This is a genomic window from Flavobacterium shii (assembly GCF_025847235.1).
Lineage (GTDB): Bacteria > Bacteroidota > Bacteroidia > Flavobacteriales > Flavobacteriaceae > Flavobacterium > Flavobacterium shii.
Genome location: NZ_JAOZEW010000015.1, coordinates 57672 through 115342 on the forward strand (window position 1 = coordinate 57672; position 57671 = coordinate 115342).

Sequence of the window (57671 nt, forward strand, 5' to 3'; positions counted from 1 at the left end):
CAGCGCCAACGCCAATGATTTACTAAAAGAGCTTCCTACAAGCAATGATCCCATAAGACCTGGACCTTGTGTAAACGCGATTGCCGATAATTGTTCTTTTTTTATATTTGCTTTGTTAAGAGCTGCATCAATCACAGGGACAATGTTTTGTTGGTGTGCTCTCGACGCAAGTTCGGGTACAACACCGCCATATTGTGTGTGAATCATCTGGTTAGCAACAACATTTGATAATACTTTGTCGTTATGTAAAACTGCCGCTGCAGTATCATCGCAAGAACTTTCGATAGCAAGAATAAAAACCTCAGGATTTTGCATGTAAAGGCACGAATTTTGAATTATATTTGACGAATCAAATTTTTAAATTTTTTTATTTAAAAGCAGAAGCCAAAATTAAAGAATTTTTATCAAAGGAACCTTCCTTTGTTTGCTCTAAATTAAATTTAAAGAAAAACTAAAAAGCAATCAGTATCAGAAAAATAAAAAAAATAGTATCACGTTCCTTAATTGGACTAATTCTACTTTTGTTAGTACTGGCTATTGCATTGTCCTTACCCGTCGTACAGACGAAAATAGCAAACTATATTACCGACAGTTTAAATTCGGATTTTGGAACTCATATATCTGTCGAAAAAGTATCTGTAAGCATTTTTGGAGGTGTAAAACTCAGGAAAGTGTTGATTATGGATCATCATAAAGACACTTTGATCTACTCCGATTTAGTTAAAACTAATATTTTGGCAGTTAAAAGAGTTCTTGATGGCGATTTGATTTTTGGAGAAATCCGCCTTACAGGTTTACTCTTTAATCTGAAAACGTATAAAAAAGAAAAGAAAACCAATCTTGATGTGTTTATTGATGCATTCGAAACTGGAAAACCCAAAAAACCTTCTGCTAAACATTTTTTGCTTACCGCAAAAGATGCTTATATTACCAATGGACATTTTATTTTAACCGATGAAAATAGAGTAGTTCCCAAGGATGTTGATTTCTCTAAACTAAATGCACATATTAGCGATTTTAAACTATATGGCCCCGATGTGAGTACAAGGATTCATAAATTATCATTTTTGGATCACAGAGGTTTGTATGTTGCTAATTTAACTTCAAAATTTAGCTATACAAAAAAACAAATGAAGTTAGAGAAATTGGGCATTACAACCAAATATTCCAAAATATACGGTGCGGCTACTTTAAATTATCATATAGAGGATTTTGCAAAATTTACAGATAAAGTGCAATTTGATGTTGTTCTGGATTCGGCTAATATAGGTTCAAATGACATTCGTTATTTTTATAAAGAACTGGGAAAGGATCAATACTTTAAGGTAAAATCAAAAATTGACGGTACTTTAAATGATCTGAATTTAAAGCATCTTAAATTATCCGATTTAAATGGATCTATTATAAACGGTGCTATTAATTTTAAAAATCTTTTTGGCAAAAACGGACAAGAATTTCTTCTTAATGGGAAATTCGATAAGCTTTCATCCAGTTATAATAATCTAGTTGTTTTATTGCCAAATGTTTTAGGTAAAAAACTACCTAAAGAATTAATAAAACTAGGTAAATTCTCGCTCACAGGAAAAGCAAAAGTGTCTACAACTTCATTGGATACTGATTTTTCTATGACAACCGATTTAGGTAATGGTTCGATTGATCTTAATATGGAGCATATCGACTTTATTGATAAAGCTTCTTATTCGGGAAATATTGTTTTGGAGAATTTTGATGTAGGTGCTTTACTTGCACGAAAAGATTTAGGGAAAACATCCCTTAATATTGATATTGACGGGAAAGGATTTACTGAGAAATATCTGAATACGGTAATAAAAGGAGATATTCAAAAACTGTATTACAATAATTACACCTATAATAATATAGTTGTAAATGGTAATTTTAAGCTACCACATTATAAAGGACAAGTTTCTATTAATGATCCTAACTTGAGTATGACTTTTGATGGTTTAATCGATCTAAGCAGAAGAGATAGTGAATATGACTTTCATATTAATGTTGAAAATGCCGATTTACATAAACTTAAATTTATAAATGATTCTATATCTAAGTTTAAAGGGGATGTAGTTGTTCATGTTTCCGGTAATACGATCGAAAATCTTCAAGGAGATATTAGTGTGAAAGATGCGGTATATCAAAACCCAAAATCGACTTATAACTTTGATGAAGTAAAAGTAAGTTCTGTTTTTGATGCTGATAAAGTACGTACTATTACAGTAAATTCTACCGACGTTGTTGATGGAGAAATTGTAGGTAAGTTTAAATTTAACCAATTAGAGAATTTAGTAACAAACTCAGTTGGTAGTTTGTATGCCAATTATAAACCCTTGAAGGTTAGTAAGGGACAGTTTTTGCATTTTAATTTTACTATTTATAATAAAATCATCGAGATATTTTATCCGGAAATAGAACTAGCGACAAATACTGTTGTAAAAGGGAAAATTGATGCCGATAAACAGGATTTTAAATTAAAATTTAATTCGCCTCAAATTAAAGCTGCTCAAAACACATTTGATAATATAAGAATAGCTGTAGATAATAAGAATCCTTTGTATAATACTTATATAGAGCTTGATAGTATTAAAACTAAATATTATAAAGTACGCGATTTTAGTTTGATAAATGTAACCATGAAGGATACCTTATTTGTAAGGTCGGAATTTAAGGGGGGATCAAAAGGAGAAGATTATTTTAATTTTAACTTGTATCATACTATTGATAAAAATAAAAATAATGTCATAGGAATTAATAAATCCGAACTTAAATTTAAAGATTATTTATGGTATTTGAATGAAAATGATACTCCCGATAATCAAATAGTTTTTGATAAAAAATTCAAAAATTTTGACATCGATAATATTGTTCTTTCGCATGAGAATCAAAAAATAGAACTGGTAGGGGAAATTAAAGATACCGATTATAAAGATTTAAAATTAAGCTTTAAGGATGTCGATCTTAATAAAATTACGCCTACTAATGATAAGCTCGTCTTAAATGGTAATATTAATGGTGAGGTTAACTTTAAGCAGAAGAAAGCAGTTTTTCAGCCAACAGCTTCTATTGTTATCAATGATTTAAATGTAAATAAGACAGATCTAGGCGCGCTAAAGTTTAATATAGAAGGTGATGAAAACTTGAAAAAGTTTACTATAAATTCGTCTATTGAAAATAAAGAGCTAGAAATGTTTAAGTTGTTTGGAACTTTTGAAATTATAAACAAACAGACGATACTGGATTTACAACTAAAATTTGATTCATTTAATCTAGCAGCTTTAAATTCCTTAGGAGGAGATGTATTGTCGAATATAAGGGGGTATGTTTCGGGTAATTCGGCTATAATTGGTAATCTTTCAAGACCAGATATTAACGGGCGTTTATATCTGGATAAAGCAGGAATGACAGTTCCTTATTTAGGTATAGATTATGAATTAAGTGATAAAACAATTGTCGACGTAACCGATGAAAAGTTTTTGTTTAGGAATAATACGATTACAGATTCAAAATATGGTACCAAGGGAATCTTAAATGGTAGTATTGAGCATAATAATTTTACCGATTGGAAGCTTGATTTAGATATCAGTTCTAAAAGGTTATTAGCATTAGATACCAAAGATAGTGATGATGCTGCCTATTTTGGGACAGCATTTATTAATGGTAAAGCAACTATAAAAGGACCTACATCTTCTTTGTTTATTAAAGTTGATGCTAAATCGGAGAAAGGAACGTCTGTAAAGATTCCTATCAATGATGCACAATCGATGAGTGATAATAGCTTTATCCATTTTGTTACAGCCAAAGAAAAATACAACTTAGTTAATGGAATAATAGAAAAAACAAGAAACTATAATGGTCTTGAATTAGAGTTTGATTTTGATATTACGCCAGATGCAGAGGTCGAAGTAATTTTAGACAGGAACTCTGGGCATGGAATAAAAGGTAAAGGATTCGGATCGTTATTATTTAAAATTAATACACTCGGAAAGTTTAATATGTGGGGGGATTTCCAGGCATACGAAGGAACGTACAACTTTAAGTATGGTGGTTTAATAGACAAGAAGTTTACTGTGAAAAAAGGAGGTTCCATCTCTTGGGAAGGAAACCCTATGAAAGCACAGTTAAATCTAGAAGCAGTATATAAAACATCAGCAAATCCTGCTGTATTATTAGAGAATTCTTCTTTTAGTAAAAAAGTACCTGTAGAGGTCGTTATTGGTATTCGTGGAGATTTAACAAGTCCGGAGCCAGATTTTAATATCGAGTTCCCAACCGTTAGTAATGTGTTAAAGTCTGAGATTCAATACAAACTAGTCGATAAAGATGTTCGACAAACACAAGCATTGTATCTATTGTCTTCTGGTGGATTTTTAAGTCCTGAGGGAGTGAGTCAATCTGATTTTTCAAGTAGTTTGTTTGAAACGGCAACTAATTTATTGGGAGGAATTATTCATTCTGATAGTGATAAAATTAATATTGGTTTTACATATACCTCTGCAGACAGAAGACTTGGTCAGGAAGCCGATGGACAATTTGCGGCTACTATTTCTTCTCAAATCAATGAGAGAATTAGTATAAACGGTAAAGTTGGAGTACCGGTAGGGGGAATTAATGAATCGGCTATCGTTGGTGATGTCGAGGTACAATATAGAGTGAATGAGGATGGAACGATGAACCTGCGCTTGTTTAACAGAGAAAATGATATTAATTATATAGGGCAAGGAGTTGGTTACACTCAAGGTATTGGGGTTTCTTATGAAGTAGATTTTGATACTTTTAGAGAATTGGTAAACAAAATCTTTAAAGATCATAAATTAGAACGTGCCATTAAAACATCTACAACAGATGATATGCCGGATTCTTCAATAAATCCTGATTATATTGATTTTTCTAAGACCAAAAAGACGAATAAAAAAGACAAAGACAAAGATCAAAATCAAGAAAAGGTAAAAGTTAATGATCAGGGATTAATTCCAGAAGAAGATTAATGTCTTTTGTTTATTATTATGTTATAGTTTGGTCATGTTTTTTTTATACCTGTCGATTTCCTTATCTTTAAATTTGATATAGTTTCAAATTCAAATTTTATAACTCTTCAATAACATTTTGTTATTTTTAAATTATCAATTAAAATAAATGTCTTTTTTTATTTTATTGATTTTTTTTAGTATCGGAAAACTTATTAACGAAAACGTTTGAATTTAACATATTTTATTAACTTATTATAAATATAGCCCGAAGAGTGGTGAATGTTTGCTAATTTTACACTTTAATACTTAAATAATGCCAAAAACAATAAAAAAAGTTGGTGTTCTTACATCAGGAGGAGATTCACCAGGAATGAATGCGGCCATTCGATCAGTAGTTCGAACTTGTGCTTACCATAACATAGAATGTATAGGAATTTATAGAGGCTATCAAGGAATGATTGAAGGAGACTTCAAAGAGATGGGACCTCGAAGTGTAAATAATATTGTAAATAAAGGAGGGACGATTTTAAAATCGGCTCGCTCATTAGAATTTAAAACTCCCGAAGGTAGAAAAAAAGCACATGAAAACCTTTTAAAAGCTGGAATCGATGCTTTGGTTGTAATAGGTGGTGATGGAAGCTTTACCGGAGGTCTACTGTTTAATTCTGAATATAATTTCCCAGTAATAGGAATCCCTGGAACTATAGATAATGATATTTTTGGTACGAGCCATACTTTAGGATATGATACGGCTTTAAATACTGTTGTAGAGTCTATTGATAAAATACGTGATACTGCAAGTTCTCATAACCGTTTATTCTTTGTAGAGGTAATGGGAAGAGATGCAGGGCATATTGCTCTTAATGCAGGAATCGGAGCAGGTGCAGAAGAAATTCTTATCCCTGAAGAAGATTTAGGTTTAGACAGATTACTAGAGTCACTTCAAAAAAGTAAAGCTTCTGGAAAATCATCTAGCATTGTTGTTATTGCAGAAGGTGATAAAATTGGTAAAAACGTATTTGAATTAAAAGATTACGTAGAAGCAAATTTACCAGAATATGACGTAAGAGTTTCTGTTTTAGGACACATGCAACGTGGAGGCTCACCTTCTTGTTTTGATCGTGTTCTTGCGAGTAGATTAGGTGTAAAAGCTGTAGAATCTTTACTTGAAGGAAAATCAAATTATATGGTTGGTTTGCAAAATGACAAAGTGACTTTAACGCCTTTAGAACAAGCTATTAAAGGTAAATCTGAAATAGATAGAGAATTGCTACGCGTTTCTGAGATCATGTCAACATAAAAATATAGATTAAAAAAAATTGAAGTTTATTGTGAGGAAATTAGACTTTGAAAATAAGTAGAATAACAAAAAATAAATAAAAATTTAGTAAAATGTCAAAAGTAAAATTAGGAATAAACGGATTTGGAAGAATTGGAAGAATCGTTTTCAGAGAGTCTTTCAACAGAGATAATGTAGAAGTTGTAGCAATCAATGATTTATTAGATGTTGATCACTTAGCTTATTTATTAAAATATGATTCAGTTCACGGTCGTTTCAACGGAACTGTTGAGGTAAAAGAAGGACAACTTTATGTAAACGGAAACCATATCCGTGTAACTGCAGAAAGAGAACCAGCTAACCTTAAATGGAACGAAGTTAATGTTGATGTAGTTGCTGAGTGTACAGGTTTCTTTACAACTATCGAAACTGCAAATGCTCACATCACTGGTGGTGCTAAAAAAGTAATTATTTCTGCTCCATCTGCAGATGCTCCAATGTTTGTAATGGGTGTAAACCACGAAACAGCAAAAGCTTCAGATACTGTAGTTTCTAATGCTTCTTGTACTACAAACTGTTTAGCTCCATTAGCTAAAGTTATCCATGATAATTTTGAAATCGTTGAAGCTTTGATGACAACTGTTCACGCAACAACTTCAACTCAAATGACAACCGATGGTCCTTCTAGAAAAGACTGGAGAGGTGGTCGTGCAGCAAGTTTAAACATTATTCCTTCATCTACAGGTGCGGCAAAAGCTGTTGGAAAAGTTATCCCATCTTTGAACGGAAAATTAACAGGTATGTCTATGCGTGTTCCTACTGCTGATGTTTCTGTAGTAGATTTAACTGTAAAAGTAGCTAAAGAAACTTCTTATGAAGAAATTATGGCTGTTTTGAAAAAAGCATCTGAAACTACAATGAAAGGTATCTTAGGATATACTGAAGATTTAGTAGTATCTCAAGATTTTATCTCTGATCCTAGAACTTCTATCGTAGATGTTCATGCTGGAATCGGATTAAATTCTACATTCTTTAAAATAGTATCTTGGTATGATAATGAGTATGGATACTCAAGCAAATTAATTGATTTATCTGTGCATATCGCAGGTCTTAAATAATTTTATATACATTTACAAAATCCCGTTATTTTAAAGATAACGGGATTTTATTATTTTGTTTGATTCTTAATGGTGTAGTTGTTACACTTATAATGTAAGAGGAGAACTAAACCAAAAACTAAATAAAATAAAATGAAATTAATAGTTGATAGTGGATCTACTAAAGCAGATTGGATAGCAATTGATGATAATGGCAAGATATTATTCACAACACAAACATTGGGATTAAACCCTGAAATTCTTAATGGAGATGAAATCGTTACTCGGTTAAATGACCGTTTTGATATTTTGCAAAATAAAAATACAGCTACACATTTGTTCTTTTACGGAGCAGGTTGTGGTACAGATAGAATGAAGATCACACTATCGCAAATTTTTCAAGAATACTTCACCAATGCAATTGTAGACGTTCATGAAGATACTTATGCTGCAGTATATGCTACTACTCCAAAAGGAGAAGAAGCTATTGTTAGTATTTTAGGTACAGGATCTAATTGCAGCTATTTTGATGGTAAGGAATTACATCAAAAAGTGCAATCATTAGGTTATATTGCAATGGATGATTGTAGTGGCAATGTTTTTGGAAAAGAATTGATTAGAAAATATTACTTTAATAAAATGCCTCAGGATTTGGCTGTTGAATTTGCAAAAGAATACAACATGGATCCGGATTTTATTAAAAACAAATTATATAAAGAGCCAAATCCAAATGCATATTTGGCAACTTTTGCTAAGTTCTTAATCAAACATAAAGATTCAGAATTTTGCAGAAAAATCATCTTCAAAGGGATGAAATCGTTTGTTAAAAATTACATTAAACAATTTGATAATTGTAAAGAAGTTCCAGTTCATTTTGTAGGTTCTATAGCTTATTATTTAAAAGAGGAGTTACAAGAAACTTTTGATAAATATGAATTACAGTTAGGTAACGTTTTAAGACGTCCTATTGATGGACTTATTGCATATCATATATCTAATAAATAAATGAAATTTATGGAGATTGCTATTATAGCCCACGATGGTAAGAAAGCAGACATGGTTCAGTTTTTAAATAAAAACAAAACCCTCTTACTTCAGGATAATATTAAGCTCATTGCAACAGGAACTACAGGTAGTAAAGCAATTAATGCAGGTTTTAAAGTACGAAAAATGCTTTCTGGACCTATGGGAGGAGATGCTCAAATTGCTGCCAGAGTTGCTGAGGGTAAAACACAGATGGTTTTCTTTTTTAAAGACCCACTTGCGAGTCATGCCCATGAGGTCGATATTAATATGTTAATTCGGGTTTGTGATGTACATAATGTTCCATTGGCGACTAATGAAGCCTCTGCTCAATTATTATTAAATGCTATTGCATTGCAATTATAGAAAATCTCACATTATAAAATATATACTAAAAGCTGTTTCATTATTTGAAGCAGCTTTTTTTCTTTAAAACAAAATCATCGTTATACATCTTTGAGATTAAAAGGTTTTTGTTGTAAGTGTTTATATGTCAGTATTTTATATATGTTTGTCCTCTTTTTTGCGTAAATTTGAGGTTAAATTTATTGTTAATTCATGAAAAAATATATGGTTATTGCGATTATTGCTCATGATAATAAAAAAGCAGATATGGTTCAGTTTTTAATTAAAAACAGAATCGTTTTACAAAAGGAAAAAGTGAAACTTATTTCAACTGGAATATTAGGAAGGAATGCCGAGAATTCTGGATTTAAAGTAATCAAAATGCTACCTTGTTCTATGGGGGGAGATGCTCAAATAGCTTCGAGAGTGGCAGAAGGAAAGATTCAACTTGTTCTGTTTTTTAAAGACCCATTAGCGAGTCACGCACATGAAGTTGATATTAATATGCTTATTCGTGTTTGTGATGTGCATAATGTGCCGTTGGCATCTAATGAAGCTTCGGCACAATTATTACTAAATGCTATCGAACAGCAATTATAGAGATTTCTACATTTACATTTTTAGGTAAACAAGCAACTTGAACGGTTTCACGTGCCGGAGCAGTTTTTTCATCAAAATACGATCCGTATACTCCATTTATAGCAGCGAAATTTTCCATGTCCATAATGAAAATAGTAGCTTTAACTACACTCTCAAATGTCATTTCGGCGGCCTCTAGAATTGCAGCAATGTTTTGCATTACTTGTTTTGTTTCGTCAAGGATGTTATCTGTAATTAATTCTCCCGATTGAGGATTAATAGCGATTTGACCAGATGCGTAAAGCGTATCATTTTTTAAAACAGCTTGGCTGTATGGACCAATAGGAGCTGGTGCATTTTGAGTAAATATGATTTTTTTCATGATTATATCAATTTAAATTAAACTTAGTTTGTTTGTAATTTAATAAAGGAGAATATTTTACCTATTCAATGTACTTCTTTTGTTCCATTTGATATCGCTAAGAACTCCTGATTTAATTCCGATAAAGAAATTCCAGTTTGAATTTGTTCCCAGAGGCGTCCAGTTAAAATCCATTCTCCAGCTTAATAAATCTCTTTCAAAACGGATTTGTGTAAAAGTGACCCCTTTTTGAACAAAATCATACCCTGTAGATACTCCACCTTTCCATCTAGGAGTGATATCCATATTGGCAGAAACCATTATGGAGTTTCCGATAATTTTATTTTCTCTGGCTGCATTTCCATAAGTCAGGGAGTAGGCTAGGGTCATGTCCCAAGGTAATTTGGCATTAAAGAATTCGGTTATTGCATTGTCATCTTCCTCTGAACCATCAAACTGACTTTTTCTTTGATCATTTAAATCGGTATTTGTTCCAAATAAATCATCTTCACGTCCACCGTTTCTTTCGCTTTGCTTGTTTTCTGTTTTCTTTTTATTCTTTTCTTTATTCGAAATGGAATAATTCAACGTCATATTGGCGCTTGTCATTCGGAATAAACTTCCTCCATTGTCAATGTTAAAAGTATTTATTTGTCTACCCGAATTGTCAATTGCATATGGATTTAAAGTAGCTCCAAAATTCACATTCATTTTGTTGTTAAGCAATTGTGTTCCTCCACTTACCCTTACTGGTTGCCATGCAAACGATGTAATCCCGTCGGCATTGAAATTATAACTAGTAGAGAAGTTTAAATTGTTAAGCAACATTATTTTTTTAGGCTCAGTCTTTGTGCTGTCTTTATCGGTAACTTTTGCTTCGAATGTATTGCTTAAGTCAAAACCAACAATGTTTGAATTACTGCTACCTGGAGCACCAAATATTCCACCTTCAAAACGGCTGTATTGTTTTATTATAGTACCAGTTGCATCGGCAGCATAAGTGTCGTAATATTTGTCAAAACTTGGCGTATATCCATAAGTAACAGATGGGCGCATGACGTGACGTATCGATTTTATTTTCTTGTCTTCTCCAAAATTAAACGTACCATATATAGTAGTACCAAGGCTAGAACTAAAAGAGTAGGTTCTATAGGCATCAAATCCATTTACAACTTTGTCTACTACTTTGCTTTGTTCTGCACTATAAGATCTTTCAATAGTCTTTGTTTGCCACACTTCCTGATAATTTGCACTAGTAGTTGCACTGAAGTATTTGAATAGTTTGAAATTCGTACTAATTGGAATGCTGTGTCTGGCTCCAATTTTGGCATCATTAAACATTTGTGGTTTGAAAAATAAAGAGTCGGTAGTCACGATACTATTTTTACCACTTAGGTTATATTGAAAGTTGATGTTTTTAATGAATCCTTTTTTTACTCCATTTTTACCTAAGAATGGGTATATCCTATCTACACTGGCTTCCAGCGTAGGAAGAGTCATATTGATAACTTCAGTTTGTGTGTTCTGGGAGTGTGTAGCTGTTAACGATGTGCGTATTTGTGGTAATGTATTAAAGTTTTTACTGTAAGAAACAGATGAACTTAATGTGTTATTTAAGCTAGATCCAATATTTGCCTGATTTATGGATTGCTTAAAATATTTACTACTACCAAGGTTGACCGAAGCAGAGAAACTGGAATTAGGACTTGATTTAGTGTCTTTGGAGTGGGACCATTGGATATTGTATATGTTTTGCTTTGCATAATCAGGATATCCTCTTTCGCTCGTTATCAAATTTTCAAAACGAATATTTACGTTACCTCTATATTTATATCTTTCTGCGTAAGCAGATTCAAATCGCATGGCATAACTTCCATTTGTGTAGTAATCTCCAAGAACCGTCAGGTCATAATTATCGCTTAAAGCAAAATAATAACCCATGTTTTGTAGTGAAAATCCTCTTGTGTTTGAGTCATTATAACTTGGAAGAATAATTCCTGAGACACTTTTTTCGTTAGTCATTGGGAAATAAGCAAACGGTAACGCGATTGGTGTAGGTACATCGGCAATTACCATATTGGTTAAACCGGTAATTACTTTTTTACCAGGAATGAATTTAACCTTGCTTGTCTGGAAATAGTATTCGGGATTATCAACGTCTTTTGCAGTTGTAAATCGTGCTCCTTTTAAGAAATAAACAGAATCATTTTCTTTTTTGGTTACACTTGCTTTTATTCGAAACTCTCCTTGTTCGGATCTTGAATTCCAAATTAAAGCTTTTTTAGTTTTAAAATTAAAACGAATAGAATCGGGTTCAACGGCACTCGCACCTTGCTTAAAATTTGGATATTGTGTGTAAACCCCGGCAGAATCTTTAAGTCGACCAGCATAAACTTCATTTTTTTCGTAATCTAGAACAATGATACCGGATTTTAATTCGACATCTTGATAATATAATTCAGCTTCATTATATAAGGTAATGAGTTTACGCTTTTGATCAATTTTAGCATAATCCTTGGCTTTGTATTTTACTTTACCATCCAAAAAAGCTTTTTTCGGTTTAATACTATCTATCTTTATAGTGTCAATAGGTTTAGTTTGTAAGCTATCTGACTGTTTACTAGCAGGTGTAGCTTTCTTTTTTTTTGTTGTATCTTGTGAGTATACATTACCGCATCCTAATGTTAGGAAAAATGATAATAAAACGATATTAAATAAGTTTGTATGCAAAGGTTTAAATACTATTTTTGTAAAAATATGGCTTGTTTTTTGACATGTCAAACTTACATATAATTTTTTGTCAAAAATAATCAATTGAAAAAATTATAACAGTTGTGTTTTATTAAAATTAACTTTTAAATTTATGAATATATTTAGCAAAATTAGAGAATTATTTATTTTTTTTCTAACTCTAATGTCATTTTGTGCTTATAGTCAATCAAACGTTTTTAAAGTAACTCTTGATGCTGGTCATGGTGATCACGATTTTGGAGCAGTTTATAGCGGGCGCATTGAAAAAAACATTGCATTAGCAATAGTTTTAAAAGTTGGAAAAATATTAGAATCTTATCCTAATGTTGATGTTATTTATACTCGAAAAACAGATGTCTTTATAGATTTGGTCGAAAGAGCCAATATTGCCAATAGAGCCAACTCTAATATTTTTGTATCAATACATTGTAATGCAAATAAAAATACTGCAGCTTTCGGTACAGAAACCTATGTAATGGGTATGAATAAAATTGCTTCGAATCTTGAGGCGGCCAAAAAAGAGAACTCCGTTATTACATTGGAGAAGGATTACAAACGTAAATACGAAGGTTTTGATCCTAATTCGCCAGAGTCTATGATCGGAATGACTTTAATGCAAGAAGAATATTTAGATTATAGTATTGCATTAGCAAGTAAAATAGAGGAAGCTTTTGATGTTCTTGGGAAAAAATTGCGTCATGGTGGGGTTAAACAAGCTCCTTTCATGGTACTTCATAAAGCATATATGCCAAGGGTTTTGGTAGAAACAGGTTTTATTTCTAATCCAACAGAAGGAGATCTTTTAAATTCTGAAGCAGGACAGAATGAATGTGCAAAAGCCATTGCCGATGCGATCATTAGTTATAAAAAAGAATATTTTGGTACAGGTACTGCCGATCCATCAGATGAAAAGCCATCTGTAAAGATGATCGAAAAAGCAGTGAAAGATTCTACTCCTGTAAAAAATGTAAATACTGCACCTACTCAAAAAACAACTGTAAAACCTAATCTTGCCGGATCTATATATAAGGTACAACTTTTGGCAAGTATTAAGAAAACTGGTTTAGCGCCTTCTAACTTTAAAGGATTAAGCGGAGTTTCTATGGTTTATGAAAATAATGTGTATAAATATACATACCAGCAAACAGCTGATTATAATCAAGCAAAAAAATATTTGCAAGAAGCTAAAGATAAAGGATTTGAGTCGGCCTTTCTTGTCGCATTTAAAAATGGAGAAAAAATTAGTATCCAAGACTCGCTTAAATAATAATAACAAGTTCAATATTTTTATATTAAATTTGTACAAACACTTACAATTTTGAAACTAACAAGAGAAATTAAAACGGCTATTTTAGTCATTGCATCAATTTTATTATTTATCTGGGGATATAGCTTTTTAAAAGGCAAAGATATCTTTACAAATTACAAAACATTTTATGTTGAATATGATAATGTAGAAGGATTAGCTACATCTGCGCCTGTTACCTTAAACGGATTGGTGATAGGTAAAATTAACGGTATAAAAATTAACGAAGCTACAGGGAAACTACTAGTTGAGTTACAATTAAAAACTGATTTTCCTATTTCTAAATCTAGTGTAGCATCTATTTATGAGCCAGGATTAATAGGAGGAAAGCAAATAGCGATTTATCCTAACTTTAATGATAAAGAGCCTGCTGAAGATGGGCAAATACTAAAAGGTAATATCCGATTAGGATTAACTGCAAGCTTGGGAGATAAATTGGCTCCGGTACAAGATAAAATAGAGAAGATGTTGGTTAATGTTGATAAGTTGGTTACAGGATTAAATAATATTCTGGATCAAAAAGGACAAGCCGATTTAAAAAAGAGCTTAGCAGAATTGAGTCAGACTATGGAGCAATTTCATAAAGCATCGACTAGTGTTAACTCAATTTTAGATAATAATAAAACTCAACTTCATAGTATTGTAACAGATTTTAATAAAGTATCTGGGAACTTTTCTAAAATATCTGATTCTTTAAATAAAGCGGATTTAGGTAAAACAGTTAGAAATTTAAACCAAACATTAGCAAAAGTTGATGGTATAATGAGTGGATTAAGTTCAGGAAAAGGCACTATGGGTAAATTATTAAAAGACGAAGCACTTTATAGTAATCTGCAGGCTACTTCTAAAGAATTGGAGTTGTTGTTACAAGATGTACGTTTGTCGCCAACACGTTATGTAAATGTTTCTCTTTTTGGAAAGAAAAACAAACCATATGTGGCACCAGTTAATGATTCGGTTTCTAAAAAATAAACTTCAGTTATGAGTTATTTAGATAATATTTTATTTGCAATCCTTTTAATTATTGGTTTTGGATTTTTTGCGTCAAGTGTAAAAAAAATCATTCGAAACATTAATTTGGGAGCTGATGTAAATCGTAAAGATAATCCCAAGGCACGCTGGAAAAACATGGCGATGATTGCTCTGGGACAATCCAAAATGGTAAAACGACCTGTTGCAGGAGTTTTACATATTATCATTTATGTTGGTTTTATTATCATAAATATCGAATTGCTTGAAATTATTATTGATGGATTATTTGGTACACATAGAGTTTTTGCACCATATCTGGGTCCAGTATATGATGTGCTTATAGGTTCTTTCGAAATTTTAGCATTGTTGGTTCTGGTGGCAGTGTCTGTTTTTTGGATCAGAAGAAATATTGTTCGATTGAAGCGTTTTATAAATCCAGATTTAAATGGATTTCCAAAAAGTGATGCGAATTACATTTTATATTTTGAAGTAGTTTTAATGACTTTGTTCTTGTTGATGAATGCATCCGATTTGCATTTACAAAATGTTCCCGGAGGATTTTCGCATTTTCATAAAGCAGGAAGCTTTCCTGTAAGTCAGTTTATAGCCCCTATTTTTAATGGATTGTCAAATGAGTTGGTAATGTTGCTATCAGAGATATTCTGGTGGTTGCATATTACGGGTATTTTGATCTTTATGAACTACCTGTATTTCTCTAAACATCTGCATATCCTATTGGCTTTTCCAAATACGTATTTTGCCAATTTGAACCCGGAAGGTCAATTTGATAATCTGGAATCGGTTACAAAAGAAGTGAAATTAATGATGGATCCTAATGCTGATCCTTTTGCGACAGCACCACCAGCAGATGAAAACGCTGCACATGTTAAATTTGGAGCAAGTGATGTTCAGGATTTAAACTGGGTTCAGTTATTAAATGCCTATACTTGTACAGAATGTGGTCGTTGTACTTCATCCTGCCCGGCCAATCAAACAGGGAAAAAATTGTCTCCTCGTAAGATTATGATGGATACAAGAGACAGATTAGAAGAAGTTGGAAAAAATATAGATACCAATAAAGGGGTGTTTATTCCGGATAATAAGTCATTATTGAACGATTATATCACTCCCGAAGAGTTGTGGGCATGTACTTCGTGTAATGCATGTGTAGAGGAATGTCCGGTAAATATTAGTCCATTATCTATTATTATGGATATGCGTCGTTATTTGGTTATGGAACAAAGTGCAGCACCAATGCCTTTAAATGCAATGATGACGAATATTGAAAATAATGGTGCGCCTTGGCAATATAGCCAACAAGATAGATTGAACTGGAAGAATGAGAATTAAAGAAGTTGCTACTTAGGTATTTGATGATTGTCACCACGAATAAATTATAGATTTTAGATTTCAGGTTAAAACATGAAACTTTAAACTTTAAACAAAATAGAGAGAAATGTCAGAAAGTTTAGTTGTGCCAACAATGGCAGAGATGCTAGCTCAAGGAAAGCAACCAGAAGTTTTATTTTGGGTAGGTTGTGCAGGAAGTTTTGATGATAGAGCAAAGAAAATTACAAAAGCATTTGTACGAATATTAAATCGTGCCAATGTTCCTTTTGCAGTACTTGGTACAGAAGAGAGTTGTACTGGTGATCCTGCTAAACGTGCTGGAAATGAATTTTTGTTTCAGATGCAAGCAATGATGAATATTGAGGTTCTGAATGCTTATGAAGCAAAAAAAATAGTTACAGCTTGTCCGCATTGTTTTAATACTTTGAAGAATGAGTATCCTGAACTTGGCGGAAAATATGAAGTTGTGCATCATACGGAATTCCTAAAATCTCTGCTTGATGATGGTAGATTAACCATTGAAGGTGGGCAGTTTAAAGGAAAGCGAATTACATTTCATGATCCGTGTTATTTAGGAAGAGCCAATAAAATATATGAAGCCCCAAGAGAATTAATCGAGAAACTTGATATCGAGTTGGTCGAAATGAAACGCTCTAAGGCAAATGGTTTATGTTGTGGTGCTGGTGGTGCGCAAATGTTTAAAGATGCAGAGCCAGGTAACAAAGAAGTTAATATCGAAAGAACCGAGGACGCTCTTGAAACTAAACCAGATATAATTGCTGCTGCATGCCCGTTTTGCAACACAATGTTAACTGATGGTATTAAAAATAAAGAAAAAGAAACTGAGACTAAAGTAATGGATATTGCCGAGTTAATCGCCAATGCACAGGATTTGTGAGCTAAGAATCAGAGTTTTAAAAAAAAAAAGGTTCAAAGGAGCAAAGGTTTTTTGAGGTTGTGAGTTAATAAGGTTTTAAGTTTTTTAATCTGAAATCTTACGTTCAAAATTTTCAATAATCTGGAATCTAAAATCAACAGTCTAAAATAAAAAATTAAAATGTATATTCCTTTTGAAAATTTACCCGGCGAATCAAGAATCTGGATTTACCAATCCAACAGAAAGTTCTCGGATGAAGAATTTTCTGAAATCGAAACTGCTCTGCAAGGATTCTTAGAATCTTGGGCAGCACACGGAACTAGTTTAGAATCTGCTTATCAGCTTAAATACAACCGATTTATAATTATTGCTGTAAATCAGGATGTGCAGGCTGCAACAGGATGTTCTATTGATTCATCGGTAGAATTTATTCAAAGTCTAGAGAAAAAGTATAATGTTGACTTACTTGATAAGATGAATGTTACTTTTAAACTAGGGGAACATATTGCTCATAAACCATTAATTGATTTCAAGAAAATGGTAAAAGATAAAGCTGTTACAGAGAATACAATTGTATTTAATAATCTGGTAAATAATATCGAAGAATTTAATGAATCTTGGGAAGTTCCTGCTGGCGATAGCTGGCATAGTAGATTTTTTTAAATCATTATTATTGATGAAATACGGAAGGCACAAAATTATATTTTGTGCCTTTTTTTGTGCTTGTTGAGGATTGATAAATACGAATGAATGGTAAACCTAACAGGTTTTTAAAACCTGTTAGGTTTAGTGAGTAGTCATAGTTTTATTGTTTAGGGTATCTTTCTTACGGGTAATGTTGTTACGCCGAGGGATGAAAATGTATACTAGTAGCTCTGTAATCTTTGTCTCTGTGTCTGAGATGTGCTGTTGTATGCCTCTACGGAAAACCTTTGCACCTTTGTATCTTAGTTCCGAAGTTTCGGGATAGAAGCTTAGAACTTCAGAACCTTTTTTTCTGAAAAATCTAACATTCTAAAATTTTAATTCAACGCTAATTTTGAGTACTTTCGTAAGACTAAAATTAATACATGAAAATAGCAATAGTTTGTTATCCTACTTTTGGTGGGAGCGGGGTCGTAGCAACAGAACTAGGCCTTGAATTAGCAAGACGCGGTCACGAAATACACTTTATAACTTATAGTCAGCCAGTTCGGTTGGCGCTTTTGAATCCTAATGTACATTATCACGAAGTAAACGTTCCGGAATATCCTTTGTTTCATTACCAGCCGTATGAATTGGCTTTATCCAGCAAATTGGTCGATATGGTGAAATTATATAAGATAGAGTTACTCCATGTTCATTATGCGATTCCTCATGCGTATGCAGGCTATATGGCGAAGCAAATGCTTAAAAATGAAGGAATTCATCTCCCGATGATTACTACGCTGCACGGAACGGATATTACCTTGGTTGGGAATCACCCGTTTTATAAACCTGCAGTAACTTTTAGTATCAATAAATCGGATTATGTGACTTCGGTTTCACAGAGTTTAAAAGATGATACCTTGAAATTGTTCAATATTAAAAATAAAATTAAGGTAATACCTAATTTTATAGAATTGGATAAGGTTAAGAAAGATCCGGATGCTCCTTGCCATCGTTACGTTATGGCTAAGGAAAATGAGCGTATTGTTACTCATATCAGTAATTTTAGAAAAGTAAAACGCATTCCGGATATTATTAAGATTTTTTATAATATCCAAAAAGAAATACCTGCAAAATTAATGATGGTTGGTGATGGACCTGAAAAGGAAAAAGCCGAAATTTTGTGTCAGGAGTTAGGTATTTATGATAAAGTAATTTTCTTTGGGAATAGTAATGAGATAGATAAAATCTTGTGTTTTACAGATTTATTTTTGTTGCCATCCGAAACCGAAAGTTTTGGTCTCGCTGCACTTGAAGCGATGTCATGTGGAGTTCCTGTAATATCAAGTAATTCGGGCGGTTTGCCAGAAGTGAATTTCGATGGATATTCTGGATACCTAAGTGATGTTGGTAATGTTGAAGAAATGGCTGTAAATGCTCTTAAAATCCTTAAGGATGATGCGACTCTAAATGTATTTAAAGCTAATGCACTTGAGGTTGCTAAGAAATTTGACATTAAGAATATATTGCCTAAGTATGAGGCATTATACCAAAAAGCAATTAACGATTATAAAGATCACAAAGGAGTACATTAAGCTATTAATTTAATAAAAGTTACCAAATGAAAAAATTGATGTTCTTGTTCGTTTCATTATTTGCAATTTCTTGTGGAACAACCAAAACTGTAGATAAAAGTACCAATTTATACGAAGTCCTGACGCAACAAAGTGATGGAGGTGGGAATATTCGTTTTTTTGAAATCCTAAGCGAACCTAATGAAATCAAGATGTTGACGAGTGATGAGTCTTTAAAAGGTAAAATAAAAGAAGACGATATTCATAAGGCAAATTTTATTGTCTTGAATATGGGGGAGAAAAATACTGGTGGTTATTCTATAGGAGTTGAAAAAGTAGAAGAAACGGATAAAAATATAATTATTACAGTAAAAGAGACGGCTCCTAATCCTAGTGATATGGTAATGCAAGTGATAACTTATCCTTATGCTGTTGTAAAGATAAACTCGAAGAAAGAAATTATAATCAAATAAAAATATCCTGTCATTTTAAATGACAGGATATTTTTTTATAAATACATTTTATTAGAACTTGAATTTGATCCCTAATCCGATATCAATTCCAAAATCATCATAATTATAATATCCTGATCCTATTTCTGGTCTTGCGTCCAGTGACAGTAAAATAGGTACGTCTTTAAAGCCGTATTCTATACCAATATCTCCTGCTGCAAATACAAAGGTACCATTATCTCTATAGCCATTATAGTCATGACTCCAGCTACCGATACCGCCACCAACACCTGCATACCAATTAAAACCTTGGTCAATGTTCCATACCCATTGGTAAAGTCCTGTTAGTTTAAAGGCATCAACATTGTCGTTATTTCTCCAGCCCAAATCGGCTTCAATTCTATGGTTATCGTTTAATGCTCTTTGGTAGGATATCTCTCCTCCAAATCCGTGGTTGCCTCCTAAACGTAAACCTAATGCGTTTTTAGAAATGTCTTGTGCTTGTGTCGTAAATACTAATCCTAGTAACATAATGGCCGACAGAATTATTTTTTTCATAAGTAACTATTTATTTAGACAAAGTTATTGGATAAATAAAATGTTAAAATTATATGAGCACTCTTAAATGTTTCATAATTCACATTTTAACTTATGATTATATCTGTGACGATCGGGGAGGAATACCGTTATTTAGGAATGAATCGAGATGTAATTAATTGAGCGCTTAAGTTGTCTTCCATTTCAAAAAGATTTTCTTCTTCGGAGTAATCCATTTGAGAATAGTGAAATAATTTCCAACGTTTTTTATGGTATTCTAATGCAGTTAAGTTTTCAATCCAGTCTCCGGAATTTAGATAAAGTGTTGATCCGTTTTTGTTTTCTTTTTTTTCAATTTTTGGCTCATGAATGTGCCCGCAAATTACGTAGTCATATTTTTTTTCGATAGCTAAATCGGTCGCAGTTGTTTCAAAATCTGAAATATGCTTGACGGCTTTTTTTACACTGGCTTTTATTTTTTTGGAAAATGAATAAGGTTCTTTTCCTATTTTTGATAAGCACCAGTTTATAAAACGATTAGTCAAAATAAGATAATCATAACCTAATCCTCCTAATTTGGCTATCCATTTGGAATGTTGTACAGAGGCATCAAATACGTCTCCATGAAAAATCCAAGCTCTTTTATTGTCTAATTCTAAAATTAATTTGTCTACCAAAGCAAAACTTCCCATTGTCATCTCGCTAAACTTTCTTAGAATTTCATCGTGATTTCCTGTCACATAATACACTTTGGTTCCTTTGGATGCGAAGCCAATAATTTTTTGGATTACCTTTAAATGAGACTTTGGGAAATATGATCTTCGAAATTGCCATGCGTCAATTATGTCTCCATTTAATACTAGTATTTTTGGTTTAATGCTTGATAGGTAGTTGCTTAACTCTTTGGCGTGACTTCCATAAGTTCCTAGGTGAACATCTGATATTACAACAACTTCAACATTTCTTTTTTTCAATTGTTTTTGATTTGGGTTTTTACAAAATTAAAGAATATGTTATCTATTTACTTTTAATAAATAGTTATCAATTGTTCTTCAATTTTAAGAAATCATGATGATAATACATCTTAACCTTTAGATAATAATACCAATTTTAAATTTTTTAATTTAATTCATAAAACTTACATTTGCTCAAAACTAATTACAATGGCGGGAAATAGCTACGGAACACTATTTAAAATTACAACATTTGGAGAATCGCATGGGGAAGCTTTAGGCGGAATTATAGATGGTTGTCCATCGGGGATAACGCTTGATTTGGAAGCAATTCAGTTTGAGATGTCCAGAAGAAAACCGGGACAATCAGCAATAGTAACCCAACGGAAAGAACCAGATGATGTACAATTTTTATCGGGTGTTTTTGAAGGAAAAACTACCGGTACCCCAATTGGCTTTATTATTCCGAATACAAACCAAAAATCGGATGATTATTCTCATATAAAAGATAATTACAGACCTAGTCATGCCGATTATGTTTATGATAAGAAATATGGTTTTCGTGATTACCGTGGCGGAGGTCGTAGCTCTGCTCGTGAAACTGCAAGTAGAGTTGTTGCTGGAGCGATTGCCAAACAAATGTTGCCAAACATTAAGATTAATGCTTACGTTTCGTCTGTAGGACCTATACATTTGAATACACCATATCAAGAGTTGGATTTTTCTAAAACCGAAAATAATCCTGTTCGTTGTCCTGATGAAGCAGCTGCAGTGATTATGGAAGAATATATTAGAGACATAAGAAAACAAGGAGACACGGTAGGTGGTGTTGTATCTTGTGTAATCCAGAATGTTCCAGTAGGTTTAGGTGAGCCTGTTTTTGATAAATTACATGCCGAATTAGGAAAAGCAATGCTTTCTATCAATGCTGTAAAAGGTTTCGAATATGGTAGTGGTTTTTCTGGGTCGGAAATGAAAGGAAGTGAACATAACGATTTATATAATCCTGATGGAACTACAAAGACGAATCTTTCGGGAGGAATCCAAGGTGGAATTAGTAACGGAATGGATATTTATTTTAGAGTAGCCTTTAAACCTGTTGCTACAATTATGCAAACACAGGATTCACTGGATAATAAAGGAAATATTACACCAATGACAGGTAAAGGACGCCATGATCCATGTGTTGTGCCTCGTGCTGTGCCTATTGTAGAAGCTATGGCTGCAATAGTTCTTGCAGATTTCCATTTGATAAATAAAACATATTAGCGAGATACGTAAGGCAGGTGAGCGTCTTATATTTAATTAATAATACAAAAAACAGTTAATGAACAATAAAACAGAAATCAAAAAGACATCTTTTTTTAGAGGTCTAACCGGGCAAATTCTTATAGCAATGTTTCTTGGTGCTACATTAGGGATTATATTGCATAATTCTATTTCGCATGAAGCATCGATGGAGTTTAGTAATAAGATAAAGATGTTGGCCACTATTTTTATTCGTTTGGTACAAATGATAATTTCTCCTTTGGTATTTACCACTTTGGTAGTAGGAATTGCCAAATTAGGAGATATAAAAACCGTTGGAAGAATTGGAGGAAAGGCTTTGGCGTGGTTTTTTACAGCTTCGTTTATATCCTTATTAATTGGGTTGTTTTATATAAATGTTTTAGAACCTGGAGTAGGTTTAAAATTAGACCACGTTGATATGTCGGCTGCAACCGAAGTAACGGCTAAAACAAAATCATTGTCTTTTGAGAATTTTATTGAGCATATTGTTCCTAAAAGTATTTTTGATGCAATGGCTACCAATGAAATTTTGCAAATCGTAATATTTTCAATCTTTTTTGGATTAGCAGCAGCTTCTTTAGGAAGTAGTGTAAAACCGGTTATTAATGCACTGGATAAAATGTCGCATATTGTCCTGAAGATGGTTAATTATGTAATGAACTTCGCTCCAATTGGAGTTTTTGGAGCCATTGCAGGGGTATTTGCCGTAAGAGATGCAGAAGAATTATTGATTACGTATTTTAAATTTTTTGGTTCATTCTTAATTGGAATTAGCACACTGTGGGTTGTTTTAATTATAGTAGGTTATATTTTCCTTAAAGGAAGAATGACCGAGTTGTTAAGGCGTATTATGGGGCCTGTAGCCATAGCTTTTGGAACAACGAGTAGTGAGGCTGTTTTTCCTAAATTAACAGAAGAATTAGAAGAATTTGGTGTAAAAGATAAAATTGTTTCATTTATGTTACCGTTGGGTTATTCTTTTAATCTGGATGGTAGTATGATGTACATGACTTTTGCTAGTATTTTTATTGCTCAGTTTTATGGTGTACATCTGGATATAGGAACTCAAATGGTAATGCTTTTGGTTTTAATGTTAACCAGTAAAGGAATTGCAGGTGTACCAAGAGCCAGTTTGGTTGTTGTTGCTGCAACATGTGGGATGTTTAAAATTCCTATAGAGGGAATTGCTATAATCTTACCTATTGACCATTTCTGTGATATGTTCCGTAGTGCTACAAATGTATTAGGTAATGCATTGGCAACATCGGTAGTGGGTAAATGGGAAGGTGATAAAGAAATTAATTTTGACGGAGGAGATAATATAACTGGGGTAGATATTTAACAAAAAGACAATTTTAAATAATAGTATTGGTATTATTAAATTAGCATTCTTTTTATCCAAAAATATATTTTTAAGGAGTTGCATTTTAGAGATAAAATGCAACTCCTTTTTAATTTTAAATGTATATTTGATAAAACTATATCTATTTTATGCCTACAATTCGGATTGTTTTGCTGTTTTTTTTGCTGATTTGTTTTAGTAATTCTATAATTGCTGAAACAGAATTACCAACAGAGCAAGAAATTTCAAAAACTACAGATGAGGCTCTTAAATATTTAAAGGAATCTAATTTTGAAAAATCATTAATTACTTCCCGTGTAGCTTTGCAGCAAGCATTAATCGCAAAAAATAATAATCTCATAGCGATTTCGTATAATATAATTGCAGCAAATTATAACGAGTTTTCCGAATATGACAAAGCTATCTTCTATTATAAAAAGGCTTTGTTTTTTGCCAATAAAACGACTGATAATATTTTAAAAAACAGGATAAATAACAATCTTGGGAATATGTATTGTTTTGAAAAAAAACAATACGAAAAAGGGATTGAGTTTTATAAAAAATCACTTGAATACAGTAAAAAGGAAAAAGATACTGCACTTGTTTATTTGATTAATATAAATATTACCTGGGCATATTTTGATATTGGAGATTTTAAAAAGGGAATCCCGCATTTTAAATACATTAAAGAAAATTATAATAGAGATATAAGTAAATCGACGATTGTTGTATTTTATATGCTTAGTGGGATGTATTATTCATATATGAATGATCACAACAAAGCAAATGCGTGTTTTTTAACAGCGATTAAGGAAGGTAAGGCCGGAATAGAAAAATCGGATCTTTCCTATTCCTATCTTGAGTATTCTAAGTTCCTAACTAGGATTGGGAATTATAAAGAAGCTTATCAATATCTGAAGGAATATAATAATATAAACGAAAGTATTTATAATGAAGAGAAATTAAAAAAAGCGGAGAGGGCTGGTTTTAATTTAGAACTAGATGAGTATAAAAGACAAATTGGAAGGATTGAAATTGAAAAAGATACACAGTATCAAAGTTTAAGAAAATCATATATTATCGTTTTATTGTTTATACTGACTTCCTGTATTTTTTTAATTTTAATTGTTACGTTATATAAAAATATTATTTTTAAAAAACGTACCAATGCTCAGCTATTGTTCACAAATGAGGAACTTATTAAAGCAAAAGAGCAAGCAGAGGAAGCTTCGGTACTTAAAACACAATTTATATCTACAATTAGCCATGAATTACGAACACCGTTATATGGAGTTGTTGGTATAACAAATATGTTGCTTGAGGAGCATAAAGAACTGGCAAGAAGTCAGCATTTAAGCTCTCTGAAATTTTCGGCGAGGTATTTATTGTCATTAGTTAATGATATTCTCCAGATTAATAAAATAGAAGAGAATAAAGTAGTTCTTGAAAGTTTGACTTTTAATATCTCTGATGAGATTAATATGATCAAAAATTCATTATCTTTTTTATCTCAAAAAAATAAAAATCATATCTCTGTAATTATTGATTCGGATATTCCGGAATATTTAATCGGAGATAAATTACGATTCGCTCAGATATTAATGAATTTGGTAAGCAACGCTTTAAAATTCACAAAGAAAGGCGAGGTATTTATTATTGCGAATCTGGTAAAGGTTGTTGAGAAAGCGCACTATATAGAATTTCAAATTAAAGATACCGGAATGGGAATCGCGGCTGTTGATCAGGATAAGATTTTTGAGAAATTTGTTCAGGTTGGCAGGAAAGAAGAGGATTATCAAGGAACAGGGTTAGGATTAACAATCGTAAAACGGTTATTAGGGTTATTTGGTAGTTCTATATCCTTAGAAAGTAGTATTGGGGAGGGGACAATATTTACGTTTACAATTGCTTTTGATTATGACCCAGAGAAAACAAAAAGTATTATTAATGAAATCCAAGTGGATTTAACATCTAATCAAATGTTCAAAGTTTTAGTAGTTGAAGATAATCGTATTAATCAAATTGTTACGAGAAAAATTATTGAAAAAAACAATTATAGTTGTACTGTCGTTGATGATGGTTATGCAGCTTTGGAGATACTCGAGAAAGAGTGTTTTGATATCATTTTAATGGATATTAATATGCCTTTAATGAATGGATTCGAAACCACCAGGAAAATACGCTTAAAAGACATAAAAACGCCTATTGTTGCATTGACAGCTTTTGATAAAGACGAAATAACCGAAGAGGCTATTTCTGCAGGTATAAATGATATTATAATAAAACCTTTTGAATCTATGAAATTATTCAAAATTATGAATTGCCTTATTGTAGAAACAAAAAACGCTGGTTAGTACCAGCGTTTGTGTGCAAATATTAAAACACGATTTTTACAAATGAATTAGTGTCAATTCGTGTTTAATTTTCTATTTATGTCCAGATGTTAGCTTAGTACCAACGTTTTTTGTTTTGCTTAGAAGCATCTGATTTTCTTGATTTGTGAGCACCACCACTTCTGTTTGAGTTCTTAGGCTTTGCAGTTGCTGCAGCTTCCGGACTACCGGCATGCCATTGATAAGGATGGTCGGTAATGGTTTTTACATCAACTTTTATTAGTTTTTGTATATCTTTCCAATACCCATGCTCATCTTTACTACAAAATGAGATAGCAATTCCGCCATTACCAGCACGACCAGTTCTACCAATACGATGTACGTAGGTTTCTGGGATATTTGGTAAATCAAAATTAATAACAAATGGTAGTTGATCGATATCGATACCACGTGCAGCAATATCTGTAGCTACAAGTACGCCAACTTCTTTATTTTTGAAAGCATCAAGAACACGTTGTCTTGCGTTTTGAGATTTATCTCCGTGGATTGCTTCGGCTGCGATGTTGTTTTTGCGTAGTGCTTTTACAACATTATCTGCTCCATGTTTTGTTCTTGAGAAAACCAAAACATTCGATAAGTCTTCATTTTTTATTAAATGATATAGTAAATTTCTCTTTTCTGTTTTTTCAACAAAATAAACACGTTGTTCTACATTTTCGGCTGTAGATGATACAGGAGAAACTTCGACTTTAGCAGGATCTTTTAAGAACATTTCGGCTAATTCGCGAATTGCAATTGGCATTGTAGCCGAGAACAATAATGTTTGTCTGTTTTTTGGAGTAAGTTTTACAATCTTTTTCACATCATTTATAAAACCCATATCAAGCATTTGATCGGCTTCATCTAATACTAAAACATGTAAATGATCAAGATCTAAAAATCCTTGTTTTTGTAAATCAAGTAATCTTCCAGGTGTTGCAACCAAAATGTCAACACCATTTTTTAGTGTATCTACTTGTGGATTTTGAGATACACCCCCAAATATTGTAAGTTGAGTTAGGTTGGTGTATTTTGCATAAGTTTCAAAACTCTGCCCAATTTGTACTGCTAATTCTCTGGTTGGTGTAACTATAAGTGCACGAATTTGTTTGGCTTTTTTAGATGAACCTACAATTCGATGTAATTGATGTATGATTGGAATAGCAAATGCTGCTGTTTTTCCTGTCCCGGTTTGAGCGCATCCTATTAAATCTCTTCCAGCTAAAACTAATGGAATAGATTGCTCCTGAATAGGAGTAGGGTTTGTATAGCCTTGTTCAAATACGGCTTTTTGTATACTTTTTGAAAGCGATAAGTCTTCGAATAACATATTTTCGGTATTAAGAATTTAGTTTTAAGTACTAAAATTCTGTGCAAAGATAGCTTTATTCGGTTAATCGTTTATTTGAATATTGGTTTATTTGGTAAATAGGCTATTAATCAGGGTTGTGAAGGGATTTTTTCAAAGTTAGCTTTTATGAAATCTGTAACAAGATAGCCAATGAGTTTGCCTATTAAGTGATTGTTTTTTTCTTCGCCTAAGTCTGGAGCGCCTTCGCAAATATGCAAATAAGCTGCGTTTCTATGTTGTCCAAAATAGGATACAAACTGACGTAATTCTTCAATGGAATAACCGCTTAAAGTCATGGCGCTACTCGCAATATTAGGAATTGCATCCAAGTCTATTTCGATACCAAAGATATCTGTTTTAACAAAGTCTAATGCAAATTGCATTTCGGCATTGAAATCTTTTTCTTTTCGAATTTTTACGCTGTCATAAGTATTGTAGCGAACGCGGTCTTCTATTTTCTTAATAATATCCAAAACACTTTTTGAAGTGTAGTTTTCATGTAAACCAAATATGAAATACTTTTTTAGGAATCCTTCTTCATAAGCATAGGAAAAACCATTTCCGCTATGCCTTCCTTCTAGAATTCTAAAATCGGAATGCGCATCAAAATTAACGGCATTGATAGGTTTTCCTTTGGCAAGAGCCGAACCTTTTATGTTTCCATATGCATTATTATGGCCGCCACCGATAATAATTGGGGTTTTTCCTGCTTTGATAACGTTAAATATTATATGAGAAACTTCTTTGTCAATTTTCTCTACTAACTGGCTAAGTTTGGATCTGTCATCAATATCATTAAAATCCAGATGCTCAACTTCTTTCATTTCTTGTTGCACATCGAGCTGTCCTAAAACGATGATGTTGTTTCCTTTGCAAAAACGATTGTGTTGAATGTTTGCAATACTCTTTATGGCGCTAGACCAAGCCGATGCTGCTCCCGGTCTTCCGTAGTTGGCACGTATGCCAATATCTTCAGGAATTCCTAAAAGGACATATTTTGCTTCACTACTTTTGAGAAAATCAATTATGTCAGTATCTTTTGGAACTATAATCATTTTTTCGCCAAATTTTATTTCGCCACTTCTGTGATTTGTGACTTTAGCTAAATCATTAATAGTAAAAGGTATTAGATTTTCCATAAAAAAAAATATATTTTCCAAAAATAATATATTTGTGCTAACTTACGTTATTAGCTTATATTAATTATTAAATTTGTTTACAAAAAATTATTTAAATATGGAAAATCAAAAGAACAACAACTCAAGTCTAAAGGCAGTAATAGCAGTTTTAGCAATTTTATTAGTAGGTAGTTTAGTTTATATTTTTAAAATGACTTCTGATACTGAAGTTGTAAAAACTGAACTTACTACTACATTAACAGAGAAGGAATCTGTTATGAAAGACTTACAAGAATTAAAAGCAACATACGATGCTGCAATTGCTGAGAATACTTCTATGTCTGATGAATTAATTCAAGAAAGAGACAAGGTAGTTAGTTTAATGGATGATTTGAATAAATCAAAAGGGGATCTGTCTAAATTTAAATCACAAGTTCAGGCTATGCAGGGTAAAATGAAAGTTTTGGTTGCAGAGAATGATGAATTGAAAAAACAAAATACTGTTTTAACTGTTCAACGTGATAGTACTATTGTAGTTTTAGGAGAATCTAAAAAATTCAATGAAGTATTAGTTGGTCAAAATGAAGAATTGGCAAAAACTGTTGAAAAAGGATCTAAATTATCTATTTTGGATACTAAAACTTCGGCTTATAAATTAAGAAGTTCTGGGAAACAAATCGAAACAGACAAAGCAAGCAGAGCTGATATCTTAAAAATTAGCTTCACAATTGCCGAGAATCAAATTGCTAAATCAGGAGATAAAACATATTACGTTCAAGTAATTGATAGTAAAAACAATGTTTTAGGAGATAAAAAAACGGAATCTTTTGGAGATAAATCATTAACATATAGCTTTGTTACTAAAGTGAAATATGAAAATAAAACGGTAAATGTTTCTGAAGATTTACCTGGTAAAAACTTTGAAAAAGGAACTTATTTTATCAATGTTTTTGATAACGACGAATTGGTTTCTAAAACTAGTTTCTCTTTGAGATAATAACTTTAATTAATATAAAAAGCCTGTAAAACTTAGTTTTACAGGCTTTTTATGTTGCATATAATAGTAAAGTGGCATTTGTAGAGTTACACACTATGGTGCGTCTTTACTTATTCAAAAACTTTGCCTTCGATAAAAACACTTTCGATTAAGTTAGTACCAAATGCATAAGGCAATTGGTAATAGGAAGTAATAGATTTTGTTAGGATGAAATTAGCTTTTTTGCCTACTGTTATACTACCGTGGGTGTCTGAAACTCCCATTGCATAAGCTCCATTTATTGTAGCTGCATTAATTGCTTCTTCGGGAGTCATTTTCATTTTGATACATGCTGTTGCAACAACAAAATTCATATTTCCGGATGGAGTAGAGCCAGGGTTGTAATCTGTGGCTAATGCCAATGGTAATCCTGCTTTTATCATTTCTCTTGCCGGAGTATATGGAATGCTTAAGAAATAAGAACAAGAGGGTAAAGCTACAGGCATCGTTTCGGTGTTTTTTAATGCCTCGATATCTTCTGGGTTCATTATTTCGAGATGATCTACAGAAAGGGCTTTATATTTAATCCCTGCTTGTATACCGCCAATAGAATTAAATTGGTTGACATGGATTTTAGGTATTAATCCGTTTTGGATACCGGCTTCCATAATTTGTTCGGTTTCTTCGACAGAAAAATAGCCTGTTTCGCAAAATACATCTACGTAATCGGCTAGTTTATTTTTGGCTATTTCAGGAAGCATTTTTTGGACAATCTCATCAATGTATCCTTTTTTATTTTCTTTATATTCTAAAGGGAATGCATGAGCGCCAAGAAAAGTTGCTTTTATAGTTACGGGATAGTTTTCGGCAAGCTTTTTTATGACTTTTAGCATTTTTAGCTCACCATCTACAGTAAGTCCGTAACCTGATTTTATCTCGACAGCACCAGTTCCTAAACGCATTACTTCTTCAAGTCTGGCTTTGGATTGGTTGTATATTTCTTCTTCGGAGGTTTCGTTAAGTTTTCGGGCAGAATTTAGGATTCCGCCACCACGATTGGCAATTTCCTCGTAAGAAAGTCCGTTAATTCTATCTACAAATTCTTGTTCTCTGTTGCCAGCGTATACAATATGCGTATGGCTGTCGCACCACGAAGGAAGAATCATTTTTCCTGTAGCATCAATAGTCGAATCGGCTTTTATTTCCGGAACATCTTCCATCGAACCAAAACCCGCAATTATATTGTCTTTTAAAACTAAATAAGCATTTTTTATGGTTGGAAGTATTGCCATTTCAGCTCCAGAAACTTTAGAAATTGGAGTTTCTCGAACCTGAAGTAGTTCTTTTATGTTTGTAATTAAAGTAATCATTATATAAATTTAGTTTTAAAAAGAATACAGATTGTTTTATGGGATTGAAATAAAACACAAATTTCACAAATTAACACTAATCGATTCGTGAAAATTTGTGAAATTCGTGTTGAAATATTGGAATTAGAATTTAAGAATCCGAATATTGTCTTTAATATGTTATTCGGAAACTGTAATTTCAAACATTTTGTCCCAGTTCTTTCCAGTTACAAATATTGTTTTTGTTTTTGGGTTGTATGCAATTCCGTTTAGAACGTCATCGATTGTTATGCTAGGAGCTAATTGTTTGCGTAATCCAGACATATTCAGGATTCCTTCGACAGCACCAGTTGTTTGGTTTACTACTGCAATTGCATCTTTTTGGAATACATTTACATAGAATTTTCCGTTGATTAATTCTAATTCGTTTATGGCTTTAATTTTTGAAGTTCCTGAATAAACATTGATGTAATCAATCATTTTTTGGGTTGCAGGATCCATTTTCCAAATTTTTTCGGTTCCATCGCCTTGGTAAATGTATTTTCCATCATTTGTCATTCCCCAACCTTCAATATCTTTATCGTAGGTGAAAGTTTTTTCAAGTTTTAATGTATTGATATCATATATGAAACCTGTCTTTTCTTGCCAAGATAATTGGTATAGTTTATTGTTGATAACAGTAATTCCTTCTCCAAAGTATTTATTATCAAGCTTAACCTCTTTATATACTTTACCAGTTTTGTAATCGTATTTTCTAAAATATGAGTCTCCTTTTTGTCCTGTACTTTCATAAAGGGTATCTCTATAGAATTCTAAGCCTTCGGTAAATGCTTTTGCATCGTGTGGGTAAGTGTTTACGATTTTATATTTCAATAATTTAGGTTGTACGCTTGAAACTAATTCGATTCTGGAAGTTGCTTCAGAGTTGTCTCCGTCAAAATAAACTAATGCTTTTAGTTTTTGGTAGCCTAGTTTTTGATCTTTTAATTCAAAATTTAATTTGTTCAGACCTTTTACTGCACCAACTTTTTTATCGTTTACAAAGTAGACAATGCTATCAATTTGTTTCGAATTTGGATTCAAAACACCCAAAGAAACCGACTGATTTGTTAAAAAATGGGCAGGAAAATTAGAATCATCAAAAGAAAATATAGAATTTTCACCTTTTTTTGTCTCTTTACAACCAATTAGTGTTATTCCTAATAAAATGAAAGTTAGGATGTTATGTTTTTTCATAGTCTAAAATTTAAAGTAGCCAATATACAATGTTATTTTTATAGGCACAAAGCTCTTGCAAAAATATAAAAAGATTGTATATTTGCACCGGCAAGTCCTACACGATCTGCTCCTGCTGACTCCCCCAGGATGGGAACATAGCAAGGGTATGTGGTTGAGCGATGCGATGTAGGTCGCTTGCCTTTTTTTAATTTTCCCGATGTATCGGGATTTTTTTTTAGAATTAATTTAAAAGTAGTCTTCCTTCGGGAGGATTTTTTTATTTTTGAACCTTTCATAAAGAGTTGGGTTTGGGTATTTGTAGTTTTACAAGATGTCAGAAACTTTAAACTTAAAAACCTTAAACTAAAAATAATGAGCAAAGTAATTTTAATTACAGGCGGATCTTCTGGGATTGGAAAATCTATTGGAGAATTTTTGCATAACAAAGGATTTGTGGTGTATGGAACTAGCAGAACTCCTGAGAAGGTTTTGAATTCTGTTTTTCCTTTAATCGCTTTGGATGTTCGTAATGTGGAGTCGATTAAGGCTGCTGTTGCAAAGATTATTAAAACTACGGGTCGTCTTGACGTTGTTGTCAATAATGCAGGAGTTGGAATTACTGGTCCTTTGGAAGAAATTCCGACAGAAGAAATCAAGAATAATTTTGAAACTAATTTCTTTGGTCCAATTGAGGTTATGAAAGCTGTTTTGCCACAAATGCGTGAGCAAAAATTGGGTTTGATTATTAATATTACTTCTATTGCTGGTTATATGGGATTGCCTTATCGTAGTGTGTATTCGGCTTCGAAAGGGGCGTTGGAGTTAATTACTGAAGCTTTGCGTATGGAGGTTAAGTCTTTTGGGATTAATATTACTAATGTTGCTCCTGGTGATTTTGCTACTAATATTGCTGCAGGACGTTATCATGCTCCTGTAATAAAGGGATCTGCTTACGAAGATGTATATGGCAGAACGCTAGAAACAATGGATGAGCATGTTGATGCGGGTGGGAATCCTAATGAAATGGCTGAGGCTATTTATAAAATCATGCAAACTAAAAATCCTAAAGGGCATTATAAAGTAGGGGTTTTTATGCAGAAATTTTCAATCGTTTTGAAACGTATTCTTCCGGATAAAGTTTATGAAAAGATGTTAATGAACCATTATAAGTTGTAATTTTGCAGCGATTTTGCGTGAGGGGGTGAAGAGGAAATCCTTTTGTTTTTTCTTTAAAAAAATAAAAGATTGTAACGAAAAACCCGACCCTTGTGGTCACGCCCCAATTAAGAACACAATTAAATATAATAAATATGAAATTTTTTATTGACACAGCTAATTTAGCTCAAATTAAAGAAGCACAAGCTTTAGGTGTTTTAGACGGAGTTACTACTAATCCATCATTGATGGCGAAAGAAGGAATTACTGGAAAAAACAATATTTTGAAACATTACGTTGATATTTGTAATCTTGTTGAAGGTGATGTTAGTGCCGAAGTTAATGCTTTGGATTACGACGGAATGATCAAAGAAGGTGAGGAATTGGCTGAATTACACGAGCAAATCGTAGTTAAATTGCCAATGACGAAAGAAGGTGTTATGGCTGCGAAATATTTCTCGGATAAAGGAATTAAAACAAACGTAACTTTAGTATTTTCTGCTGGGCAAGCTTTATTGGCTGCAAAAGCTGGTGCTACTTATGTTTCTCCATTTATTGGTCGTTTGGATGATGTTTCTACAGATGGTTTGGCCCTTATAGAAGAAATTAGATTGATTTATGATAACTATGGTTATGAAACTGAAATCTTGGCTGCTTCGGTACGTCACACTATGCATATTGTAAATTGTGCAAAAATTGGTGCTGATGTTATGACTGGACCACTTTCGGCTATTTACGGTTTATTAAAGCACCCATTAACAGATATCGGATTGGCACAGTTTGTTGCTGATTTTGAAAAAGGAAATAAATAATTATCCTTTAAATAAATTTTAAATCGCCATGTTTGTCATAAACATGGCGATTTTTTTATATTTTTATGTGTCTCAAAATTAACAACCTACATATGAAAAAACTAATAATTGCATTTGTATTTACAATAGTTGGGTTATCGGTTCATGCACAGGCAAAAATTATAAAAGGAATTAATGAAGCTGGTGATGTGGCTACATTTGAGTTGGATTGTTCGAAAAGTTTTCAAGTTCTTGATAAAGGATTGCGATATACGATTGTACGGCACGAGTTTAAAGGCGACGAAATGAAAAATAGTTACCGTATTATGCTGGTAATGGATGGGTTTTATACGACAACATTAAACAGTGTAAGGACTATCTCGGCTGTACTGGCAGATGGGAGTGTTCTTAAAACGGAGAAAATTATTGAAGATGATGGTTATTTTGATGGAGCATGTACGTTGAAGCTAAAAGAGCCTAAAAAGCTTTTGGATCTGGATATTAAGCAAGTTATAGTACATGCTAATAAAGATGTTATTTATACTATTCCTGAAAAAAATAAGATTGTTTTTAAAAAGAATTTAGAGAATGTTCTTAATGCTAAATAGTTATCATTTCTTTTAAATTGGTGGTATGTAAGTTAACCACAAAGGGCGCAAATCTTTGCACTCTTAAAGGTTAAATCTAATCCTTAATTGCTATTTAGGAAGTTGTGAAACATAAAAAAGTCCCATTGCAAAATGGGACTTTTTCTATTTAAATTGATAGTTATTAGTGACCTCCGCCTTCGCTTTGGATATGGCTAATTCCTTGTCTTTTTAGTATTTTAGGGCAATAGTAACCATAGAATCCTAAATATGCGAAACCAAGTAGTGGAACGATATATGAAAAGTGTGTCCAAGTGATTCCAAATATTCCTCCTGGACTAGTAAGGTCAATATCACAGATGCTTCCTTGAATTAATGGGATAACTCCTCCTCCAAGAATCATCATGATTAAGAATGAAGATGCTTTTCCTGTGTTTTTACCTAAACCTGCAATAGCTAAATCGAAGATCGATGGCCACATGATAGATAAGAATAAACCTCCAGAGATAAAGAAGAATTTAGCAATTGATGGATCTGGCCAAGCTAGTCCGGCAACCATCATTAATAAACCTGATATTCCGAAAAGCATTAAAGTTTTTCCTGCGTTTTTACCTCCTACAAAACTTACTGCTATAAATAATAAGATCCAAATGGGGTAAATATAGAATGCAGAAACATCATGAGCAGCAAAAATGTTAGCTCCGATAATTACTCCAAACGCTACAGCCGGAACAATGAATTTTAATGCCGTATTTACTAAGTTTGAGGTGTTAAAAACGTTTACTCCACCATTCCAACGGCCAATCATTAAACTTCCCCAATAAAGGGCGATAAATGGAGCGATAGCATCTTCTAAAACGCTACCAAACTCGGCGGTATGTAATAAGGCAGGTAAATTACTGATAATTGTAACCTCGGTTCCTACATAGATAAAGATTCCTAACATTCCCAGGTATAACTGTGGGTAGTCTAAAATGTTGAATTTTTCGTGCGCTACTTTAACTACTTCTTCATTTTCTTTTGCAGGATCTTCAATTTTAGAGAAGTTCATGAAAATAGCTACTATAATAAAAGCTAGTCCTAAGATTATGAAAGGCAATTTAATATCTTCTAATGAAAGTGCAGTTTTTTTATTGTCTCCCATTCCGAACAAAGCAATTCCTAGTAGAATAGCTCCAATTGTTGTTCCGAAAGAGTTGATACCTCCTGCTAATGTTAAACGGTGAGCCCCTGTTTGTGGACTTCCCATTTTAATAGCTAATGGATTAGCTACAATTTGTTGAATTGAAAAACCTAAACCTACGGTAAATAATGCTGTTAAAAAGAAAGGGAAGCTTTCCATTGTTGCAGCAGGAATAAATAAAAACGAACCAAAAGCTGAAAGAAGTAAACCGGCAGAAAGTGTTTTTTTATATCCAAATTTTTGTAGTACATCCATTTTTAATGATACTAGGAAGAAAATCATAGATCCCACAAAGTAAGCAGCATAAAATGCCCAAGCTACTAGTTGTGATTGTACTTGGGATAAAGTAAATACTTTTTTGAATACTGGAATTAGGATATCATTGGCAGATCCAACAAAGCCCCAAAAGAAGAAGACTATTATCAAAGAGATAAACTGTCCCCACTTGGTTTGAACATTTTCTGAACTCATAATGCGATAAGGTTAATTTTTTAGTTTTAATTTGTTTTTTGACGAGCGTAAATATATTTGTTAACTCGTTTAAAAAAAAATAAAACCGAACAAATAATGTTAAATTTAAACGAACAGCATTATTTATTCAACAAAGTGTTATTTTTTGTCGGTGCAAAAGAGATGATTGTGAGGAGGTTATTCAAGGATTTTGCTCTTTACTTCTTTGCTATAATTCCTACCTATTGGTAAAGTATAAGATTGAATTTGTATGCGATTTCCTTCAATAGATTTGACTTTGTTAACTGCAATTAGGTATGATTTGTGAATACGCATAAATCTATCTACGGGTAACTCGTCTGATAATGCAGTTAATGACTTATGGGTAATATAAGTTTTGTCTAGGGTTATTACCTTGATATATTCTTTCATCCCTTCTACAAAAAGAATTTCATCGATATTTATCTTGATCATTTTTTTATCTACTTTGATAAAAAGATGCGGTTCGGCACGATGATTTTCGACTTTGATATTATTTTTTAAATTGTATTCGGTGGTAATTTTATTGATACATTTTATGAATCTGGGAAGCGGAATAGGTTTTACTAAATAATCCAAAACTTCTAGATCATAACTTTCGGCTGCAAATTCCCTGAAAGCTGTTGTTATAATGACTTTTGTTTTGTTTTCGATTAAGCTAATTAGTTCAAAACCAGTCATCATCGGCATGTTTATATCCAGGAATACGGCATCGACAGTATTGTTGTTTATGAAATCCAATGCTTCTAGTGCGTTAACAAACGTACCCGTGATTTCAAAATCAGGGAAGTTTGTAAAGTAGTTTTGTAAAACTTTGATTGCTAATGGTTCATCATCAATCAATACGCATTTAATCTTCATTCTTAATAGGTATTTGCAAGCGAATTATGTAGTAGTTGAATTTGGTTTTGTAATCTAAATTATAATTATTTTTATAGATTAGTCTTAATCTTTTTTGAGTATTGGCTAAGCCGATTCCCTTTTTTACTGTAAGATTTTGTGAATGTACAAAATTATTTAATACTTCAAAATCGAGGGTTTTGTTATCTATAATTTTGCAATTTACTTTTATTTTTAAATTGGCATTATTTGCGCCTCCATGTTTGAATGCGTTTTCGATTAAAGAAATGAATATTAAGGGAGGAACTTCGACATCATCAATATCTGATTCCAGATTTATACTAACTTCTACATTTTGGAATCGGAGTTTTTCTATTTCAATATAATTTTGAATATATTCTATTTCCTGAATTAGTTTCACAAACTTAGTTCCTTTTATATCATATAGTACATATTCCATTAATTTGGAAAGTTTGATAATTACATCCGGAACTTTGTTCGATGATTCTAATGATAATGCGTAGAGGTTATTTAAAGTATTAAAGAAAAAATGTGGCTGTATTTGATTTTCAAGATATTTTAATTTAATCTTAAATTGATTTTCTCTCAATGATCGGTTTCGTTCTCTTTCCTTTAACCATGTGAGTGTTAAATACACTGATGATGCCATCGCCAAAACATATAACTCTCCAATACATACAGCAACGATATGGTTTATTTCAAATGGTTTGTATTCACGGTTTGCTTCTGGCCAGATATTTTCGGATATTATATAATAGGTAAGTGCCGTTTTTACTAAATAGATGAAAAATAAACTTAGTATTAAAGAAAACGTGTATTTGATGTATTTTGATTTTAATACATAACGAGGTACCAAAACAAATAGGTTGAAATATACTAAAGGTATATGTAATGAAAATTCAATAAGATTTGATTTGAACGAATATTGGTAGTTATTAAAGTAAGCTCCCCATCTTAAAAAGTTTAACATAAAATAAACAGCCCAGAACCAAAGATGGTTTTGGAGTTTAATGTCAAATTTCATTCTGCGTATTCTATTCAATTTTAGTAAGTATTAAAAGACTAATAATTTTTTTGCAACTTTAAACAATTAGTTAGTAAAAACAACTATTTTTTGAATAAAATTTCAAAAAAAATATAAAATACTTCATAATTTCTAAGTGAAAACGTTTTCGTGTAGCGTATTATTGATTATTTTATGTCGTTGGTTTATAGATTGTTGCTGTTTGTATAAAATATTTTTTTTAACAATTTTTTAAGAATAGTTTTATCCCATAACTAACAAAAATATATAAACATGAAAAAAATTTTCTTAATCTTTATGATTGTTTTTACGGCGCAAGTTTCGCTTGCTCAAGTAAAAAGTATCAAAGGTGTGATTACAGATTCTGATGGATTGCCGTTGCCAGGGGCTACCGTTGCAGTTCAAGGAGGACAAAAAGGTACAGTTACCGATTTTGACGGTGTGTTCTCTATTGAGGCTCAAAAAGGTCAAACATTAGTTTTTACCTATGTAGGTTTGGAAACACAAAACTTAGTTGTAGGAGATGCTACTACAGTTAACGTAAAGTTAAAGAATGCTGCTTCAAATGCATTGAATGAAGTTGTTGTGACTTCATTAGGTATCAAGAAATCTAAAAAGTCTTTGACCTATGCAGCCCAAGAAGTTAAAGGGGAAGAAATGACTCGCGTAAAAGATGTGAATCTTATTAATAGTTTATCTGGAAAAGTTGCAGGTCTTGTTGTTGGTAGAAGTGCTTCCGGTACAGGAGGTTCTGTGAAAGTAACAATTCGTGGTAACTCATCAATTTCAAACAACCAACCATTGTATGTTGTTGATGGTATTCCTTTATTAAATTCTTCTACTGCTCAGGGAAATGATGTCTTTGGAGATAAAGCTGGAGGTAATAGAGATGGTGGTGATGCTGTATCTATGATGAATCCTGAGGATATCGAATCTATGACAGTGTTAAAAGGAGCTTCTGCGGCTGCTTTATATGGTAGTCAGGGAGCGAACGGAGTTATTCTTGTAACTACAAAAAGAGGTAAAGTTGGAACTGTATCTGCAAACTATACTTCAAGTCTTTTTGTAGATAATGTAATATCATTACCTAAATTTCAAACTTCTTATGCTGCAAAAGCAGGAAGTGAAAAAACTTGGGGAGATGCAAAAGATTCTCCTAATCACGTACCTGGTTTTTTTAATACGGGTATGACTTTTATTAATTCAGTTGGAATCAATAGCGGAAGTGAAAAAACGACTACTAGTCTTACTTATGCTAATACTAATGTTGCAGGGGTTATGCCAACAAATGAATTGAAGAAAAATAATATCGGTATTCGTCAAAGTGTAAAAATGTTTAATGATAAAGTGACCGTAGATGCAGCTTTTTCTTTTGCGGATCAAAAAATTAAAAATAAACCAACAAATGCATTATATTATAATCCTTTAACTGGTGTGTATTTGTTTCCAAGAGGGAATGATTTCAATGATTATAAAAATAATTATGAGGTATTTGATCCTATTAGAAATTTAAATACTCAAAGATGGACTAACAAAACTAGTGACATTATTCAGAATCCATATTGGATTCAAAATAGAAATGTATCTACTGATGTGAATCAATCTTTTATAGGTTCTATTGCGTTAAATTACAAAGCGAATGATTGGTTAAGTTTTAAAGCAAGAGGTGGTTATAATAAGATGTACAATAAATATGAGAAAAAAGCTTATGCAGGTACAGATTTAACTTTGGCAGCGAGCACTGGTAGATATATTTATTCTCTTAGTGAAAGTTCTCAATTGTATGGAGATTTTATAGGTACAGTTAATACAAAAATAAATAGTGACTTTAGTTTTAATGCTATTTTAGGGGCGAGTATCACTAAATCTACTGTTAATGATGCAGTAACTAATGATTCGGGAGTTAAAGGATTGGTTAATGCGAACTGGTTTAACCTTAATAATTTTGTTTCGGCTTCGGGGAATAGTCAAACTATTGGGGCAGAAAAAGAAGTACAGTCTGTATTTGGTAGTGCAACTTTTGGTTATAAGGATATGCTTTTCTTAGATATTACAGGAAGAAATGACTGGTCATCAACATTGGTTAATACAGAAAATTTAGGATTCTTTTACCCATCTGTAGGTCTTACTGCTATTGTAAGTCAGATGGTTAAATTGCCAGAAGCTATAAGCTACGGAAAAGTTAGAGCATCTTTTGCTCAGGTAGGTAATGATATTACTCCTTTTTTAACTACACCAAAAAATACGCTCTCTCTAGGAAGTGTATTTAGTCCAATAACAGGACCAAGACCAGGAAGTTCTTTGAAACCAGAGAAACAAAATTCATTTGAAATTGGAACAGAGTGGAGATTTGTAAATAATAGATTTGGAATTGACTTTACGTATTATCAAAATGAAACAAAAAATCAATTGGTTACTATACCAGCTCCTTTAACGAATCCTTTTGGATATACTAATTATGCTTTTAATGCTGGTAGTATCGAAAATAAAGGTTTTGAGATTACACTATCTGCAAAAGCAATAGTTACCGATAAATTTTCTTGGGATGTAGCTGTTAATTATGCATCAAATAAAAATTTAGTAAAATCCTTAGGTGACGAATTTAAAGATAGTGGAGTTCTTTTAACAAATGGGGATCCAAATAGCTATAGATATCGTTTGGTTGAAGGAAAACCATTTGGTATAATTGAAGGAAAAAATATTGTGAGAAATGATCAGGGACAAATTGTACTTGATGATGCTGGTAAAATTCAAAAAACAGATTGGCAAGAAATGGGAACTTCAAATCCTGATTTTATGTTAGGATTTTCTAACACATTTAAATACGAGAAGTTTTTCTTGAATATACTTATTGATGGAAGATTTGGAGGAAATGTAATGAGTTTAACCGAAGCAATGTTAGATAATTATGGTGTTTCTCAAAAAACAGGAGAACAAAGACAAGCTGGAGGAGTTGCAATAAATGCCGTAAATGATGATGGTTCTAAATTTCAGGGATTATATAATACCGAAAAGTATTATGAAGTAGTAGGAGATAGAAGTGGAGCTACTGGAGAGTATATGTATAAAGCTACAAATGTAAGATTAGGAGAGCTTTCATTAGGGTATACTTTTGACTTTAGTAAAGAAACTATTTTTAAAACTGTAAATCTTTCTCTTGTCGGGAAAAACTTATTTTTCTTTTACAAAGATGCACCATTTGATCCAAACGTAACATTGAGTACCGGTGAGGGATTGCAAGGTATTGATATATTTGGTGTTCCATCGACAAGAAGTATAGGTGTGAACTTGAATTTAACATTCTAGTAGTGTTTTCTTACAAAGGATAAAACCTTTTGTTTTATGATGTTTTAATTGTTTTTTAGCTTCAATGATTTAAAAGCGAAACTTAATTAACAATAATATATTGAATCATAAATCATTAAAAATAATTTAATTAACAATAAAAATTTACAAATGAAAAATAAATTATTAATTTTTAGTGCAGTCTTGGTTTTCTCTTTAGGAGCTTGTACAAGCGATTATGAGGATCTTAATTCGAATAAAGATAATTTTACAAATAAAGAATTAGAACAGGACTTTAATAATGTTAAGGCGCCTATTAGAGGAATGCAACGATGGATGTATATTCTTGTTGAAGATGACTGGAGAGGTGATATTCAGTTTAACCTTAATGCAGATATTTTCTCCGGATATATGGGTACACCTCATAATTTTGAAGGAAATAATAATAATTCAACTTACGTCCTCTTGGATGGATGGAATAATGCTGCATGGGAAAATGCGTATAGAAGAGAAATGGTTAATGCTTTAACAGTTAAGAGGTTAGTAGAGTCTAAAGGTCCTAAATATTATGCATGGTCTTTGATCTTAAAAGTATATGCAATGCATAAAATAACCGATTATCATGGTCCAATAGTTTATTCTGCATTTGGTTCAGAAGCTGCGACAGTACCTTATGATTCTCAAAAAGCAGTTTATGATCAGTTTTTTACAGAGTTAAAAACGGCTGTAGATATTTTGACGCCTTTTGCTACGGCTAATAAAGAAAGTACTTTTTTTGTAGATAAAAATGATGCTACTGATGGAACAACGGCAAAAGGGATTGTTTTAAAATGGATTAAATTTGCCAATTCATTACGCCTTCGTTTAGCGATGAGAATTTCGAATGTTGATCCAATAAAAGCAAAAGCAGAAGCAGAAGCAGCAATTGCAGGATTTGGTACTATTGACACAAATGCTGATAATATATTTTACTTGGCAGATCACCCCGTTAATACTTATACTAATCAGTGGGCTGATATTAATGTTGGAGGTGCAATTGCATCAATCATGAATGGTTATAATGATCCAAGAAGAGAGCAATATTTTAATAAATCGGTTATTGGTACTTATCAAGGTATTAGAATGGGAACCGTGGTCGATGATGATTATAGAACTGCTAAGGCAAACCAATTCTCTAAAATAGGAAATGTTGTAAGTAGCGGACAAATTCCTTGGTTTACAGCAACAGAATCTCATTTCTTAAAAGCTGAAGGAGCATTAAAAGGATGGAATATGGGGGGGACTCCTCAGTCTTTCTATGAGTCTGGTATTACTACATCTTTCATACAAAATGGAGCTGGTGGTGCAACTACTTATATTAATAATGATGTATTATTGCCTGCCGATTTTACAGATCCTTTAAATGCAGTTAATAATATTGTTGCACAAAATCTGGTTACTATCAAGTGGTCAGACGCTGTATCTAATGAAGTTAAACTTCAAAAAATTCAAACTCAAAAATGGCTTGCTATTTTTCCCGATGGACAAGAAGCTTGGGCAGAAACAAGAAGAACAGGTTATCCGAAATTATTTTTACCAACAAATAACTTTTCTTCAGGTAAAATCCCTGCAGGAACTTTTGTAAGAAGATTAAATTTTCCAGTTCAGGAAAAAACGTCTAATCCAGTAGGATATGCGCAAGGAGTTCAGGAGCTTGGTGGTGTTGATACAGGAGCAACAAGACTTTGGTGGGATACTGGAGTTAACCAATTCTAAAAATAAAATAAAAAAGAATGTAAGGGCATAAGTAATGAGAATTACTTATGCCTCTTTTAAACACGTATATTTTTATAATAAATATAAAATAAAAAGTGCTATAGAAATAAAACTTGGTATCAGCTATTTGTTGCAGAAGAGTTTGTTAATCCGACTGGAACACATTATTTTTTAATAGGTTTTAAATGATTTTCTTTTTTTATTTCGATTGTGAATTATTAGTTAATAAAAAGGATGTTTTTTACATTAAATTTTTAAAAAAACACAAAATACGTTATATTTTAGAAGTGAAAACGTTTTCGTATAACGTATTATTGATTATTTTGTGTCGTTTGTTTAAAGTTTGTTGTTGTTGGTATAATTTATTTTTATTAACAATCTCTTAAGAATAAATTTACACCATAACTAACAAAAATAAATAAACATGAAAAAAATTTTCTTAATCTTTATGATTGTTTTTACGGCGCAGGTTTCGCTTGCACAAGTAAAAAATATCAAAGGTGTGATTACAGATTCTGATGGAATGCCGTTGCCAGGGGCTACTGTTGCAGTTCAAGGAGGGCAAAAAGGGACAGTTACCGATTTTGATGGTGTGTTCACCATTGATGCTCAAAAAGGACAAACATTGGTTTTTACGTATGTAGGTTTAGAAACACAAAACATAGCTGTAGGTGATGCTACTACTGTTAATGTACAGTTAAAAACAGCTATTTCAAATGCATTGAATGAAGTTGTTGTAACATCATTAGGTGTTAAAAAATCGAAAAAATCTTTAACTTATGCTACTCAGGAATTAAAAGGAGAAGAACTAGTTCGTGTAAAAGATGCAAACGTTATCAATACAATCGCTGGTAAAATCGCTGGTGTTGCTGTGACAAAAAGTGCAGGTGGTACTGGAGGATCTACAAAAGTAGTTATTCGTGGTAATTCATCTATTACTAATAGTCAACCACTTTATGTTATTGATGGTATTCCTTTATTTAATGGTTCACCAACTCAGCCAAATGGTACTTTTGGAGATACAAATGGTGGTAACCGTGATGGTGGAGACGTAATATCTCTTGTTAATCCAGATGATTATGATAGTATGACAGTTCTTAAAGGTGCTGCAGCTTCTGTATTATACGGTTCTCAAGGTGCAAACGGGGTAATTTTACTTTCTTCTAAAAAAGGAAAAGAGGGTAAAGGTAATTTGGTAGCATCATCTGTTACAACATTTGAAACAGCTGCTTATTTGCCTAAATTTCAAACAGAGTACAATAGCAAAGGAGATAAAGAAGATACTGTTGATCATGTAAAAGATTTCTTTGAAACAGGTGTTACTCAAATTACATCTTTAGGATTTTCTACAGGTTCATCTGTTGCTAGTACGAATGTTTCATACGCTAATACTAATTCTTCAGGGATTATGCCTGGAAATAGTTTAAAAAAGAACAACTTTGGTGTTCGTCAAACAGCCAAATTTTTTGATGATAGATTAACTGTTTCGGCAGATGGAAAATATACTTCTCAAACAATAAACAACAGACCTTTAAGTGGACTTAATTTTAACCCTTTAACTGGAGTTTATTTAATGCCAAGGGGTAATGGAAATAATTTTAGTTACTACAAAGATAATTTTGAAGTTTTTGATCCAATTAGAAATTTGAATGCACAGAACTTTCCTGTAATTAATGAATATGTTCAAAATCCATATTGGTTAATAAACAGAGCTAAGTCTGAAGATAAAAACAATTATTTTAATGGGTCTTTAGCTGTTGATTATAAAGTGAATAATTGGTTAAATATTGCTTCTAGATATAGTTATGACCGTGTAGAAAGTATTTTTGATAAAAAAATATATGCTACAACTTCTGATGTTATAGCTGCTAAAACAGGAACTTATATTAATATAGCTAATTTAAGTACACAACGTTACGGAGACTTGATTGCAAAAATCAATACTAAATTTAGTGATGATTTTTCATTTAATGCTATTGTTGGAGCAAGTATAAATAATACTATGGCTAATGCACAAACCGTTTTAAATTCGGGTACTACTAATGGTGGTTTAGTAAATACCAACTGGTTTACATTAGGGAATTTTAAGAATAATAATTTAAATCAACAAGTTGCAGGATCTAATAGAGAGATACAATCGGTATTTGCTTCTACAACTTTTGGTTATAGAGGAATGTTATACTTAGATGTTACTGGTAGAAATGATTGGTCTTCTACATTGGTAAACACAGATAAATTATCTTTCTTTTATCCTTCTGTAGGTTTAACAGGTATCATTAGTGAGATGACTACAATGCCGGATTGGATTAATTTTGGTAAAGTACGTGCTTCTTATGCAGAAGTTGGTAATGATATTGCTGCTTTTGTAACTTCGCCTAGATATACAATATTAGGAGGACAGTTCGTTGCACCAGCTGTAGGTCCAAGACCAGGAGAATCCTTGAAACCTGAATTAAAATCAGAGTTTGAAGTAGGTACAGAATGGAGAATGTTTGATAATAGATTAGGTTTTGAAGTTTCTATATATAGTTCAGAAACTAAAAATCAATATGTTCAGGTTCCAGCTCCTTCAACAAATCCTTTTGGATATACTAATTATGCTTTTAATGCAGCAAGTATTACCAATAAAGGTATTGAGCTTGTGTTAACTGGTAAAATTATTAAAGGAGATAAATTTTCTTGGGATACAACAATAAATTATTCTCAAAATAAAAATAAAGTAAAAGAACTTCCAGAAGAATTAGGTGGACGTGTAGTATTAACAGATCCAGGTTCTAATGCTTATAGATTTTCATTGGTAGAAGGTAGACCATTTGGTGTAATTGAAGCTTTTACGTTAATAAAAGATGCTCAGGGAAGAATTGTATTAAATGACCTTGGAAAACCACAAGTTGATCAAAATTTTAAAGAAGTAGGAAATGCTAATCCTGATTTTATGTTAGGTTGGTCAAACTCTTTCAAGTTAGGTTCTTTCTTTGCTAATGTTTTGGTTGATGGAAGATTTGGTGGAAATGTTATGAGTATGACTCAGGCATTAAATGATTCTTATGGTGTTTCTAAAGCATTTGGAGATGCTAAAAACGCTGGAGGTGTTACTGTAAATGCTGTAAAAAGTGACGGTGTAACTCCTGTAACAAAAATTTCTGCTGAAGATTATTATGGAACAGTAGGAGGAAGAAGTGGTGCTTTATCTGAGTATGTTTATAAAGCTACGAATGTTAGTTTAAGAGAGCTTTCAATTGGTTATACTTTTAATCCTAAATCCCTTCCATTTGTGCAAACTGCTAGTGTGTCGTTAATTGCGAGAAACCTATTCTTTATATATAAAGATGCTCCTTTTGATCCAAACGTAGCTTTAAGTACAGGTCAGGGATTACAAGGTATTGATATTTTTGGATTACCAACAACTAGAAGTATCGGTCTTAATTTAAATGTTACATTTTAATAAATAATATCATGACAAGAAAATATATACAAAAATCAATTCTCTGTTTAGGCTTATTAGCTGCAGTTAGTTGTACAGATAATTTCGAGAGTATTAATTCTAATCCTCAGGGTTCTACAGCAGAGAGTTTAACCCAAGACTTCAATAATATTACAGGATATTCAAAAGTAATGTTTAATTACGTTTTTGAACAAGATCCTTTATGGGGATATCAAATACAACAGAATTTACAAGGAGATATCTGGTCTGGTTATATGGCAACATCAAATCCTTTTAATACCAACAATAATAACATGACTTATAATTTAGTCAATGGTTGGAATGGTAGAGCTTGGGAAGATGCATATACCTTTGTAATGTCTAATGCTTTGAAAATCAAGCAAGCAACTAAAGATAAAGGAGTGTTTCCTGAACTTTATGCAATGTCTCAAATCTTGAAAATTGAAGCGATGCACAGGGTTACAGATATTTATGGACCAATAGTTTTTTCTAAATATAGTTCTGAGGCTTCGGTTAAAGAGTATGACTCGCAAGAAGAAGTTTATAATCAGATGTTTGCCGAACTTGATGAAGCAATTACTATATTGTCCAACAGTGCAGATAAAGGTGTCGCAACGATATTAACCAATGCAGATTTTTCTAGTTATGCTGGGAAATATGATAAATGGACTAAATTCGGTAATTCATTACGTTTAAGATTAGCAATTCGTATTGCTGTAAAAAATCCTGCATTAGCTAAAACGCAAGCTGAAAAATCTTTTAATCAAAAGTATAGTGTCATGACTACTCAAAGTGATACTTTTATTTTTAAAAGTAATTTTGTAAATCCTGTTTATGGGAATAGTAATGAATATCAAGATGTCAACATGTCGGCAGATATGGAATCAATCTTAGGAGGTTATAATGATCCAAGAATGGATGCTTATTTTGATTTTTCTGTAAAATATCCTGGACAATATAAAGGGATTAGAACAGGTATTGACTTGCCTGTAGCTCCAGAAGGTTACAGTAAAAGTTTACGTAAAGATTTCTCTAAAGTAGGAAAAGCAGTTAATAAAAAAGAAACAATTTTCTTATCGGCTGCCGAAGTTTATTTCTTAAGAGCCGAAGGAGCTTTAAGAGGTTGGGACATGGGAGGTGATGCACAAACATTATATGAAGAGGGTATTAAAACATCATTTGTGCAGAACGGTCTTGCTGCAGGAGCATATCTTAGTAGTACTTTATTGCCAAAAGATTATGTTGATCCAGTAGATAGTGTTAATAATTCTGCAGCAGTTAATAGTGTTACCGTTGTTTGGGACGCAGGAGCTTCTAATGAAGTTAAATTGCAAAAAATTATTACTCAAAAATGGATTGCTGGTTTTCCAGATGGTCAAGAAGCTTGGTCTGAACAAAGAAGAACAGGTTATCCTAAGTTATTTCCAGTAGTTAAAAATACAAGTAACGGAGTTATAAGTACTCAGTTTGGTGTGAGAAGAGTAAATTTTGTTGCTTCTGAAATAGCTGGTAATAGTGGCGGTGTTGCAACAGGTGTTGCCAAACTTAATGGTCCAGATAATGGAGCTACAAGACTTTGGTGGGATACTGGAGTTAATTTCTAATAAAAAAACAAATTTTTAAAAAAGAATGTAAGGGCATAAGTAATGAAAATTACTTATGCCTCTTTTAAACACGCATGTCTTTATAATAAATATTATAAAAAATATAAAATGAAAAGTGCTATAGAAATTAAACCTGACATTAGCTATAAGAGTGCTGGGAAATTTGAAGAAACGCGATTTGAAAAAATCCACAACGAAATCTTCAAGAACTCTACCGAAGCATCGATAATTGTTGCGCAGGAAATTGCTCAATTAATTAGATCTAAACAAGAAAAAAACAAATCTTGTGTACTAGGTTTAGCCACAGGTTCTTCACCTATAAAAGTATATGAAGAATTAGTTAGAATGCACAATGAAGAAGGGTTAAGTTTTAGCAATGTTATTACTTTTAATTTGGATGAATACTATCCGATGACCAAAGAGAATAATCAGAGCTATCATCATTTCATGCATCAACATCTTTTTAATCACATCGATATCAAACCAGAGAATGTTAATATTCCCGATGGTACGGTTGCAATCGATGAGTTAAATCAATATTGTATTGATTATGAAATGAATATTAAAAATGCTGGTGGACTTGATTTTCAGTTATTAGGAATCGGTCGTACTGGTCACGTAGGATTTAACGAGCCAGGTTCCCACATAAATTCAGGGACACGAATCATTACTTTAGATCATATAACGAGAGTAGATGCTTCTTCCGATTTTAACGGAATTGATAATGTGCCAAAAAGGGCCATTACAATGGGAGTATCTACAATTCTCAGATCTAAAAGGATTGTACTTATGGCTTGGGGGCAAAACAAGGCCGATATCATCAAGAGAACTATTCAAGGAGATATCAGTTCGGAAGTTCCAGCTACATTCCTGCAAAATCACGGTAATGCTACGTTCGTTTTAGATCAATCGGCAGCATCGGAACTAACCCGTTTTAAAACACCATGGTTGGTAGGAGAATGCATTTGGAATCAGGAATTAAAAAGTAAAGCGATTGTTTGGTTGTGTCAAAAAACAAAACAGTCTATTTTAAAATTAACAGATAGAGATTACAACAATAACGGAATGTCCGATTTATTGGCTCAGGAAGGTTCTGCTTACGATTTGAATATAAATATGTTCAACGTATTACAACATACTATAACAGGATGGCCAGGCGGAAAACCTAATACCGATGATTCACACCGTCCAGAAAGAGCAAATCCGGCTAAGAAAAGAGTAATTCTTTTTAGTCCGCATCCAGATGATGATGTTATCTCGATGGGAGGAACATTTTCTAAATTAATAAAACAAGGGCACGATGTACATGTTGTATATCAAACCTCTGGAAATATTGCCGTTACCGATGATGAAGCATTGAAGTTTGCTGAGGTATGTAACGATTTTGTTGGTAATGATGATCAATGTAAGATTAATTTCAAATCTGTGATTGAGTTTTTGAATAATAAATCAGAAAATCAAATCGATTCTTTGGAAGTTCGAAAATTAAAAGGACTTATAAGAAGAAGAGAATCTTACGCAGCTACGAGATACATAGGATTAAAAGATGAAAATACCCATTTCCTGGATTTACCATTTTATGAAACAGGACAAATCAAGAAAAATCCGTTAGGTCTGGAAGATATCGCTATCGTGAAGGACATTATCGCAAAAATAAAACCACATCAAGTGTTTGCTGCAGGAGATCTTGCAGATCCGCATGGAACACATGAAGTATGTTTGAATGCAATATTTGCTGCAATGAAAGAATTAAAACCACAACCTTACATGGATGATTGTTGGTTATGGTTATACAGAGGCGCTTGGCACGAATGGGATATTCATGAAATTGACATGGCTGTTCCGCTTTCTCCATCAGAAGTATTGTTAAAACGTCATGCTATTTTGTACCACCAATCTCAAAAAGACAGAGTAATGTTTCAAGGAAATGACTCAAGAGAGTTTTGGGTAAGAGCTGAAGATCGTAATAAAAATACAGCGATTTTATATGATGATCTTGGACTTGCAGAGTATGAAGCAATTGAAGCTTTTAAACGTTTTGACTATTAATTGATTGCAAAGATTTTAGAATAATTTAAGTTACAAAATTCAGATTGATGACCTTGTCGAAAAAGAGGTTCAATTAGGTTTTCTTCTGAGTTTTGTTTTTACCCGAGTTTTTAGGTCAATAATTGATTGAAAAAAAACTCTTTTACAACAAAAAGTATGAAATATATATTGATCCTATTATTTTCTGGTATAGTTGCTAATGCTCAAATTAAGAAAGAGCAATTAAATCTTATGCCATGGCCGCAAACAATAAATTTATCTGAAGGTACATTCGCTTTAAATAAAAATTTTAGAATAAACATTACTGGAAATCCTAGTCCGAGAATTTTTGGCGGAGCAACTCGTTTTTTAAGACGATTAGATGGTAGAACAGGATTGTTTTTTGAGCAAGATTTTTTAACTAAATTAAATTCAGCACCAACAGCCCAATTACAAATTAATTGTACTAAAAGTGGTAAAATTGGTTTATATGAAGACGAGAGTTATCATCTTGATATAAAGCAAAATCAAATCACAATTAATGCAACAAGTGATTTAGGAGCTTTGCACGGTCTTGAAACTTTATTGCAAATGTTACAAAATAATAGTACTTCTTATTATTTTCCTGTTTCTCAAATTTCGGATTTTCCAAGATTTACATGGAGAGGATTAATGATGGATGTAGCGAGACATTTTCAGCCTATAGATGTTGTTAAGAGAAATCTGGATGCACTTGCTGCTATGAAAATGAATGTTTTTCACTGGCATTTGGTTGATGATCAAGGTTGGAGAATCGAAATGAAAAAACATCCTAAACTTACAGATTTAGCTTCAGACGGATCTTTTTATACACAAGAAGAAATCAAGAATATTGTAAAATATGCCGATGAACGTGGAATTTTGATTGTACCAGAAATTGATGTTCCAGGTCATGCATCAGCTATTTTAACTGCTTATCCAGAAATAGGAAGTAAAGTGACTATAGTTTCTAGTGGAAATTCCGAAAATAGCTCAAAAGCTGCAGTAGTAACTACCTATAGTATTGAACGTAATTCAGGAGTTTTTAGTCCAACATTAGATCCTTCTAATCCTAAAACATACCAATTATTAAGTGAAATTTTTGATGAAGTTTGTCCATTATTTCCAGGTGCATACTTTCATATTGGAGGAGATGAAAACGAAGGAAAAGACTGGGATTCAAATCCTAAAATACAAGAGTTTAAAAAGAAAAATAAGTTAGCAACGAATCATGAGTTACAAACTTATTTCACAATGCAGTTGGTTCCGATGCTTAAAAAACATGGTAAACAATTGATGGGTTGGGAAGAAATCATGACAAAAAACATGTCTAAAGATGCTATTATTCATTCATGGAGAGGACCAAATGAAGGAGTTGGAGTTGGAGAATCATTGACTGCAGCTGTAAAAAATGGGTATAAAACGGTTTTGTCAAATGGGTATTATGTTGATTTAGTTCTAGGGGTAGAAAGTCATTATTTGAATGATCCAATGCCTAAAAATGTCAGTTTAACAGCAGAAGAAAAAGCAAGAATATTAGGTGGTGAAGCTACAATGTGGTCAGAACTTGTAACCCCTACAACAATAGATTCGAGGCTTTGGCCAAGAACAGCAGCAATTGCCGAAAGATTATGGTCTGCCGAAGATATTACAGATATGAATAGCTTACGCAAGAGATTAGCAGTTGTTTCGTTTAGACTTGAAGAACTAGGACTTACACATATTAAAAATAGAGATGTTTTGTTGAGAAATATTGCAAATAATCAAAATATTACTGCTTTAGCTGATTTTTCGAATATATGTGAACCTTTAAAAGTTTATACCAGAAATAAAGGAGGAGTAGAATACCAAACTTATTCTCCATTCACGCTTTTTGCAGATGCTTGCGTACCAGATGCTTCGGATGCTGTCGCATTTAATGCAGTTGTAAATGAATATTTGGCAAATAAAACATCTGAAAATAAAGCTAAAGTAACTGTTTTCTTAAACAAGTGGATTGGTTTAAGTCCAAGCTTAATCAGTTTGAGCGCAAATGCACCTTTGATTCAACCGATTTTGCCACTTGCAAAAAATCTAAGTGATTTATCGCAACAATTGGTGAATGTTTTGGATAATAAAGCAACAGTTGCACCAGCAATTTTAAATGACTTATTGAGTAAATGTAACTCCAAAGATTATGGAGATGTAGAGTTAGCAGTTTACGGAAGTTTAAAGAAATTAATAGAGTAGAGTTAAAGTGAGTAATATTAATAATTGAATTAGTTGAAGTTTAGTTGCCATAATTAATTAGTAATTTAATTATCTCTACTAGAAATTTTAGTAGAGATAAATTATGGTAAAGGAGTAGGTTTGAAGTTTTTTTTTGGAATCAAAATTCACACAAAACAGATATATTTTATAGTTAAAAGAATATAATAAGTATTTACGTTAAGATTGCTAAGCCCCAAGTTTATCCATTTTAATTTAAAAAATGATTCAAAAGCATGTGAATGCATTTGAGTTTGAGATTACCATTTGCTTAAAGAGATTTTTTGGTTTTTGTATTATCAAATTATGTGATTTGAGGCAATTGGAATATTTATTTTTTATTAACCAACCTATTATTAATTATGAAACATTATTACAGATTGCTGTTTTTATTTTTGTTTCCGATCTTATTATTTGCCCAACCAGCACATAATAAAAAAGTAGTCGGATATTATGCCCAATGGGCTATCTATGCTAGGGATTTTAATGTCCCCAAGATTGATGGAAGCAAATTGACCCATTTAAACTATTCTTTTTACGGAACTACTTTTGATCCGGCACATCCTGAGAATACCAAATTAAAATGTTTAGATACCTATGCAGATTTTGAACATACAGAAGGTGGAATACCATGGGATGCTCCAGTTAAAGGGAATTTTTATGATTTAATGAAGCTTAAAGAAAAATACCCACATTTAAAAATTTTAATCTCAGTAGGAGGTTGGACCAAAGGACAGGATCTTTCTCCTATCTCAGCAAGTCCAGTTGCCAGAGCAGCACTAGCTGCTGATATGGCAAATTTTATTGTGACTTATCCTTTTATTGATGGATTTGATATCGATTGGGAATATCCCCTTTCTGGAGGAACAGATGGAACGGAAGTTATAAATGGAGCTCCAATACCTCCTCAAAAATACAGTCCGGATGATAACAAGAATTTAGTGTATTTATTAAAAGCTATGCGTCAGGCAATGCCAAATAAATTAATCACTATTGCTGCGGGAAACAATGTTCGAAAAGTAGGAGCACAATATTTAGGTCCAAATAACAGAGCACAATATGGAATGACAGAAGATATTTCGACATATTGCGATTATATCACTTATTTTGGATATGATTTTGGAGGAAACTGGTATGATAAAACGTGCTACAATGCTCCTTTATATCCAAGCGGAAATACAAATGATCCATTATACGGTGCAACTCAATCAGAATCACTTGATGAATTGACAAACCAATATTTAAATGTTATTGGGATTCCTGCTAATAAACTAGTAATGGGATTGCCTTTTTACGGAAAAATATTTAAAAATGTTGGAACAACTAATACAGTGCCTAATATGCCAGGATTATTTGTTACAGCACCAAGAGATGCAGTTTCAGGATGTACAAATCCGCAAAATCCAACAGGAACCTGGGATGGTCCAGCGGCCTGCGAAAAATCAGGAAGTATAGAGATTTGCGATTTAGTAGGTAATCCGGTAACAAACTCACATCCATATTTAGATCCAAACACTATGTTGGTTACACCAGCAGCAGCTTCTGCAGGATGGGTAAGATATTGGGATAATGCGACTAAAGTTCCTTACCTATACAATGCTTCTTTACATCAGTTTATTAGTTATGAAGATAAACAATCGATGGAGTTAAAAGCAGAGTATATTAAATCCAAAAATCTTGGAGGAGGTATGATCTGGGAGTTATCTCAAGATACAAGAGGAGCAATACCTAATGCATTATTAGGACAAGTAAATACTACTTTTAGTGCTGCTATTATCGGAACATTAACAATAAGTGGGTCTGTAAAAAATGGTACAAATTTAGTTCCAAGTGTAACAGTTCAATTAAAAGATGCTACTAATGTAGTTGTTCAAACAGTTAATTCTACAGATGGAAATTATACGTTTAACAATGTAGTTTCAGGAGCAAATTACACCGTTACAGCTTTAAAAGCATCATACACTTTTACGCCAGTAGCATTAACAAATCTTGTTGCAAACCAAGCTAATGTTGTTATTCAAGGTACACAACCGCTTTATACAATTAGCGGAACAGTATTAGACGGAATCACAGCAGTTTCGGGAGTAACAGTTACAGCAACAGCAGGAACAACAACATTTACTGCGGTTAGTAATGCAAGCGGAGCGTATACTATTACAGCTCTTACGGCAGGATTGAATTATACTGTTACAGCTGCAAAAACTGGAGTAACATTTACACCAGCATCTACAGTATATTCAGTTTTAAGTGAAAACAAAGTTTTAAATTTTATTCAAACAGTATATTATACTATTAGCGGAAGCGTGATGAATGGAGCAACAGCAGTTTCTGGAGCAACAGTTACGGCAACTTCTACAGCAGGAACATTTACATCAGTTTCTAGTGCTACAGGAGCATATAGCATTGCTAGTTTACCTTCGGGAGCAAACTATACAGTAACAATTGCAAAAACAGGAGTAACATTTTCACCCGCTTCTACGGTATATAACAATCTTACGGCAAGTAAAGTTTTAAACTTTACACAAAATGCAGCTCCAGCTAATAAAATTAGCGGAACAGTTAAGAATGGTGCCAATCCAGTAGCAGGCGCCAAAGTAGAATTAATTTTTAATTGGACAGATAACGCCCATCCTTATGCTAGTTTTCTGGCTACTACAGATGCGCAAGGAAAATATAGTTTTGATAACGCAATATTTTCAGGATATACAATTATCGCTAGTTTAAAAATGAATTCATGGCAGAATAATGACGTTACTTATTCACCTTCTAATTTAACGAATCTTGCCATTCCAGCTACATCACAAGTCTATGACTTTAGTACAGGAACAGTAGCACCACTAAAAGTAGCAGGCGAAAGCGTACCAAGCGAAGTAGTTGCGGTATCAGAAACTAAAACTCCACCTGCGGCTACAGTTGATAAAAGCTTGGCAGAAAGCAAAGTTTTAAGCGTTACACAAGAGCTAGTTGCACCAGGTACTATAATTAGCGGAACAGTTAAGAACGGATCAACTCCAGTATCAGGAGCCAAAGTAGAATTAGTTGTGCCTTGGACAGATAGCACCCACAACTGGAAAAGTGTTATTGCAACAACAGATGCACAAGGAGTTTTTAGCTACGATAATACAGTTACAGCAGGTTATACACAAGTTTTAAGTTTAAAATTAAATGCTTGGGAAAATAATAATACTGCATATTTTCCAAATAATCTGGTAAACTTTGCTATGCCAACAACGCCTCAGGTTTATAACTTTAATACAAATACAGTTTCACCACCTCAGGTTACTATCACGGCTCCTTCAGCTGCAACTGTAGCGATTGCTCCGGGAACAGCGATTCAGCTGAAAGCAACTGCAAGTGTAGACGCTAGCTTAACAATTTCTTCAGTTGTATTCAATATCAACGGACAAAATATTACAGCGGCACTTTCAGGATCAGAATATGTTGCAAATTGGACACCAGTTGCAGCAGATTTCAACAAAAATTATACCTTGAAAGCAACTGTAACGGCGTCAAGTGGTACAACGGCAGAAAATACAAAAGCATTCTCTTTACAATGTTCAGGAACAACTTGTCCTAATTCATTGCCGGTAATTACTTGGGTTTCACCAGCAACGACAACAATTAATCAGCCTTCAGGTTTTCAACCAGTGGCACTAAGTGTTAATGTTACAGATGCCGATGGTACAATTGCAAGCGTTTCGGTAAGCATAAACGGAACTTATTTTCCTATGACAAAAGGCACAGGAACTGCATACAACTATACATTTACTCCAAATGCTTATATAACATATCCATTAATAGTAAAAGCTATAGATAATGTAGGAGGTGAAAAATTATTAAATCAATCGATTACGATTACTAATTCGACACGAATATTCATTCCGCTTCCATCTAAAGTTCTTTTAGGATATGCACATTCTTGGGAAAATACTGGTGCTCCATTTTTATATTTTTCTCAAATGGTGGGAAGTAAATTTAACGTAGTCGATTATTCTTTCGTAGAAACAGTTAATCGTGATGGTTATACACCAGTATTAACTACAAATGACACTAGATATTTGACCAATGGTGTTTTCGATAAGCAATTGTTGAAAAATGATATAAAATCCTTAAGAGATAGTGGCGTTCCTGTTATTGTTTCTATTGGAGGTCAAAATGGTCATGTTGTTTTAGACAATGTAACTCAAAAAAATATTTTTGTTAATGGTCTAAAAGCAATTATTGATGAGTATCAATTTGATGGAGTTGATATTGATTTTGAAGGTGGATCGATGAATTTTAGCGCAGGAGCTTTAAGAGATATTTCTTATGCGGGTATTTCTGCTTATCCAAGATTAAAAAACGTAGTAGATGCTTTCAAAGAATTAAAAGCTTACTATGGTCCTGGATTTTTATTAACTGCAGCTCCAGAAACACAATATGTACAAGGAGGATATTCTACCTATAATGATACATTTGGTTCCTTCCTGCCAATTATTCAAAACTTGCGTAACGAATTAGATTTGTTAGCTGTACAATTGTATAATACAGGAGGAGAAAACGGATTAGATGGTCAATATTATGGTTCAGCTAAGAAATCAAACATGGTAACAGCCCTAACAGATATGATTATAAAAGGGTATAACATTGGTACAACAGGAATGCGTTTTGATGGTTTACCAGCTTCAAAAGTTCTTATTGCATTACCAGCTTGTCCAAGTGCAGCAGGTAGCGGTTATTTAACGCCAACAGAAGGAATTAATGCTATGCATTACTTAAGAACAGGAACTACTTTTACAGGAAGAACCTATACTATGCAGCCAGGAGGACCATACCCTTCTTTAAGAGGTTTAATGACTTGGTCTGTAAACTGGGATGCATCTTCTTGTGGTAATTCATCTGAATTATCTAAAGCGTATGCGGCTTATTTTGCATCACAAACTGCCAAAATAAAAGCCGATGATAAGATAGAAGTAACAAGCAATAAAACAATTGCATACTTTAAAGATAATGCATTAGCAATATCCAATGAAGCAAATAGTATCGATAAAGTTGAGGTGTATAATACAATCGGACAATCGATATTAAGTTACAAAAACATACAAAATAGTAACAATTTGTTGCTAGAAAATAGAAGTTTCT

At 32.7% G+C, this 57671-nt stretch carries 39 protein-coding genes and 1 other RNA gene (2 of these 40 cut by a window edge); 28 read left to right on the top strand and 12 right to left on the bottom strand.

The window, feature by feature from the left end; translation table 11 throughout:
• Window positions 1-315, bottom strand: partial view of a tRNA (adenosine(37)-N6)-threonylcarbamoyltransferase complex transferase subunit TsaD gene (gene tsaD, locus OIU83_RS14420; RefSeq protein WP_264206972.1) — the start only. Its footprint begins 708 nt before the window's first position; 315 of the gene's 1023 nt are visible here — the first part of the coding sequence; its start codon is at window positions 313-315; its stop codon lies off the left edge, out of view.
• Between the two features lie 206 nt (window positions 316-521).
• On the opposite strand from tsaD, the gene OIU83_RS14425 reads away from it, so the two are divergent.
• The 6 genes from OIU83_RS14425 to OIU83_RS14450 all read left to right on the top strand — a co-directional run bounded on the left by OIU83_RS14425 (window position 522) and on the right by OIU83_RS14450 (window position 9323).
• Complete coding sequence (locus OIU83_RS14425; protein WP_264206973.1) at window positions 522-4997, top strand: translocation/assembly module TamB domain-containing protein; 4476 nt, start codon at window positions 522-524, stop codon at window positions 4995-4997.
• 295 nt (window positions 4998-5292) lie between these two features.
• Window positions 5293-6279: a 6-phosphofructokinase gene (gene pfkA, locus OIU83_RS14430; protein WP_264206974.1), complete on the top strand. Its 987-nt coding sequence runs from the start codon at window positions 5293-5295 to the stop codon at window positions 6277-6279.
• Window positions 6280-6371: 92 nt separating this feature from the next.
• A complete protein-coding gene (gene gap, locus OIU83_RS14435) occupies window positions 6372-7376 on the top strand; it encodes a type I glyceraldehyde-3-phosphate dehydrogenase (protein WP_264206975.1) in 1005 nt (334 codons plus the stop codon).
• A 132-nt stretch (window positions 7377-7508) separates the two neighbouring features.
• The gene (locus OIU83_RS14440) at window positions 7509-8360 is read left to right on the top strand and encodes an N-acetylglucosamine kinase (protein WP_264206976.1); all 852 of its coding nucleotides are present in this window, start codon (window positions 7509-7511) and stop codon (window positions 8358-8360) included.
• 9 nt (window positions 8361-8369) lie between these two features.
• Window positions 8370-8744, top strand: coding sequence for a methylglyoxal synthase (locus OIU83_RS14445; protein WP_264207047.1), 375 nt, complete (start codon window positions 8370-8372; stop codon window positions 8742-8744).
• A 204-nt stretch (window positions 8745-8948) separates the two neighbouring features.
• Window positions 8949-9323, top strand: a complete 375-nt coding sequence (locus tag OIU83_RS14450) for a methylglyoxal synthase (protein WP_264207048.1) — start codon at window positions 8949-8951, stop codon at window positions 9321-9323.
• Here OIU83_RS14450 and OIU83_RS14455 read toward each other — a convergent pair.
• Window positions 9304-9684, bottom strand: a complete 381-nt coding sequence (locus OIU83_RS14455) for a RidA family protein (RefSeq protein ID WP_264206977.1) — start codon at window positions 9682-9684, stop codon at window positions 9304-9306. The genes OIU83_RS14450 and OIU83_RS14455 overlap by 20 nt on opposite strands.
• Window positions 9685-9741: 57 nt before the next feature.
• On the bottom strand, window positions 9742-12444 hold the full coding sequence (locus OIU83_RS14460) for a putative LPS assembly protein LptD (RefSeq protein WP_264206978.1): 2703 nt from the start codon (window positions 12442-12444) through the stop codon (window positions 9742-9744).
• An 82-nt stretch (window positions 12445-12526) separates the two neighbouring features.
• Here OIU83_RS14460 and OIU83_RS14465 point away from each other — a divergent pair, with 82 nt between their 5' ends.
• From OIU83_RS14465 to OIU83_RS14495, 7 genes are all read left to right on the top strand, one after another.
• Window positions 12527-13681, top strand: a complete 1155-nt coding sequence (locus OIU83_RS14465; RefSeq protein ID WP_264206979.1) for an N-acetylmuramoyl-L-alanine amidase family protein — start codon at window positions 12527-12529, stop codon at window positions 13679-13681.
• Window positions 13682-13732: 51 nt separating this feature from the next.
• A complete protein-coding gene (locus tag OIU83_RS14470; protein WP_264206980.1) occupies window positions 13733-14692 on the top strand; it encodes an MlaD family protein in 960 nt (319 codons plus the stop codon).
• A 9-nt stretch (window positions 14693-14701) separates the two neighbouring features.
• Window positions 14702-16042 carry a (Fe-S)-binding protein gene (locus tag OIU83_RS14475; protein ID WP_264206981.1) on the top strand — a complete coding sequence of 447 codons (1341 nt, stop codon included), beginning with the start codon at window positions 14702-14704 and terminating at the stop codon, window positions 16040-16042.
• A gap of 106 nt (window positions 16043-16148) precedes the next feature.
• Window positions 16149-16940 carry a (Fe-S)-binding protein gene (locus tag OIU83_RS14480; RefSeq protein ID WP_264206982.1) on the top strand — a complete coding sequence of 264 codons (792 nt, stop codon included), beginning with the start codon at window positions 16149-16151 and terminating at the stop codon, window positions 16938-16940.
• Between the two features lie 159 nt (window positions 16941-17099).
• Entirely contained in the window at window positions 17100-17582 is a 483-nt protein-coding gene (locus OIU83_RS14485; protein WP_264206983.1) for an ABC transporter ATPase, read from the top strand.
• Between the two features lie 407 nt (window positions 17583-17989).
• Window positions 17990-19141, top strand: a complete 1152-nt coding sequence (gene bshA, locus OIU83_RS14490; RefSeq protein ID WP_264206984.1) for an N-acetyl-alpha-D-glucosaminyl L-malate synthase BshA — start codon at window positions 17990-17992, stop codon at window positions 19139-19141.
• A gap of 26 nt (window positions 19142-19167) precedes the next feature.
• Entirely contained in the window at window positions 19168-19593 is a 426-nt protein-coding gene (locus OIU83_RS14495; RefSeq protein WP_264206985.1) for a protease complex subunit PrcB family protein, read from the top strand.
• 51 nt (window positions 19594-19644) lie between these two features.
• On the opposite strand, the gene OIU83_RS14500 is transcribed toward OIU83_RS14495, so the two are convergent.
• Window positions 19645-20130, bottom strand: coding sequence for a hypothetical protein (locus OIU83_RS14500; RefSeq protein ID WP_264206986.1), 486 nt, complete (start codon window positions 20128-20130; stop codon window positions 19645-19647).
• Between the two features lie 128 nt (window positions 20131-20258).
• On the bottom strand, window positions 20259-21083 hold the full coding sequence (locus tag OIU83_RS14505; RefSeq protein WP_264206987.1) for a UDP-2,3-diacylglucosamine diphosphatase: 825 nt from the start codon (window positions 21081-21083) through the stop codon (window positions 20259-20261).
• Between the two features lie 189 nt (window positions 21084-21272).
• Between OIU83_RS14505 and aroC the strand changes: the two genes are divergently transcribed.
• The 3 genes from aroC to OIU83_RS14520 all read left to right on the top strand — a co-directional run bounded on the left by aroC (window position 21273) and on the right by OIU83_RS14520 (window position 26048).
• Entirely contained in the window at window positions 21273-22331 is a 1059-nt protein-coding gene (gene aroC, locus OIU83_RS14510; RefSeq protein WP_264206988.1) for a chorismate synthase, read from the top strand.
• 58 nt (window positions 22332-22389) lie between these two features.
• Entirely contained in the window at window positions 22390-23694 is a 1305-nt protein-coding gene (locus OIU83_RS14515; RefSeq protein WP_264206989.1) for a dicarboxylate/amino acid:cation symporter, read from the top strand.
• A gap of 149 nt (window positions 23695-23843) precedes the next feature.
• Entirely contained in the window at window positions 23844-26048 is a 2205-nt protein-coding gene (locus tag OIU83_RS14520; RefSeq protein WP_264206990.1) for a response regulator, read from the top strand.
• Window positions 26049-26142: 94 nt separating this feature from the next.
• Here the strand turns inward: OIU83_RS14520 and OIU83_RS14525 are convergent, their stop codons facing one another.
• Together OIU83_RS14525 and OIU83_RS14530 are read right to left on the bottom strand one after the other, a co-directional pair.
• Window positions 26143-27396, bottom strand: coding sequence for a DEAD/DEAH box helicase (locus tag OIU83_RS14525; RefSeq protein WP_264206991.1), 1254 nt, complete (start codon window positions 27394-27396; stop codon window positions 26143-26145).
• A gap of 110 nt (window positions 27397-27506) precedes the next feature.
• Window positions 27507-28556 (bottom strand): formimidoylglutamase, encoded by a 1050-nt coding sequence (locus OIU83_RS14530; RefSeq protein ID WP_264206992.1) that lies wholly within the window; start codon window positions 28554-28556, stop codon window positions 27507-27509.
• 97 nt (window positions 28557-28653) lie between these two features.
• On the opposite strand from OIU83_RS14530, the gene OIU83_RS14535 reads away from it, so the two are divergent.
• Window positions 28654-29532 (top strand): hypothetical protein, encoded by an 879-nt coding sequence (locus tag OIU83_RS14535; RefSeq protein ID WP_264206993.1) that lies wholly within the window; start codon window positions 28654-28656, stop codon window positions 29530-29532.
• Window positions 29533-29642: 110 nt separating this feature from the next.
• Here OIU83_RS14535 and hutI read toward each other — a convergent pair whose 3' ends face one another.
• Both hutI and OIU83_RS14545 read right to left on the bottom strand, forming a co-directional pair.
• The gene (gene hutI / locus OIU83_RS14540) at window positions 29643-30881 is read right to left on the bottom strand and encodes an imidazolonepropionase (protein ID WP_264206994.1); all 1239 of its coding nucleotides are present in this window, start codon (window positions 30879-30881) and stop codon (window positions 29643-29645) included.
• Window positions 30882-31040: 159 nt separating this feature from the next.
• Window positions 31041-32096 carry a glutaminyl-peptide cyclotransferase gene (locus OIU83_RS14545; protein ID WP_264206995.1) on the bottom strand — a complete coding sequence of 352 codons (1056 nt, stop codon included), beginning with the start codon at window positions 32094-32096 and terminating at the stop codon, window positions 31041-31043.
• Window positions 32097-32184: 88 nt separating this feature from the next.
• On the opposite strand from OIU83_RS14545, the gene ffs reads away from it, so the two are divergent.
• The 4 genes from ffs (at window position 32185) to OIU83_RS14565 (ending at window position 34632) form a co-directional block, all read left to right on the top strand.
• Window positions 32185-32282: signal recognition particle sRNA small type (ffs, locus tag OIU83_RS14550), an RNA gene on the top strand.
• Window positions 32283-32450: 168 nt separating this feature from the next.
• Window positions 32451-33254, top strand: coding sequence for an SDR family oxidoreductase (locus tag OIU83_RS14555; protein WP_264206996.1), 804 nt, complete (start codon window positions 32451-32453; stop codon window positions 33252-33254).
• Window positions 33255-33388: 134 nt separating this feature from the next.
• Entirely contained in the window at window positions 33389-34045 is a 657-nt protein-coding gene (gene fsa, locus OIU83_RS14560; RefSeq protein ID WP_035620438.1) for a fructose-6-phosphate aldolase, read from the top strand.
• Window positions 34046-34137: 92 nt separating this feature from the next.
• Window positions 34138-34632, top strand: coding sequence for a hypothetical protein (locus tag OIU83_RS14565; RefSeq protein ID WP_264206997.1), 495 nt, complete (start codon window positions 34138-34140; stop codon window positions 34630-34632).
• 163 nt (window positions 34633-34795) lie between these two features.
• Here OIU83_RS14565 and OIU83_RS14570 read toward each other — a convergent pair whose 3' ends face one another.
• The 3 genes from OIU83_RS14570 to OIU83_RS14580 form a co-directional block, all read right to left on the bottom strand.
• Complete coding sequence (locus OIU83_RS14570) at window positions 34796-36265, bottom strand: MFS transporter (RefSeq protein WP_264206998.1); 1470 nt, start codon at window positions 36263-36265, stop codon at window positions 34796-34798.
• Between the two features lie 177 nt (window positions 36266-36442).
• Window positions 36443-37144: a LytR/AlgR family response regulator transcription factor gene (locus OIU83_RS14575; RefSeq protein ID WP_264206999.1), complete on the bottom strand. Its 702-nt coding sequence runs from the start codon at window positions 37142-37144 to the stop codon at window positions 36443-36445.
• Window positions 37134-38168, bottom strand: coding sequence for a sensor histidine kinase (locus tag OIU83_RS14580; protein WP_264207000.1), 1035 nt, complete (start codon window positions 38166-38168; stop codon window positions 37134-37136). The genes OIU83_RS14575 and OIU83_RS14580 overlap by 11 nt, the downstream gene beginning before the upstream one ends.
• A gap of 273 nt (window positions 38169-38441) precedes the next feature.
• Between OIU83_RS14580 and OIU83_RS14585 the strand changes: the two genes are divergently transcribed.
• From OIU83_RS14585 to chiA, 7 genes are all read left to right on the top strand, one after another.
• A complete protein-coding gene (locus tag OIU83_RS14585; protein WP_264207001.1) occupies window positions 38442-41474 on the top strand; it encodes a SusC/RagA family TonB-linked outer membrane protein in 3033 nt (1010 codons plus the stop codon).
• Window positions 41475-41624: 150 nt separating this feature from the next.
• A complete protein-coding gene (locus tag OIU83_RS14590) occupies window positions 41625-43208 on the top strand; it encodes a RagB/SusD family nutrient uptake outer membrane protein (RefSeq protein WP_264207002.1) in 1584 nt (527 codons plus the stop codon).
• A gap of 424 nt (window positions 43209-43632) precedes the next feature.
• Complete coding sequence (locus OIU83_RS14595; RefSeq protein ID WP_264207003.1) at window positions 43633-46653, top strand: carboxypeptidase-like regulatory domain-containing protein; 3021 nt, start codon at window positions 43633-43635, stop codon at window positions 46651-46653.
• Between the two features lie 11 nt (window positions 46654-46664).
• Window positions 46665-48257, top strand: a complete 1593-nt coding sequence (locus OIU83_RS14600; RefSeq protein ID WP_264207004.1) for a RagB/SusD family nutrient uptake outer membrane protein — start codon at window positions 46665-46667, stop codon at window positions 48255-48257.
• A gap of 108 nt (window positions 48258-48365) precedes the next feature.
• Window positions 48366-50306 carry a glucosamine-6-phosphate deaminase gene (nagB, locus tag OIU83_RS14605; protein WP_264207005.1) on the top strand — a complete coding sequence of 647 codons (1941 nt, stop codon included), beginning with the start codon at window positions 48366-48368 and terminating at the stop codon, window positions 50304-50306.
• 156 nt (window positions 50307-50462) lie between these two features.
• A complete protein-coding gene (locus tag OIU83_RS14610) occupies window positions 50463-52532 on the top strand; it encodes a beta-N-acetylhexosaminidase (RefSeq protein ID WP_264207006.1) in 2070 nt (689 codons plus the stop codon).
• 380 nt (window positions 52533-52912) lie between these two features.
• Window positions 52913-57671, top strand: partial view of a T9SS-translocated chitinase ChiA gene (chiA, locus tag OIU83_RS14615; protein WP_264207007.1) — the 5' portion only. 83 nt of this gene lie beyond the right edge of the window; only the first 4759 of its 4842 coding nucleotides appear in the window; its start codon is at window positions 52913-52915; its stop codon lies beyond the right edge, outside the window.

What these genes read in the sequence shown, in the direction of transcription:
- OIU83_RS14445 (WP_264207047.1), top strand. Translation starts at nt 8,370, where the DNA reads ATGGAGATTGCTATTATAGCCCACGATGGTAAGAAAGCAGACATGGTT.
- OIU83_RS14555 (WP_264206996.1), top strand. Translation starts at nt 32,451, where the DNA reads ATGAGCAAAGTAATTTTAATTACAGGCGGATCTTCTGGGATTGGAAAA.
- gap (WP_264206975.1), top strand. Translation starts at nt 6,372, where the DNA reads ATGTCAAAAGTAAAATTAGGAATAAACGGATTTGGAAGAATTGGAAGA.
- OIU83_RS14585 (WP_264207001.1), top strand. Translation starts at nt 38,442, where the DNA reads ATGAAAAAAATTTTCTTAATCTTTATGATTGTTTTTACGGCGCAAGTT.
- OIU83_RS14465 (WP_264206979.1), top strand. Translation starts at nt 12,527, where the DNA reads ATGAATATATTTAGCAAAATTAGAGAATTATTTATTTTTTTTCTAACT.
- OIU83_RS14530 (WP_264206992.1), bottom strand. Translation starts at nt 28,556, where the DNA reads ATGGAAAATCTAATACCTTTTACTATTAATGATTTAGCTAAAGTCACA.
- OIU83_RS14600 (WP_264207004.1), top strand. Translation starts at nt 46,665, where the DNA reads ATGACAAGAAAATATATACAAAAATCAATTCTCTGTTTAGGCTTATTA.
- OIU83_RS14450 (WP_264207048.1), top strand. Translation starts at nt 8,949, where the DNA reads ATGGTTATTGCGATTATTGCTCATGATAATAAAAAAGCAGATATGGTT.
- OIU83_RS14525 (WP_264206991.1), bottom strand. Translation starts at nt 27,396, where the DNA reads ATGTTATTCGAAGACTTATCGCTTTCAAAAAGTATACAAAAAGCCGTA.
- OIU83_RS14500 (WP_264206986.1), bottom strand. Translation starts at nt 20,130, where the DNA reads ATGAAAAAAATAATTCTGTCGGCCATTATGTTACTAGGATTAGTATTT.
- OIU83_RS14440 (WP_264206976.1), top strand. Translation starts at nt 7,509, where the DNA reads ATGAAATTAATAGTTGATAGTGGATCTACTAAAGCAGATTGGATAGCA.
- OIU83_RS14575 (WP_264206999.1), bottom strand. Translation starts at nt 37,144, where the DNA reads ATGAAGATTAAATGCGTATTGATTGATGATGAACCATTAGCAATCAAA.
- OIU83_RS14475 (WP_264206981.1), top strand. Translation starts at nt 14,702, where the DNA reads ATGAGTTATTTAGATAATATTTTATTTGCAATCCTTTTAATTATTGGT.
- OIU83_RS14520 (WP_264206990.1), top strand. Translation starts at nt 23,844, where the DNA reads ATGCCTACAATTCGGATTGTTTTGCTGTTTTTTTTGCTGATTTGTTTT.
- aroC (WP_264206988.1), top strand. Translation starts at nt 21,273, where the DNA reads ATGGCGGGAAATAGCTACGGAACACTATTTAAAATTACAACATTTGGA.
- OIU83_RS14535 (WP_264206993.1), top strand. Translation starts at nt 28,654, where the DNA reads ATGGAAAATCAAAAGAACAACAACTCAAGTCTAAAGGCAGTAATAGCA.
- OIU83_RS14565 (WP_264206997.1), top strand. Translation starts at nt 34,138, where the DNA reads ATGAAAAAACTAATAATTGCATTTGTATTTACAATAGTTGGGTTATCG.
- OIU83_RS14570 (WP_264206998.1), bottom strand. Translation starts at nt 36,265, where the DNA reads ATGAGTTCAGAAAATGTTCAAACCAAGTGGGGACAGTTTATCTCTTTG.
- OIU83_RS14580 (WP_264207000.1), bottom strand. Translation starts at nt 38,168, where the DNA reads ATGAAATTTGACATTAAACTCCAAAACCATCTTTGGTTCTGGGCTGTT.
- OIU83_RS14590 (WP_264207002.1), top strand. Translation starts at nt 41,625, where the DNA reads ATGAAAAATAAATTATTAATTTTTAGTGCAGTCTTGGTTTTCTCTTTA.
- OIU83_RS14495 (WP_264206985.1), top strand. Translation starts at nt 19,168, where the DNA reads ATGAAAAAATTGATGTTCTTGTTCGTTTCATTATTTGCAATTTCTTGT.
- pfkA (WP_264206974.1), top strand. Translation starts at nt 5,293, where the DNA reads ATGCCAAAAACAATAAAAAAAGTTGGTGTTCTTACATCAGGAGGAGAT.
- OIU83_RS14485 (WP_264206983.1), top strand. Translation starts at nt 17,100, where the DNA reads ATGTATATTCCTTTTGAAAATTTACCCGGCGAATCAAGAATCTGGATT.
- OIU83_RS14595 (WP_264207003.1), top strand. Translation starts at nt 43,633, where the DNA reads ATGAAAAAAATTTTCTTAATCTTTATGATTGTTTTTACGGCGCAGGTT.
- OIU83_RS14545 (WP_264206995.1), bottom strand. Translation starts at nt 32,096, where the DNA reads ATGAAAAAACATAACATCCTAACTTTCATTTTATTAGGAATAACACTA.
- hutI (WP_264206994.1), bottom strand. Translation starts at nt 30,881, where the DNA reads ATGATTACTTTAATTACAAACATAAAAGAACTACTTCAGGTTCGAGAA.
- fsa (WP_035620438.1), top strand. Translation starts at nt 33,389, where the DNA reads ATGAAATTTTTTATTGACACAGCTAATTTAGCTCAAATTAAAGAAGCA.
- OIU83_RS14610 (WP_264207006.1), top strand. Translation starts at nt 50,463, where the DNA reads ATGAAATATATATTGATCCTATTATTTTCTGGTATAGTTGCTAATGCT.
- OIU83_RS14480 (WP_264206982.1), top strand. Translation starts at nt 16,149, where the DNA reads ATGTCAGAAAGTTTAGTTGTGCCAACAATGGCAGAGATGCTAGCTCAA.
- nagB (WP_264207005.1), top strand. Translation starts at nt 48,366, where the DNA reads ATGAAAAGTGCTATAGAAATTAAACCTGACATTAGCTATAAGAGTGCT.
- bshA (WP_264206984.1), top strand. Translation starts at nt 17,990, where the DNA reads ATGAAAATAGCAATAGTTTGTTATCCTACTTTTGGTGGGAGCGGGGTC.
- OIU83_RS14455 (WP_264206977.1), bottom strand. Translation starts at nt 9,684, where the DNA reads ATGAAAAAAATCATATTTACTCAAAATGCACCAGCTCCTATTGGTCCA.
- OIU83_RS14515 (WP_264206989.1), top strand. Translation starts at nt 22,390, where the DNA reads ATGAACAATAAAACAGAAATCAAAAAGACATCTTTTTTTAGAGGTCTA.